The sequence below is a fragment of the Aurantibrevibacter litoralis genome, from assembly GCF_034651555.1.
In the GTDB taxonomy this organism is placed as follows: Bacteria; Bacteroidota; Bacteroidia; order Flavobacteriales; family Flavobacteriaceae; genus Aurantibrevibacter; species Aurantibrevibacter litoralis.
Window position 1 is genome coordinate 1 of record NZ_JAYEEQ010000005.1, and the last position, 57,671, is coordinate 57,671.

Annotated in this window: 52 protein-coding genes (1 of these 52 running past the window's edge); 16 read left to right on the top strand and 36 right to left on the bottom strand. The window is 39.4% G+C overall.

What is annotated here, in order from left to right; translation table 11 throughout:
• The 14 genes from U1E44_RS05840 to U1E44_RS05905 form a co-directional block, all read right to left on the bottom strand.
• Positions 1-881: hypothetical protein (locus tag U1E44_RS05840; RefSeq protein ID WP_322930119.1), on the bottom strand; the 881-nt coding region annotated here is incomplete at its 3' end.
• Positions 882-1,012: 131 nt separating this feature from the next.
• A complete protein-coding gene (locus U1E44_RS05845; RefSeq protein WP_322930120.1) occupies positions 1,013-1,273 on the bottom strand; it encodes a Txe/YoeB family addiction module toxin in 261 nt (86 codons plus the stop codon).
• Complete coding sequence (locus U1E44_RS05850) at positions 1,274-1,522, bottom strand: type II toxin-antitoxin system Phd/YefM family antitoxin (RefSeq protein WP_322930121.1); 249 nt, start codon at positions 1,520-1,522, stop codon at positions 1,274-1,276. It abuts the gene before it with no gap.
• A gap of 294 nt (positions 1,523-1,816) precedes the next feature.
• A complete protein-coding gene (locus U1E44_RS05855; RefSeq protein ID WP_322930122.1) occupies positions 1,817-2,005 on the bottom strand; it encodes a hypothetical protein in 189 nt (62 codons plus the stop codon).
• 3 nt (positions 2,006-2,008) lie between these two features.
• On the bottom strand, positions 2,009-2,173 hold the full coding sequence (locus U1E44_RS05860) for an addiction module protein (RefSeq protein ID WP_322930123.1): 165 nt from the start codon (positions 2,171-2,173) through the stop codon (positions 2,009-2,011).
• 115 nt (positions 2,174-2,288) lie between these two features.
• A complete protein-coding gene (locus U1E44_RS05865; protein WP_322930124.1) occupies positions 2,289-2,612 on the bottom strand; it encodes a DUF5615 family PIN-like protein in 324 nt (107 codons plus the stop codon).
• Positions 2,596-2,841: a DUF433 domain-containing protein gene (locus U1E44_RS05870; RefSeq protein WP_322930125.1), complete on the bottom strand. Its 246-nt coding sequence runs from the start codon at positions 2,839-2,841 to the stop codon at positions 2,596-2,598. Before U1E44_RS05870 ends, U1E44_RS05865 begins: the two co-directional genes overlap by 17 nt.
• 468 nt (positions 2,842-3,309) lie before the next feature.
• Entirely contained in the window at positions 3,310-3,891 is a 582-nt protein-coding gene (locus U1E44_RS05875; protein WP_322930126.1) for an REP-associated tyrosine transposase, read from the bottom strand.
• 157 nt (positions 3,892-4,048) lie between these two features.
• On the bottom strand, positions 4,049-4,645 hold the full coding sequence (locus U1E44_RS05880; protein WP_322930127.1) for a hypothetical protein: 597 nt from the start codon (positions 4,643-4,645) through the stop codon (positions 4,049-4,051).
• Positions 4,646-5,317: 672 nt separating this feature from the next.
• The gene (locus U1E44_RS05885; RefSeq protein ID WP_322930128.1) at positions 5,318-5,842 is read right to left on the bottom strand and encodes a hypothetical protein; all 525 of its coding nucleotides are present in this window, start codon (positions 5,840-5,842) and stop codon (positions 5,318-5,320) included.
• Positions 5,835-7,151 (bottom strand): hypothetical protein, encoded by a 1,317-nt coding sequence (locus U1E44_RS05890; protein ID WP_322930129.1) that lies wholly within the window; start codon positions 7,149-7,151, stop codon positions 5,835-5,837. Before U1E44_RS05890 ends, U1E44_RS05885 begins: the two co-directional genes overlap by 8 nt.
• A 35-nt stretch (positions 7,152-7,186) precedes the next feature.
• Positions 7,187-7,663, bottom strand: a complete 477-nt coding sequence (locus U1E44_RS05895; protein ID WP_322930130.1) for a c-type cytochrome — start codon at positions 7,661-7,663, stop codon at positions 7,187-7,189.
• A gap of 45 nt (positions 7,664-7,708) precedes the next feature.
• Entirely contained in the window at positions 7,709-8,671 is a 963-nt protein-coding gene (locus U1E44_RS05900) for a YheT family hydrolase (protein ID WP_322930131.1), read from the bottom strand.
• A 150-nt stretch (positions 8,672-8,821) separates the two neighbouring features.
• Positions 8,822-9,793 carry an NAD(P)H-dependent flavin oxidoreductase gene (locus tag U1E44_RS05905; RefSeq protein ID WP_322930132.1) on the bottom strand — a complete coding sequence of 324 codons (972 nt, stop codon included), beginning with the start codon at positions 9,791-9,793 and terminating at the stop codon, positions 8,822-8,824.
• Positions 9,794-9,909: 116 nt separating this feature from the next.
• On the opposite strand from U1E44_RS05905, the gene U1E44_RS05910 reads away from it, so the two are divergent.
• Positions 9,910-10,386: an acyl-CoA thioesterase gene (locus U1E44_RS05910; protein ID WP_322930133.1), complete on the top strand. Its 477-nt coding sequence runs from the start codon at positions 9,910-9,912 to the stop codon at positions 10,384-10,386.
• On the opposite strand, the gene U1E44_RS05915 is transcribed toward U1E44_RS05910, so the two are convergent.
• Together U1E44_RS05915 and U1E44_RS05920 are read right to left on the bottom strand one after the other, a co-directional pair.
• Positions 10,370-11,263, bottom strand: coding sequence for a DMT family transporter (locus U1E44_RS05915; RefSeq protein WP_322930134.1), 894 nt, complete (start codon positions 11,261-11,263; stop codon positions 10,370-10,372). The genes U1E44_RS05910 and U1E44_RS05915 overlap by 17 nt on opposite strands.
• Positions 11,260-11,616, bottom strand: coding sequence for an arsenate reductase family protein (locus U1E44_RS05920; protein ID WP_322930135.1), 357 nt, complete (start codon positions 11,614-11,616; stop codon positions 11,260-11,262). The genes U1E44_RS05915 and U1E44_RS05920 overlap by 4 nt, the downstream gene beginning before the upstream one ends.
• Before the next feature lie 346 nt (positions 11,617-11,962).
• On the opposite strand from U1E44_RS05920, the gene U1E44_RS05925 reads away from it, so the two are divergent.
• Positions 11,963-12,403 (top strand): hypothetical protein, encoded by a 441-nt coding sequence (locus U1E44_RS05925; RefSeq protein WP_322930136.1) that lies wholly within the window; start codon positions 11,963-11,965, stop codon positions 12,401-12,403.
• A 105-nt stretch (positions 12,404-12,508) separates the two neighbouring features.
• Positions 12,509-13,102: a 3-keto-disaccharide hydrolase gene (locus tag U1E44_RS05930; RefSeq protein WP_322930137.1), complete on the top strand. Its 594-nt coding sequence runs from the start codon at positions 12,509-12,511 to the stop codon at positions 13,100-13,102.
• A gap of 5 nt (positions 13,103-13,107) precedes the next feature.
• Here U1E44_RS05930 and U1E44_RS05935 read toward each other — a convergent pair whose 3' ends face one another.
• Positions 13,108-14,148, bottom strand: coding sequence for an endonuclease/exonuclease/phosphatase family protein (locus U1E44_RS05935; protein ID WP_322930138.1), 1,041 nt, complete (start codon positions 14,146-14,148; stop codon positions 13,108-13,110).
• A gap of 242 nt (positions 14,149-14,390) precedes the next feature.
• On the opposite strand from U1E44_RS05935, the gene U1E44_RS05940 reads away from it, so the two are divergent.
• From U1E44_RS05940 to U1E44_RS05950, 3 genes are all read left to right on the top strand, one after another.
• Positions 14,391-17,123, top strand: a complete 2,733-nt coding sequence (locus tag U1E44_RS05940; protein ID WP_322930139.1) for a hypothetical protein — start codon at positions 14,391-14,393, stop codon at positions 17,121-17,123.
• Positions 17,124-17,209: 86 nt separating this feature from the next.
• Positions 17,210-18,589, top strand: a complete 1,380-nt coding sequence (locus U1E44_RS05945; RefSeq protein ID WP_322930140.1) for a DUF5689 domain-containing protein — start codon at positions 17,210-17,212, stop codon at positions 18,587-18,589.
• A 91-nt stretch (positions 18,590-18,680) separates the two neighbouring features.
• A complete protein-coding gene (locus U1E44_RS05950; RefSeq protein WP_322930141.1) occupies positions 18,681-19,454 on the top strand; it encodes a nitrilase family protein in 774 nt (257 codons plus the stop codon).
• Here the strand turns inward: U1E44_RS05950 and U1E44_RS05955 are convergent.
• Both U1E44_RS05955 and U1E44_RS05960 read right to left on the bottom strand, forming a co-directional pair.
• Positions 19,441-21,054, bottom strand: a complete 1,614-nt coding sequence (locus U1E44_RS05955; RefSeq protein WP_322930142.1) for an Ig-like domain-containing domain — start codon at positions 21,052-21,054, stop codon at positions 19,441-19,443. The genes U1E44_RS05950 and U1E44_RS05955 overlap by 14 nt on opposite strands.
• Before the next feature lie 53 nt (positions 21,055-21,107).
• The gene (locus U1E44_RS05960) at positions 21,108-21,809 is read right to left on the bottom strand and encodes a ComF family protein (protein WP_322930143.1); all 702 of its coding nucleotides are present in this window, start codon (positions 21,807-21,809) and stop codon (positions 21,108-21,110) included.
• A gap of 29 nt (positions 21,810-21,838) precedes the next feature.
• Between U1E44_RS05960 and U1E44_RS05965 the strand changes: the two genes are divergently transcribed.
• Complete coding sequence (locus U1E44_RS05965; RefSeq protein WP_322930144.1) at positions 21,839-22,735, top strand: hypothetical protein; 897 nt, start codon at positions 21,839-21,841, stop codon at positions 22,733-22,735.
• Positions 22,736-22,772: 37 nt separating this feature from the next.
• Positions 22,773-24,317, top strand: coding sequence for a glycine--tRNA ligase (locus tag U1E44_RS05970; RefSeq protein WP_322930145.1), 1,545 nt, complete (start codon positions 22,773-22,775; stop codon positions 24,315-24,317).
• A 2-nt stretch (positions 24,318-24,319) separates the two neighbouring features.
• Here the strand turns inward: U1E44_RS05970 and U1E44_RS05975 are convergent, their stop codons facing one another.
• A complete protein-coding gene (locus U1E44_RS05975; RefSeq protein ID WP_322930146.1) occupies positions 24,320-26,395 on the bottom strand; it encodes a TonB-dependent receptor family protein in 2,076 nt (691 codons plus the stop codon).
• A gap of 328 nt (positions 26,396-26,723) precedes the next feature.
• Here U1E44_RS05975 and U1E44_RS05980 point away from each other — a divergent pair, with 328 nt between their 5' ends.
• Together U1E44_RS05980 and U1E44_RS05985 are read left to right on the top strand one after the other, a co-directional pair.
• The gene (locus tag U1E44_RS05980) at positions 26,724-27,488 is read left to right on the top strand and encodes an exodeoxyribonuclease III (RefSeq protein ID WP_322930147.1); all 765 of its coding nucleotides are present in this window, start codon (positions 26,724-26,726) and stop codon (positions 27,486-27,488) included.
• 9 nt (positions 27,489-27,497) lie between these two features.
• Positions 27,498-28,538 (top strand): NADP(H)-dependent aldo-keto reductase, encoded by a 1,041-nt coding sequence (locus U1E44_RS05985; protein ID WP_322930148.1) that lies wholly within the window; start codon positions 27,498-27,500, stop codon positions 28,536-28,538.
• Positions 28,539-28,680: 142 nt separating this feature from the next.
• Here U1E44_RS05985 and U1E44_RS05990 read toward each other — a convergent pair whose 3' ends face one another.
• The 9 genes from U1E44_RS05990 to panC all read right to left on the bottom strand — a co-directional run bounded on the left by U1E44_RS05990 (position 28,681) and on the right by panC (position 39,735).
• The gene (locus U1E44_RS05990) at positions 28,681-30,045 is read right to left on the bottom strand and encodes an ankyrin repeat domain-containing protein (RefSeq protein WP_322930149.1); all 1,365 of its coding nucleotides are present in this window, start codon (positions 30,043-30,045) and stop codon (positions 28,681-28,683) included.
• Positions 30,046-30,270: 225 nt separating this feature from the next.
• The gene (locus U1E44_RS05995) at positions 30,271-31,473 is read right to left on the bottom strand and encodes an ankyrin repeat domain-containing protein (protein WP_322930150.1); all 1,203 of its coding nucleotides are present in this window, start codon (positions 31,471-31,473) and stop codon (positions 30,271-30,273) included.
• Positions 31,474-31,719: 246 nt separating this feature from the next.
• Entirely contained in the window at positions 31,720-32,595 is an 876-nt protein-coding gene (locus tag U1E44_RS06000; protein WP_322930151.1) for a hypothetical protein, read from the bottom strand.
• A 327-nt stretch (positions 32,596-32,922) separates the two neighbouring features.
• Positions 32,923-34,617, bottom strand: a complete 1,695-nt coding sequence (locus tag U1E44_RS06005) for a DUF262 domain-containing protein (RefSeq protein WP_322930152.1) — start codon at positions 34,615-34,617, stop codon at positions 32,923-32,925.
• A gap of 110 nt (positions 34,618-34,727) precedes the next feature.
• Positions 34,728-36,086: a DNA repair protein RadA gene (radA, locus tag U1E44_RS06010; RefSeq protein ID WP_322930153.1), complete on the bottom strand. Its 1,359-nt coding sequence runs from the start codon at positions 36,084-36,086 to the stop codon at positions 34,728-34,730.
• A gap of 302 nt (positions 36,087-36,388) precedes the next feature.
• Positions 36,389-37,531, bottom strand: a complete 1,143-nt coding sequence (locus U1E44_RS06015; protein WP_322930154.1) for an alpha/beta hydrolase — start codon at positions 37,529-37,531, stop codon at positions 36,389-36,391.
• 25 nt (positions 37,532-37,556) lie between these two features.
• The gene (locus tag U1E44_RS06020; RefSeq protein WP_322930155.1) at positions 37,557-38,522 is read right to left on the bottom strand and encodes a lysylphosphatidylglycerol synthase transmembrane domain-containing protein; all 966 of its coding nucleotides are present in this window, start codon (positions 38,520-38,522) and stop codon (positions 37,557-37,559) included.
• Between the two features lie 2 nt (positions 38,523-38,524).
• Positions 38,525-38,875 carry an aspartate 1-decarboxylase gene (gene panD / locus U1E44_RS06025; RefSeq protein ID WP_322930156.1) on the bottom strand — a complete coding sequence of 117 codons (351 nt, stop codon included), beginning with the start codon at positions 38,873-38,875 and terminating at the stop codon, positions 38,525-38,527.
• Positions 38,876-38,892: 17 nt separating this feature from the next.
• Positions 38,893-39,735 carry a pantoate--beta-alanine ligase gene (gene panC / locus U1E44_RS06030; protein WP_322930157.1) on the bottom strand — a complete coding sequence of 281 codons (843 nt, stop codon included), beginning with the start codon at positions 39,733-39,735 and terminating at the stop codon, positions 38,893-38,895.
• Positions 39,736-39,837: 102 nt separating this feature from the next.
• On the opposite strand from panC, the gene U1E44_RS06035 reads away from it, so the two are divergent.
• From U1E44_RS06035 to U1E44_RS06050, 4 genes are all read left to right on the top strand, one after another.
• Entirely contained in the window at positions 39,838-40,647 is an 810-nt protein-coding gene (locus U1E44_RS06035; protein ID WP_322930158.1) for a glycogen/starch synthase, read from the top strand.
• Positions 40,648-40,652: 5 nt separating this feature from the next.
• Entirely contained in the window at positions 40,653-42,503 is a 1,851-nt protein-coding gene (locus U1E44_RS06040) for a DUF4270 domain-containing protein (protein ID WP_322930159.1), read from the top strand.
• Positions 42,504-42,630: 127 nt separating this feature from the next.
• Positions 42,631-44,478 carry a glutamine--fructose-6-phosphate transaminase (isomerizing) gene (glmS, locus tag U1E44_RS06045; RefSeq protein ID WP_322930160.1) on the top strand — a complete coding sequence of 616 codons (1,848 nt, stop codon included), beginning with the start codon at positions 42,631-42,633 and terminating at the stop codon, positions 44,476-44,478.
• A gap of 204 nt (positions 44,479-44,682) precedes the next feature.
• Positions 44,683-47,433 (top strand): TonB-dependent receptor, encoded by a 2,751-nt coding sequence (locus U1E44_RS06050; RefSeq protein ID WP_322930161.1) that lies wholly within the window; start codon positions 44,683-44,685, stop codon positions 47,431-47,433.
• 84 nt (positions 47,434-47,517) lie between these two features.
• Here the strand turns inward: U1E44_RS06050 and U1E44_RS06055 are convergent, their stop codons facing one another.
• From U1E44_RS06055 to U1E44_RS06070, 4 genes are all read right to left on the bottom strand, one after another.
• Positions 47,518-49,632, bottom strand: coding sequence for a DUF4301 family protein (locus U1E44_RS06055; protein WP_322930162.1), 2,115 nt, complete (start codon positions 49,630-49,632; stop codon positions 47,518-47,520).
• Positions 49,587-50,225, bottom strand: a complete 639-nt coding sequence (pnuC, locus tag U1E44_RS06060) for a nicotinamide riboside transporter PnuC (protein ID WP_322930163.1) — start codon at positions 50,223-50,225, stop codon at positions 49,587-49,589. The genes U1E44_RS06055 and pnuC overlap by 46 nt, the downstream gene beginning before the upstream one ends.
• Positions 50,209-50,469, bottom strand: coding sequence for a hypothetical protein (locus tag U1E44_RS06065; RefSeq protein WP_322930164.1), 261 nt, complete (start codon positions 50,467-50,469; stop codon positions 50,209-50,211). Before U1E44_RS06065 ends, pnuC begins: the two co-directional genes overlap by 17 nt.
• 113 nt (positions 50,470-50,582) lie before the next feature.
• The gene (locus U1E44_RS06070) at positions 50,583-51,215 is read right to left on the bottom strand and encodes a 4'-phosphopantetheinyl transferase family protein (RefSeq protein ID WP_322930165.1); all 633 of its coding nucleotides are present in this window, start codon (positions 51,213-51,215) and stop codon (positions 50,583-50,585) included.
• Between the two features lie 86 nt (positions 51,216-51,301).
• Between U1E44_RS06070 and ahcY the strand changes: the two genes are divergently transcribed.
• Positions 51,302-52,618 carry an adenosylhomocysteinase gene (ahcY, locus tag U1E44_RS06075; protein WP_322930166.1) on the top strand — a complete coding sequence of 439 codons (1,317 nt, stop codon included), beginning with the start codon at positions 51,302-51,304 and terminating at the stop codon, positions 52,616-52,618.
• Between the two features lie 95 nt (positions 52,619-52,713).
• A complete protein-coding gene (locus U1E44_RS06080) occupies positions 52,714-53,817 on the top strand; it encodes an SDR family oxidoreductase (RefSeq protein ID WP_322930167.1) in 1,104 nt (367 codons plus the stop codon).
• Positions 53,818-54,551: 734 nt separating this feature from the next.
• Here U1E44_RS06080 and U1E44_RS06085 read toward each other — a convergent pair.
• The 3 genes from U1E44_RS06085 to U1E44_RS06095 form a co-directional block, all read right to left on the bottom strand.
• Positions 54,552-55,922, bottom strand: coding sequence for an OmpA family protein (locus tag U1E44_RS06085; RefSeq protein WP_322930168.1), 1,371 nt, complete (start codon positions 55,920-55,922; stop codon positions 54,552-54,554).
• A gap of 113 nt (positions 55,923-56,035) precedes the next feature.
• A complete protein-coding gene (gene kbl / locus U1E44_RS06090; protein ID WP_322930169.1) occupies positions 56,036-57,229 on the bottom strand; it encodes a glycine C-acetyltransferase in 1,194 nt (397 codons plus the stop codon).
• Between the two features lie 10 nt (positions 57,230-57,239).
• On the bottom strand, positions 57,240-57,671 hold the final stretch of the coding sequence (locus U1E44_RS06095) for a UvrD-helicase domain-containing protein (protein WP_322930170.1). Its footprint extends 2,682 nt past the window's final position; only the last 432 of its 3,114 coding nucleotides appear in the window; the start codon falls outside the window, past its right edge — the gene reads right to left on this strand; the stop codon is at positions 57,240-57,242.

Genomic DNA, 57,671 nt, shown 5'->3' on the forward strand with positions numbered 1-57,671 from the left:
ACAAGTCGGTATGATTTTAAATGATCTATTGTTTTATTTCTTTGGGCTGTTCTGGCAAAGGGAGTAAATTCAATATCTCCCCTATATCCTGTTTCAGTTCCTAGGTGGACCTTTTCCCAATTATCAATATTGACAATTTCTCTGGCCAAGGCATCACTCATGCACGCCCTGATGTACAGTTTTTCAACATTCTTGCTTATGGCTTCAATCACATTCATTTGGTATGATGCGCCATCGGCCCTGAAAGCATGTATTTTTATGTGCTGCTGGTCGAGCAAAGAGAACATTCTACTTAAGGTTTCAGCTTGCAAAGTCTTGGCGTCACTATTGCCGTTCCTGTTTTCAATGAAAACAATATTTTTATCGATTATGCCAACTCCTGGACAATAGCCGCTTCTGTTCTTATAACTCCAGCGACTGTCTGCCTTGTCGTTAAAAAGCAGGGTATTGTCATAATCTAAAGTAAGTTTCTCATTTATGTTGGACTTAATCCGCTTTAATATTTGAAGATTCAATTTGTTAAGAGGATCATTAATGCTGAATTCATGGGTGCTTACTCCTCTAGGAACAGAAAACCTTTCTTTGGGGAGCGATAACCCTTTAAAGCGCTCCAATATGCGATCCGGGCTGGGAATCTTCATAAATGGATTCTGTTTTAAATGCCGGTTAAAGTTACCTGAAAGATCCTCTATACAATCTCCACCACAAAAATAAATACTCCAAAAAGAGTACAGGATATCCTTCCATTGGTATTTAGATTGGGCAGGTAAAATAGGAAGATTCTCATTGAGAAACAACCCTAGATCAAGGCTTTCTAACTCTTTCAAAACAAAGTTCAAACCTCCAAATGGGCTTATGTCTGAAGAATTTATTACTTTCATAATTGGTATTTGATGCAACACCAATTTAGGTGAAAATACCCAAACCGCAAAGTATTTGATATCAGATCTTTGCGGTTATTATTTAATTAAACATGCGGATTTATGGTGCAAATCCCAGCTATCGGGGGATTTTACTTTCCGTAATGATAACGACAAGCTGCTATCAAGATTTGTTCATTATCGTATTTATAAACCAATCGATGTTCCGATGTTATTCGTCTTGACCAATAACCTTGCAAATCTCCTTTTAAAGCTTCGGGTTTTCCGATGCCATCAAAAGGTGTTCGCATACAAGTTTTAATCAGTTCGTTAATTCGTTTTACTATTTTCTTATCCACTTTCTGCCAATACAAATAATCTTCCCAAGAAGAAGTGGACCACGTTAATTTCATCTATTCGATTAAGTCTTTTTCCTTACCGTTTCCTGCTTCCAGTTCCTTGATAGCGTTTAATAAAATATCTCTGTTTTTTCCTGTTAGCAGATACGTGGTTTCCTTAAGTGAGTTGTATTCATCCAATGATATTAAAACGAGGTCTTTACCGTTTTTACGCTTGATAACGATATCACTTACATCGTTGACCACTTTATCGAACCAATGCTTTAGATTTGAACGAAAGTCTGTATAATTTACTGTTTCCATAGTGCAAAGATAACTAAAAGTACTTAAAAAAGTACTTTTTGCGTACTGTTTAACTAATTGGATGGAAGTTGTTGACGATTTCGCATAAGTTTTCCAAATCGTCTTCTACATGTTTTTTCGGTGGAACTTATGTGCGGATGTCCAGTGCAATTGGCACGAATGCGATTAACTAACGCCCCGTTGGACCTAATCGTGTGGATTTATTTCTTCTTCTTTTCCAGATTCTGCCAAGTATTGAATACACAATCACTTTTCCTTTTGTAATTTCGTAAATGACCAAAAACGGAAAACGTTTTATAAAAGCTTCCCGATAGGGTTTTCGTTTTTGTGGAAAGTGTTTTGGACTCGTTTTGATCCTATCAAAAAGGTGTCCAAATGTTCTATAAATTCTTCGCCTAATCCTGTACGTTTTTCTTCGTAATAAAGATAGGCTTCAATGATTTCTAAATTGGCTTCGTCTTTGACCTCCAAAACATATGCCATTATCTAGCTGGCGTTTCTTGCGTTTTGTTTGACTTGTTCCCAAGTAAAGGATTTGCTCTCGCCTTTCAAATGTGCCTCTCTTCGCTTATCTATCATTTGATATTGCTCCTCACTTAATGTAAGTTCCTGCTCATCATTTTGATAACTTTCAGCCAAAGCTTTCATCATTTTTAAAATGATAGGCGAAGCGCCTATTGAACGTCCCGCAAGAGTGGGCAAAGGAACGCGGATTTTTCTTTCGCTCCAGGGCCGTCGGTGGAAGGGCGGCTATTTTGCCCTGGGGCTATTCGATGACGGTCAGTCCCGGCGCTATTTTTCCTTCGAGTAATTTTTCCGTCTTTTCCACAAAGGGCAAGAGGGTCTCGTAACGGGTATCCTTTGCGCCGAACACCAATAAACATACATTATATTTCTCCAAGTTCTGTTGGTGGCTCATGTTCTTGTCCACACTTAACAATACGGTCATTTCCTTTTGTTGCATCTTCCGTAAAAGGTCGCCGTTCTTGATGCCGCTCCAGCCCATTTCGGGCACGGTCAGTACTTCATGGGTTTCACTAAAGCGGTATTTGAGTTTCCTTGGGATGTTCTCGTCAAGCAGCAGTACCATTGTTCGTCTCGATTTCGGTAAGATAGGTCGATAGCAGTTCCAGCACTTTTTGGGCAAAGTTTTTCTTTACCGTCGGGTAATTCTCCAGAAACTCTTGGATGTTGTCGCCCCCCTGCAGATAATCGAACAAGATCTTTATCGGGACCCTCGTGCCCTTGAACACGGGGGTTCCGCCCAACACTTCAGGGGACACGCTCACGTATTTGCCCAAGGCACTTTTAAGGTCCATCTTTTTACTGCTTTGTTGGCGTAAAGATACAATTTCTATTCCATAAGTTTTGATTTTAGGTGGTCGCAATTTGCGACACCCAATTTTTTGGACATCACAAATTGTGATTTCAAGTTTAACCCCCTATTGCAATCCGTGCCGGTAACAAGTCCTAATAAAGCCTCAAAACAGATTTAAAACCAATACATCCAATTCGTTCTCGGGAACTGAAGGATTGCGAAACTTATATTTTCTGCTCATGGATTTAAAAATACAAAAAAATCAGTGCTTTAACCCCGGTACTTTCGCCTCTGTTTTTTAGCTATGTAAGCCCCTGTTCGGATCTACTCATGGACAAGCTGTGCCTATAGTTTACAAACCAGTGATTTTGCACTAAAAAACCACGACTATTGCCGTGGTTTATGTTCAATCCCCCGCTCCCGCCAGTTTGCAACTGGTGGCGGCTCAGCAAAGGAATTAAAACTATACTTATCCCAAAAAACCAATGTCATCAATTTTCAAAACGGTATGGTCTTCGGCAAAATTCCGAGCACTGCTGTATTTCCATTGTGTTGGTTCCGTAACAAAACCCGCCTCAACTGGATTGTTGTGTATGTAATCTAATTTTTGTTTTATCACGGCCGTACTCCATAACTCTATCGGCTTATTGTGGTGTTGCCAAAATTGGTATTTTGAAATATTGCCTTTTTTTTTGCCCGCTCTTTCAAACATCCAAAGCAACCATTCCCTTCGGCACCGCTCAGGACATGCTTTTCTACTCTCTTGAGGATTTTCTTCTATTGCTTTCAAAACTTTTTTTGATGTATGTTTTTTGAAATCACGCAAAACACCTGAAGGATCGTCATCGGCCGACCTGAATATTAAATGGACATGGCTGGGCATAAAGCAATAGGCAAATACCTGCATGCCTTTTTCTTTTCTACAATAATTCAGGCTCTCTTCAAGAATGCCTAAATAAGGTTGCCGGGTAAAAACATCTATCCAATAAACCGTGGCAAAGGAAACAAAATAGGTACCGACCTTGTTCTTAAATTTGTAGTTTCTGCTCACACCCTAAAAATACGAAAAGCTACAATGTATTATTATAGCTTATGTTTTTTCTGGGGTTCTTACTCGGTACGCCACCAGTTGCAAACTGGCGGGAGCGAGCTCCCCGCTGGCGCGAGCATCTTGCTCGTGCCAAACCCATGATATAGCTTCGTTACCGTCATAGTTCCATCATGCCCAAGTGCATACCTTCATTATCAATTTTTAAAACCGTTTCATCTTCTGCATAGTTTCTAGCACTGCTATATTTCCAGTCTATGGGGTTGGTAACGAAACCGGCCTCAACAGGATTGTTGTGTATATAATCAATTTTTTGTTTTATTACTTTACCACTCCACAATTCTATTGGCTTATTATGTTGCTGCCAAAACTGCCTTTTACTTACGTTGCTTTTCTTTTTACCAGCCCTTTCCATCATCCAAAGCAACCATTCTTTTCTGCTTTCTTGTGGGTTGTCTTCAATTGCCTTTATCAATTTTCTAGCCGTGAAACCCTTGAAATCCCTTAACAGACCCGAAGGATCTTCATGGACTGACCTGAAAACAAAATGAACCCTTCGTCTTCGCTCAGGGCAGGCATGGCTCGGCATAAAGCAATAGGCTAATACCTCCATGCCTTTTTCAGCGCGACAATACGTTACCGCTTCTTCTAAGATTGAAAAATATTCCTGTCTTGTAAAAACATCCAACCAATAGACTGTTGCAAAACTTACAAAGTAAGCCGCCGTAGGGTTTTGAAACTTGTATTTTCTGCTCATACGATTCTAAAAATACAAAAACCAAGATATTTATTTCGTGGCTTATTGCTTATTTATATTTCTAGATTCTTGTCGCTCACTCTTGACGGCACGAGCAGAAAGATGCTTGCGCTAGCGGGGGTGCTTGCCGTTTTTATCTTCTCTTGACGGCACGAGCAGAAAGATGCTCGCGCGAGCGGGTGCATAAAGCAGTACGCAAAGACCTCCATGCCTTTTTCTTTTCTACAAAAATTCAGGCTCTCCTCAAGAATGCCTAAATAAGGTTGCCGGATAAAAACATCTATCCAATAAACCGTGGCAAAGGAAACAAAATAGGCACCGACCTTGTTCTTAAATTTGTAGTTTCTGCTCACACCCTAAAAATACGAAAAGCTACAATGTATTATTATAGCTTATGTTTTTTCTGGGGTTCTTACTCGGTACGCCACCAGTTGCAAACTGGCGGGAGCGGGGGAGTATAAATTAACTTATACAGACGTCAGTAATCCAGATTATAACTTTATAATTGGAATGACTTTCAATGTTGATATTATTTCGACTGAAAAAAATACCTATAAATACTCGGCATACAATGAAAACCGTAAAATTACTGGTGAACTCGTCAAGATAGAATAAATCATAAAGCCACCTTACTAGGTTAGGTAAGGTGGCTTTATTGAAATTGCTATAAGTCTACCAAGCTATTTCTTCTATAGTAGCATACTGAGCTATTGTATTTATCTCATTTTCATTAGATATCTTCATATAAATATAAGATCCCTCTTTTCGTTCTCTAATCAAAAAATCATACTGGAGGCTGTCATTAGTAACTATTCTCAAATCGTAGCTTCGCTTGCCTTCACCAAACATTGGGCTTAAAACATAAATTGGTCTTGCATTTTTTAAAAAACTTAATGTCTTAACCTGATCTCCATCTAATGAGAGTCTTCTTTCTATACCCCTCGGCTCTATTTCCGTAATTATAATTTCTTTAATGTTTGAAGCTGAGAGTTCATCGAAGCTTTGAAAAAACCTTATTCTTTTATCTAATGAGGTAGAATCAAATTCCAACCAACACATTACTAATGCTAGTACTGTAAAGGAAAATCCCAGAACTCGCTTCCACTTGCTTTTTTTCAAAACAGTTAGTATACCAAATATTAAAAATATTAACGGTAAAATAAAGTTGCTAAAATAATGTGTTACAACGTTAATCATTTATAGTAAAAGCATCTTTGATTTTTTCATCTAATACACTGTTTGAAGATGTAGACATATTTCCAGTATTCGTTGGACCAGCACTCCAGCCAAAATTACTTTTAGGACCTAAGCCTACACCGAACCCTACATATTCTTTAGTTTGCATCAAATTGAAGTTCAATGAAAGGTTCTTTTTCAAAGGGATAGTGAAACTACCATTATTTTCACCACCTTCAAAATCACTTCTTTGAAGAGTTCCATCAAATGCATAGAAAAAATTAATACCTCCTTCAATATCAACCTTTCTGTTCGAACCACCTTGTGATATTTGAGGTCCCAAAGAAGTTCCAATACCGAAGTTAGGTGCATCAACAGAATTTCCCATAAACAAAGATTTTGTTCCTGTATAGTCGCCAGAGGATTGAACACCGGATGCGCCGAACAGCTCAACATTACCCCCAGTATAGATTTCGATACCGTCCGGAGCAACAAAATCTAGTGCATCAACTACTGTACTACCTGCTACACTTGCTAAATTTCTAGGTAAATTTTCAAATTCATTTTGAGCTCCTGCCAACCCGTTTGATAGTCTTTGTGCATCTCTAACACTAATTTCCCCATCAGAAATATTTGCTCCTTGGCTTTGAGCTAATTGATCTTTTGCAGTACCCGCTCCAGTATAATAATCATATAAATCAGTGAACCATTGTTTTAATTCCGCCCCTTCAAGTTCAACCCCCATTCCCATTTTATTCTCCTGGAACGCATAGGTAGAATTATAGGCATAGCTTTCTGCTAAAGGGTCCACCTGCCAGAACCTCCCTATCGACGGGTCGCTCATACGATATTTCCATTCGTGTGTATTCAGTCCAAGGTCCTCGGTAAATTCCTGTCCCTGATAGGTCATCAGATCGTTCTTTACGCCGTAGGATACGTTGTTATATCCTTTATGCTCCAATCCGAATGGATAGTAGTTCTGCTCCCTTCGTATCTCAGAGGCTGCATCGATGTTCCCGTCGTTGTTGTCGTCCGAATAGGTCAACCTCGTATTGCCCCAAATATCGGTATAGCGATAAACATATTGCCAACCGTTTCCATCGGGTTCTATATACCCTTCCGGTTGTGATATCTGTTTCAAATCGCCGTTCTCATAGACGTAATTACCCGCATAGTCCGTGGTTGCCCCCGTGCTCACTGTTTTCCTCATTCTGGTGCCCGTTGCGTCGTAAATATACGAAATATTTTGTCCGGCTATGGTCACTTGGGTGGGCAAATTCAAGTGATTATAAGTAATATTGGTAATCCCCTTGTTGGCATCGGAAGTCATGTTGCTATTGGTGTCGTAATCCGTATCTCAAAAGCCTAAAAGGTTCTTAGGTATTCGGCTACTGCTCTGGCTTCCGCTTCGGTAAATTGAAAATTGAGCATTACAGCATTATTGTATTCCTTTAGCAGGGCCTTGGCTATGGGATCTTCCTTGATCATCCCATCGGGGTTTAGAATCATATTCATTACCCACTCCGGACTTCTACGATCAAAAACACCGGCCAAGGCTGGGCCTATCAATCGCTGATTCGCCATATGACAGGCCACGCAGGTTGTGCTGTATTTTTCTTGACCCTTGGCGGCCAGAGCAGCATCTATTTCTGCATCGAAGCTTACAGACTTTACAGGCCCTACACCTTTATTGTTCATGTCAATTGGGATTTCTATGGCTTCTGCCATTTCTACCTTAACTACCGGTTTAGGACGCTTCATTACAAATCCTTCTTTCTTTTCTTTCAAATTACAACTCAACAGAAACGTGCCGATTGCTAAAACGAGAATTCCTTTTTTCATTTTTAAATTGGTTTAGTCAGTATTAAAAAATCATATGAAGTAGCTTTAAAGTACTTCTTTTAAAAATTCGATTGCCCTTTGTTCGGTGTACGTACTATTTTGGGTTCCGTAAAAACCTACATGACCGCCATAATTGGGCATTTCTAGGTACAATTGGTCGCTCTTTTCAGAAATTCCTAACGGATAACATTCTTTTCCTAAAAAAGAATCGTTTTTCGCATTTATCAAAAGTACAGGAATCTTAATGGCACTTAAGAACTGCAAGCAACTGCATTTCTCGTAATACTCCAAGGCATTAGAAAACCCGTGCGCTTTACTGGTGTACACGTCATCAAAATCCTTTAATGTCCTAATACTGCTTAAGGCATCTTTACTTATTTTATGAGGATAAAGGGTCTGTTTTAGGGTTAACTTTTCAACTAAATGTGTCTTAAATCGTCTGGCGTAAAGCCAATTCTTGGGTTTTAACAACTGTAACAGGGAGCTGTGTAAATGGCAGGGTACAGAAACTGCTACGGCTCCCGTTATTTCTTTCGGCAATTTTCGCCCTTCGCCCAAATACTTTAGAGCCAAATTACCCCCTAAACTAAAGCCTTTAATAACAATGTTGCTATAGGATTTGGTTTCCAAAATATAGTGAATCACAGCTTCCAAATCTTCTGTAGCTCCGGAATGATAGGATCTAAACAAGAGATTGGGCTCCCCACTGCACCCTCTAAAATTTACGGCGCAGGCATCATAACCCATCTTATTGAATTGCTTGGCGCTTCCTGTAATATAAGGACGTTGGGCAGAACCCTCTAACCCATGAAGCAAAATAACCACTTTTGAAGTGACTTCTTTGGCAAAACTCCAATCCAAATCTAGAAAATCGCCATCCGGCAAGGGTATGCGCTCTCGTTCTTGAAGCAGTCCGGTCACCTTTCGTAAAGTACCGGCATATATGGTAGCCCAATGACCGTTTCTAAATAGTAAAGGCGGATTATAGGCAGAGGTCACTAGTGGCATTATTTCATAGATCCTTTAGCAATGAAAATCCATAACCTGCCAAAATGGTAAAGGCGAGGAATCTTAAAAAGACAACAAAGACACTTCTATAAAAAATTTTAATGCGCAATTTTATATTATTTATTGTACGCTACTTTTGGAGAGGAAATCCTACTTAGGATAAATTTCCAATAATTGAAACTGTTTGGTCACAGCTTCCTTAAACTCAGATTTTAAGGAGGCCACCAAAGCCTCCACAGGAACTACATTGTTTATAATAGCCACCCCTTGGCCGGCAGACCAAATGGTTTTCCATGCCTTAGCTTCTGTATTTAATTCCTTTCCAAAATCTATTTTTACCTCTTTTTTTAAATCATCGTCGGAAATTCCGGCAGCCTTAAGGCTTGCTCCAAGAAAATTGGCATGCACTCCTGAAATAGCTGCGGTATAAACAACATCGCTGGCACCGGCGTCTACAATCATTTTGCGGTACGCTTCAGGGGCATTGCTTTCGGATGTATTTATAAATCGAGTGCCCATATAGGCCATATCGGCACCCATTTGCATGGCCGAGGCAATATCTCTACCGGTGCTGATGCAACCGGACAGGATAATGATTTTATCAAAAATTTGTTTTATTTCGGATACTAAAGGCATTGGATTAATGGTCCCCGCATGCCCCCCTGCCCCGGCGCTAACCAAAATAAGACCATCTACCCCCGCCGCTGCCGCTTTTTCGGCATGTCTTTTCTTAATAATATCGTGAAACACCAACCCTCCGTAACTGTGAATGGCGTTTACTACCTCGGATACAGCTCCCAAAGAAGTGATCACCAAAGGCACTTTATGCTTCACACAAATTTTAATGTCGGCCTCTAATCTTGGATTTGTAGGGTGCACGATAAGGTTAACCCCAAAAGGAGCAGGTTTTTTTCCTGTTTCTTGCTCAAAAATGTCTAAGGCTTCTTTAATTTCGATCAACCACTCTTCAAAGCCATCGCTAGAGCGCTGATTAAGTGCAGGAAAGGTGCCGACAATGCCATTTTTACAGCACTCAATAACCAACTTAGGGCCGGAAATGAGAAACATAGGGGCAGCAATAACAGGCAAGCTAAGGGCATTTATAAAATCGGGCTTACTCATTTGATGTATTTTGAAGGACTTAAATATACTATAATTTAAAAGGATAACACTTACCTCTTTCCAAAACTAATTGTAATTTTGAAATTAGTATGCATGCATAACAAATAATTTATTCTATGTTTTTAAAAGAGTTCGAAATTCGGTGGAGTGATTTGGACGCCAACCGACATTTAGCCAATGCGTCTTACCTCAATTTTATGGCGCATACGCGAATGGATTTTTTACATTCGCTAGGCATGAATTTGCAGATCTTAGCCGATATGCAAATTAGCCCCGTGGTATTTCATGAACATATTTACTATTTTAAGGAGGCTTTTCCGGGAAAGCCCTTAACCGTTTCCCTAGAGATTTTAGGGTTAAGTGCCGATGGGATGTTTTTTGAATTTCTGCACAATTTCTACGACAGTAATGGGCGTAATTTGGCACACTGTGAAATGATGGGCGCTTGGATAAACACCAACACAAGAACATTATCTCCACTTCCTGAACCCTTGTTAACGAAGTTCCAAAGCCAAGAAAAAGCTACCTCCTTTAAAGTGCTAACCAAAGCAGACACCCGAAAATTTTTTAAGAGACCTATAGACTTGGTTTAGGTCTTTTGCTGGCCAAATAAATGCCGGTTAAAACCAAAATTGTGGCCACTATTTTTAGGGTGGTCAGCGAATCTTTTCCGGTAAATACGGCAAACAGTATCCCTATAAGAGGCTGCAGATACACAAAAGCACTTACCGTAGAGGCTTTTAGCTGGGTAAGGGCAAAAACATTGAACAAATACGTCAAAAACGTGGTTCCCACCACCACAAATAGTATAGAACCAACAATATCTATAGGTATTTTGGACCACATTATGGCTTCTACCTGAGCATAAGCCACGGGAAAGGTAAGGAGAACTCCTAGTGTAAAAAGCCATTTCAGCACCGTAAAAGGATGGTACTTTTCAATCATCTTTTTTATCAAAATAAGATACGTGCCGTAACAAATTGAATTTACAATAAACAGAAGGTTTCCCAACGGAATATTTGGCGCATCTTGCCGAACCTCCGCGCCAAACACAATAAGGGTTACTGCGCCTATAAATCCTATAAGAATACCAGTAGCTTTTTGCAAGGTGATTTTCTCCTTTATCAACAATGCCGATAGCACGATCACCATGATGGGCGTTGTAGTTACCAAAACCGAACTGTTTATGGGAGTTGATAGTGAAAGCCCTTTAAAAAATGCCAACATATTTACGCAAGCTCCTAAAGTGGCGCATACCGCTAGGCGACCCCAATCTTTTTTGACTATTTTTTCCTTCGGAACAAAAAAAGACAGTAGCCAAAAAAGGACAGCAGCGCCAAGAACCCGTAAAAATATAAAGCCGTAAGGTTCTACATAAAAGGGCATAACCCCTTTGGCTATGGTATGGTTTAAGCCGTAAATGGTAGTGGCTCCTATGGCTGCCAAAATGGCGAGGGTTCGTTTACTCACCGATGCAATGCTTCTTTGGCTTTCGTTACTTCTTTCTGGCTGTTACCTATAAAAATAGCATCTGCTACTACGATTATTGGTCTTTTTAAAAAAGTATAATGCCCTAGAATTAAGTCCTTATAATCATTTTCAGAAAGGGTTTTCTCTTTTAAATTTTGCTGGGTATACAAACGTGCTCTTTTACTAAAGAGGGCCGCATAGCTTCCTACTATTTTTTTGAGTTCTTCTAATTGGGAGGCTGTTATGGGGCTTTCCTTTACATCTTGCAGCACAATCCCTTCTAATGGCTCTAGTGCCTTAAGCACTTTTTGACAAGTAACGCAGGTGCTTAAATAAAATATTTTTTTTGTCATGTGTTTTCAAATTTTATGGTTTGCTGAAAAATGAAGAAACTTAAAATGTATACGCTTTTCATATGCCAATAATGGGCAAAGAGTCCATGGTGGGGATTACTCACTTATCAAAAAAATTTAAGTACAAAGAAACCCATTTCTTTGGAAATTCCCTAGATATACCGCTAGCAATACGGCTAAAATATTAGGGAGTACTGTGCGTTCGCTCATAAAATACACAATAACACTAAAAAATAGCGTCCTTACAGAAAATTGGCGTTAGAAAGTCCTTTTGTAACAATCGTAAGGGCAGTATTCTTTTTATTTTAAAATTCATTACTTTTAACCCAATCAAAAAAGAAAACTTATGTATCAAACTATACAAGTGCTACATTCTTATTTGGCCTATGTGGTATTGGCTGTATTGTTTTTGGCCGTTGCCAATGCTATTATTGGCCTTGCCGGCAAAAAAATATTTACTTTAGAAAAAGACTTTCGCATTAGTCTTTTTGCGTTGATTCTTTCTCATATTCAATTATTGGTAGGCCTTCTGCTTTATTTTATTTCTGCCAACGGGTTTCAGGCCATACAAACCTTAAGTATGGGTGGCCTTAATGCTGCGGCGCGCTTGCTTGCAGTAGAACATCCGTTTATTAATATAATTGCGGTTGTACTTATCACTATAGGTTGGTCTCGGCACAAAAAATTTATGGAAGGAGATAAAAAATTTAAGAGTATTGCGCTATTCTACGGGTTGGGTTTGGTGCTTATTCTTAGCCGTATTCCTTGGGGGGCTTGGTTAAATTAATTTTATTAACCATTCTAAAATAAGAATAATCTTATTAAGACGGTTTTTTGAGACACTGCGCCATCATTGAATTACACAAGTAAAACTTCAATCAAAACTATATCAATGAAAAACATTTTTGTTATTGCTTTATCCTTAATACTGCTGCCCTTAACGGCTCAGGAAAAAGAACTTTTTAACGGTAAAGATTTAAGTGGGTGGACGGTTTACGGTACAGAGAAATGGTATGTAGAAAACGGCCTATTGGTATCCGAAAGCGGTCCTGATGCGGAATATGGTTACTTGGCAACCGATGAACATTACCAAGATTTTGATCTGTTTTTAGAGTTTAAACAAGAAGCCAACGGCAATAGTGGCGTATTTATACGCTCTACGGTAGAGGATACCAAGGTAAGTGGTTGGCAGGTAGAAGTGGCTCCTAAAGGCATGCATACCGGTGGCGTGTACGAATCTTACGGTCGTGGATGGCTCATAAAACCAGAATCTGAAAAGGAAAATGCGTTAAAGGAAGGTGAGTGGAACCAAATGAAGATTCGGGTTAACGGCAACCAACTTACTTCTTGGCTAAATGGTACCGAAATGGTGACGATCACCGATGAAAAAATTGGAGCCGGTGTGGGAGCCATTGCCTTGCAAATACACGATGGTGGAGGCATTAAAGTAAAGTGGCGAAATATTAAAATTATACAGCCGCAGTAGCGAGATTAATTTCTTTTTTTAATCACGTATAAATAGACCGGAAAATGGTCGCTATAGCCGCCCACATAGGTGCCGCCGGCATAGGTGCGCAACGGATATCCTTTGTACTGCCCTTTAGGGTCTATTAAATATGAGGGGTTATATATTCCTGCTTTCCAAAAGGAATACGTGGTTCTATCGGGATTTATAAAATTTGAGGTGAAAAATAGCTGATCAAAAAGATTCCATTTATCTCTATAGGCTAAGGAGCCAATTCCTTTTTTATGCATGGCTTCCATGGGATTAAACAAATCCTTTTCAGTAAGCTGCTTTGAATTTCCTTTTGTTTTTAGGATTTTTTTAAAACTATCGTCCGTTGGGTCATCATTAAAATCACCCATTGAAATGATTTTTGCGGAAGGTTCAATTTTTTTGATAGAATCAATTATTTTTTTGTTCAGTCTCGCTGCGGCAAGGCGATTGGGCTTACTCCTAATTTCTCCACCGCTGCGGGAAGGCCAGTGGTTTACTATAAAATACAGCAGCTCATCATCGAGTAAACCGCCTACCACCAGCTGGTCTCGCGTATGTTTTTGTTCCTCATCTATATTGATTAACAGCAGCCCGTGTTTCTGAAAAGTAATGGGTATAAAGGCTGCCCTTTTATAGATTAAAGCCACATCTATACCTCTAAGATCAGGGGAATCAAAATGGACAATACCGTAATCGCTGTTTTGCAAATACGGGTGTTGTACTACATCGTCTAGCACTTTTCTATTTTCAACTTCACAAACCCCGATAATGTCCGGAGCTGTTTTGGTAATATCCGAACCTATTTCCGAAAGTACCTGAGCAATATGTGTTACTTTTTTCTTATACCTTTCTAACGTCCACCGATCCTTTCCTTCAGGGGTGCGATCCTCATCAAAAATTAAGGTGTCGCGTACGGTATCAAATAAATTCTCGACATTGTAAAATGCAATCGTACGAATTTGGAAGGTGTCAGACAGCTGTCCATGTGTCCAAAGCGGCAAAACATAACACAAAATAAGACATAAATATTTCATTATAAGAACTTTATCTAATTACAAAAATAAGCGCTATCGCCCTATATGCTTTATATTTATTCATTTCATAGGGTGGAAGCGGTTCTCATGGTTAAAATAATTCCTTCTATGAGGGCATCATATATATTTTTATTAACACGGTTTTATTTACAATTTTTAACGTGCTTATTTCAATAATACAGATATTTCTTCACACAAAAAAGAATATTTTTTATATTGTAATACAATAACGGATTATTATTATGGTACGAAAATTAATTTTTGTACTCCTCCTAACCTTTACCATATCGGTAATAATGGCTCAGGAACCATCTGTGGTTTTGGGCATTCTTAGCGACGCCCATACAAAAACCCCTTTAAGCAGAGCCCTCATTCAACTAGAAGGAACACCGGTAATCGCTACACCACAAAGCAATGGAGATTTTAGACTAGAAACGAACCTAAAGGGGCCGTACATTCTTCGCATTTCCCTTAAGGACTATATTCTTAAACGTATTCCTGTTAGTTTAGAAGGTACTGAGGTTCGGTTAGGAACTATTTATCTGGAGCGTGATATTGCTGTTGAAAAAGCAGATAATTTAATCACCTTAACCGACGACGATATTGCAGATGATGAAGGCACTTCCATAGCGACCGGACTTTTACAAGCCACACGGGATGTGTTTTTGAGTAGGGCTGCCTTTGATTTTGGTCAGGCTTTTTTTCGGGTAAGAGGATATGACTCGCAATATGGCAAAGTCCTGATCAATGGCATCACAATGAACAAACTTTTTGATGGCCGACCACAATGGAATAATTGGGGAGGTTTAAATGATGTAACCCGATATCAAGAATTTACCCATGGATTACAGGCATCCGATTACACCTTTGGAAACATTTTAGGTGCAACCAATATCGATACCCGACCATCCCGATTTCGACCGGGTATTCGGTTGTCATCTTCGGCCTCGAACAGAACGTATGCAGGGCGATTAATGACAACCTATAATTCTGGTCTTCAGGAAAATGGATGGGCCTTTAGCCTATCGGGTTCTAGAAGATGGGCGCAAGAAGGCTATATCGATGGCACGTTGTATGACGCCTATTCTTTGTTTGCTTCTGCAGAATATCAATGGAGTGCGCAACACAGTTTGCATGCAACCGCTTTTCTGGCTTCAAATCGCAGGGGACGTTCTTCCGCACTTACCGAGGAGGTTTTTGAAATAGCCGGCAGGACTTATAATCCGTATTGGGGCTTTCAAAACGGAGATATTCGTAATTCTAGAGAGCGACGCATTCTAGAACCGATTGCCATGCTGAACCACTATTATACTTCTAAAAATTTTAGTTTAAACACGGGGGTTTCTGTACAATTCGGTACAAATGCCCGAAGCCGATTGGGTTTTTTTAATGCTCCAAATCCCGATCCTACTTATTTTAGATATTTGCCGAGTTTTTATATTAACAGCCCCATCGGAGCCAATTTTATAAGTGCCAATCTGGCTCGAGAGGGTTTTCTTGAAAATCCACAACTAAATTGGAGCAATGTCTATAGCGCCAATGCCGATGAAAAAGCGGCTTATGTGTTTTATGACGATGTTACCGACGATACCCTCTTTTCTGTCAATACCCTTGCAAATATAAAGATCAACACTAACGTGCAAGCAGATTTTGGGGTCACCTACAGAACACTTACATCCCGTAACTTTGCCGAGATTCAAGATTTGATGGGAGCATCCTTTCATGAAGACATAGATCCCTTTTCGGATACTAAAAATGATAGCAATGGGTCTATTTTTAAAAGTACCAATGAAGCTTTTAGTTATAATTTTAAACTAGATGCCAGCACAACAGAAACATTTGCCCAATTGCGATTTACCTATCCCCGATGGGATGGTTTTATATCCGTAAGCTATAACAACACAGTATACCAGCGTAATGGCTTATTTCAAAACGAACGCTTTCCGGATAATTCACTTGGCGAAAGCGAGGCCATTAGTTTTTCCAATTTTAGCGCTAAAAGTGGGTTCAGCTATAAATTAAATGGCCGGCATTGGGTCCAAATGAATGGTGCTTATTTGCAAACCCCGCCCGTTTTACAAAATGTGTTTATAAACCCTAGAGAAAACAATCAGCAGGTTCCCGATATTCAAAGCGAAAAAATTTCGACTGTAGACGTAAACTACTTTGTACGACTACCCGCCATAATGGCACGGCTAACTGCATTTTATACCCGTTTTCAAAAAACTACAGATATCAACTTTTTCTTTGTAAATGCCGGTGTGGGATCAGATTTTGTTCAAGAAGTAATAACTGATCTGGACAAATTACACAAGGGAGTAGAACTCGGAGTGGAATACCAAATATCGCCTTCCGTAAAACTTAGCGCCGTGGCCGCCATTGGATCCTATACATTTGCAAGCGACCCATTGGTAACCATAAATTTCGATACAGCCGGAGCAGAAGAAGATGTGCTCGATCCCGAAGGAAACATTAATTTGGGCATTGCCAAAATTAAAGACCTAAAACTTGCCCAAGGCCCACAAAAAGCCTACGCCTTTGGCATAGAATACCGCGATCCAAAATACTGGTGGGTTGGCATGACCGCTAATTATTTGGCCGACAATTATGCGGCCATTTCAACCATTACTAGAACCTCAAGTTTTTCTATAAATCCCGAAACCGGGCAACCATTCCCGGATGCTACGGAAGAACGTATAGCCCAATTATTGCAACAAAAACCTTTAGACGATTTTTATCTTTTGAACTTGGTTGGGGGTAAATCTTGGTTGCGTAACGGAAAATATATTAGTGTTTTTGCCAGCATCAACAATGTTTTCGATACGGTTTTTAGAACCGGAGGTTTTGAACAAAGCAGAAATGGAAATTTTGGACAACTACAGCAAGACAATTTAAGTGGTACACCCTCCTTTGCTCCAAAATATTGGTACGGCTATGGCCGTACTTATTTTTTGAATGTGGCGTATAGTTTTTAAAATAAAATGCGCAGTTAAGATTATAGATCTTCCAATAATAGGCAATTTAAAAAAGGATAATCGGTATGTTGTAAATAGTTGAAAGCATGAAAACCAAGAAATTTTTACCTTTAAAAATTATTGTTCTGGTATGGGGAATACTGGTTTTAAGCAACTGCGTTAAGGATCGCAATTTTGATGCGCCGGAAATTGACTGTGCGGAAAACCTTCAACCCACTGCAACCTTCAGTGATGTTAAAAATTTGTTTGACGGTGCCACCGTTCAAATTCAGGAAGATATTGTTTTGGAAGGGTACATCGTGTCATCGGACCGAGCCGGAAACTTTTTCAACACCCTTTATTTTCAAAACAGTCCGGAAAATGCAACTGAGGGATTTCAAATCGACATTGATCTACGAGATTCTCATCTTTTTTATGGCTTAGGTCAAAAGGTGTATTTTAAGCTACAGGGTCTGTATTTAGGACGTACCCGAGGTGCATTTAAGTTGGGTGGTATCTTTACCGCTTTCGGGAATCTTTCCGTTGGCAGGCTTCCGGCTACGGTACTGCAACGCCATCTTTTTGTGGCTTGCGAAGAACCGGCTCTAGTAAGAGCCCGAGAAACCACCATAGCGGCACTGGAAGACAGCATGGTGCATACCTTAATTCAATTAAACACCCTAGAATTTCTGGAAGACGAAATAGACCTCCCATTTGCTTTGCCGCAGGAGGAAACTAAACGAACGCTAATAGATTGCAATGATAACACCCTGACACTTCTAAACAGCGGCTTTTCCGATTTTCAGGCCAACGTACTCCCCCGGGGCAATGGAAGCATTACGGGTGTATTATTAAAAGACAACAACACCTTTCAATTGGTCATTCGCGATACAGATGATATCCTTTTCAATGACGAACGCTGTCCCGAAATTATAGACGAATTTACGTCGGAGCACCTATTTATTTCGGAACTTGCCGATCCGGATAACAATGCAGGAGCACGTTTTGTAGAATTGTACAATGCAGGTACAGCAGCTTTGCCTTTAAAAGGATGGCGGTTAAACCGATATACCAATGCCAGCACTACAGTGAGTTCCAGTATAGATCTGTCCGATTTTACAATAGAAGCGGAACGTACTTTTGTTATTTCGCCCAATGCATCCGACTTTGAAACCATTTATGGATTTCCCCCGGATCTTGGCGTAGGCACCAATAGTCCGGCAGACTCTAACGGCGATGATAATCTGGAATTAGTGGATCCCTTTGGTGTTGTTATTGATAGGTTCGGTGTTATTGGGGTCGATGGTTCCGGAACCAACCATGAGTTCGAAGATGGCCGCGCATTTCGGAGGATGGAAATTACGCGTGGCAATCCGCTGTATACTTTTAGCGAATGGATGATCTATAATGATACCGGTGATGCCGGAACCATTAATTCGCCCCAAAACGCACCGGAAGATTATTCGCCGGGAGAAAGAGGCCTGTAAAAATGCATCTCCTATTTCATACTGCGCTGTAGCTACGAAATTTCACTTTTTAAAGCTACTTAAAATCGGTACTCTTTTGTAGCTTTGGTAAATGAATACGGAATTGCATATTGCGCTATTACAATCTGAATTGATTTGGGAAAGTCCCCAACAAAATAGGGATGTCTTCACCGAAAAAATAACGGCCTTACCCAAGGATACTGATTTGGTAATTCTTCCGGAAATGTTTACCACCGGATTTACCATGCACCCCGAAAATATTTCAAAAAAAGAAGGGGCAACAACGCTTCATTGGATGCAGACTCTTTCTCAAGAAAACAATATAGCCATAACCGGAAGTGTGGTCTTTTTTGAAGATGGACACTATTATAATCGTCTCCTTTTTGTAGAACCCAATGGAAAAGTAGCGGTCTATAATAAACGTCATACTTTTACATTGTCCGGCGAAGATAAGGTGTATAAGGCAGGTACGGAGAAGTTGATTGTAAATTACAAAGATTTTTCAATTTGCCCTTTAATCTGCTATGATTTGCGTTTTCCTGTGTGGTCTAGGAATGTTGACCGGTATGATGTCTTACTCTATGTTGCCAATTGGCCTAAGCCGCGCATTAAAGCTTGGGATACCTTGTTGCAAGCACGTGCCATAGAAAACATGGCCTATTGCATCGGTGTTAATAGAGTAGGCAAGGACGAAGTTGGACATGAATATCCAGGACATTCTGCCGTTTATGGGGTATTGGGAGAAACTTTGGCATTCGCTACTACAGAAGAAACAATTAAGGTCACTTTAAAAAAAGAGCCATTATCCACAGCTCGGGAAAAGCTAAAATTTCTAGAAGATAAGGATCATTTTAGTCTGGAATAACAAAGGTCTGCTCCATATCCCAATTGGTGCGCACGTCGATAACATCCGGGTAATAGCGCACTTGTTCCGGTTGTATTTTTTGAAGGTAATTTCCGGTATCCCATTTTTGATTGCCATTTTCGTCAAAAATAACACGAAACACATATTTTCCGGCCGGAATAAGGTTAAACTCGAAGCTTTTTGGTTCTGTAGCATAGAGGGTTCGTTTAACCACACCCTTTTCATCGGTCAATTGCAAGATTATGGGATAGGCTACCTTGCCGGCTATGGAGAATCTAAGATTTCCGTAATCGGCATACCCTTTAGTGGCTAACTGGAACTTTAGGGAATCATTAACACTGCCAAAGAAATCGGTTATGGCACCTTCATGTAACGCAAGACTGTATTTTTGGTTGGGAAGTCGCTCAAAATCAATATCGACCTTATTATCAAGGGTATCTAAATGCGCTGTAAACGTTACAGACACGGAATCCTGATCCATGAGCTGTAGTTTGGAAGAATCAAGTGCTACCAGTGGCGTATTGGCCAAAATGGAAAATGGCGATGCAAAGTCTAACGTACCCCTCTGGTTGGCCGATAACACCAAGGTGTCTAAGGGCAGTTTTCTACTTCGAACGGTAAAGGTATCTTTAAGACTCATTTTCTCATTGGTTACTACAAATTGTATAGAATCTGCCTCAAAGGGTGTAAACCAGAAATCTAACGAATCTTTGTCGCGTTGTTTCCTTAGTAGTGTTCGTACGGTATCCGGAAGTGGTACTAAGGGGGCTATATCGATATCTTCCCGGATTCCCTGATAGCCAAAGATTATTTTGTTTTTGGCAGCCAAACTGGGCACGCTTATGGTGTAGTCCGGCACTTCCTTAAATAAATTTAAAAGATAAATAGAATCTGTAGGCAACCTAATAGTATCTGTTAAAAAGGCGATTTTATCTACTTTTTGATCAAACTTATTATTATTCCCCTTGTCCTTTAAGCCGAATAAGGCATACTTCCCTTCTTTAAGATTCTTTAAATGGAAAATGGTAGTGCTATCCAAGGTATTGGTGATGTAGTTGGGTAATTTTTGGTATACGGTAGAATCGGTATACATACTGTCCAGTTCATACAAAAGGACACTAATAAACGTTTCTGCTCTGCGGTTAAAGGCGTCTTTTACGACACCCGATAGGGAAAGAGAATCTATATAATCACCGGTAGAAAAAACATAGGTTAAAAAGCTATTGGGATTTCCCTCGTTATTGTCCACAATACTATACCCAAAGTTAAAGGTATAGGTGGTATTTTCCCTGAGGGTATCCTTAATAAGAATTTCAACAACCTTGCTGGTTCCACCTTGAGGTTTTATTACAGGTGCATAGGTAAGTGGTGGGGAAACAATAAGTTGCTCTTGCACCTTGTTTAGCTTAATATATTCGTCAAAATATAAACGTATTCGTTTTTCTTTAAAATTAATACTCATATTTGGGGGTACTGCCTTTATCAGTTTTGGCGGAATAATATCTTTTATTCCCCCGGTAGGGGTTCCTCTTCTGGCACATTGAAAGAGTGCTGATATTGATAATAAGAGGAACAAGCCTCCCAGAAAACGCTGCAGCATAATATGCTAAATAATAGGTTGCAAAGTAACAACTAATTTGTATAATGCTAAAATTAGATCGTTACGGCCATAGTCGCAATATAAATGGTAACATCTTCGGCTTTTTTGATGGCGCGGGCACAGGATTCTAAGGTGGCACCGGTAGTTAGAACATCATCTATCAATAATACCCTTTTGTGTTGCAACACCGTGGCATCGACGATACTAAAAAGCGCGTTGTGATTTTGCCACCGCCCTAGCCGACTCTTTTTGGTTTGGGTACGTGTATTGGCTGTTTTAAAAAGAATATCGTCTGCATAGTGCGCTTTTAAATGAAACGCCAATCGTTTACCAAACGCACTCACTTGATTGTAGCCTCGTTTCCGTAATTTATGTTTATGAAGGGGTACAGGAATAACGTAATCGATCTCCTTTAAAGTAGAATCCTCCTTTAAAATCTCGCCCCACCAGTTGCCCAAAAAAACACCAATTTCTTGTTGATTTTTGTACTTTAAGTAATGAATTAGCGTTTTAGCAATGCCCTTGGGTGTAAAAAAAAGAAAGGAATTGGCCTTTTTTATGTCTATTCTGCCATAGAAAATACGGTCAACTGGGTTTTCATCGGTAAAATTGTAATCGGTGAGTGGTAATTGATTTCGACAAACGGTACACAATAATCGTTCACCTTTACGCAGGGATGCATTACATCCAAAACACACTGTAGGTACTAGGATGTTGTTGATATCATTTAGTATCTTTGAGAGCTCAGTAAGCATCAAATCTTTACTTTAACCTACAAATTTAAATGGAGCTTCAAGATACGAAATTCAACTATAAAATTATACTTGCTGCCTTGGTGGCTATTATAGTTGGTGTCCTTATTGCATTTTATTACAGCTATGCCCATTCTCAAAGTCAGATTATTTTTCTTGAGCAAGAAAAAGACCTATTAATTAAGGATTTAACCATTGTACGTGCCGATGTGGATCGTTTATCGGCCTTGAATGAAGTGAACGAAATTGAACTTCAGGATTCCCGATTTCGCATACAACAATTGTTAGATTCTGTGGGCAGACTCAGTTTTTCGGTAGATAAACTACGGGATTATAGAAGAGAAATGCGCATTTTACAAGCCAAAAATGATAGTCTAAAACTCAATAATAATTACCTGAAGTATAACAATATGCTTCTTACCAATAAATACGAAGAAACTCGAAAAACGATAGAAGAACTTCGGGGAAAAAGTAGTTCATTGGCAGAAGCGGAGGCCTTGCTTCGACGAAAAAATTTAGAACTTAGTCGCGAACTAAAAACTAAAAATTATTTAAGCCTCGATAATGCCGAAGGCAGTGGTTTTAGGCTACGATCAGACAGGCCTATTAAAACCACAAAAGCATCGACCATAGAAAAATTAAGGGGTTGTGTCACCATTATGAAAAATCCCAATGCCGTTGCGGCAGAAAGGGTAATTTATCTTCAATTTTTAAGTCCCAACATGCGTATCATAGAAGACAATGCCAATGTAATATCCGTGAACGGAAATACATACAGCAAGCGTGTAGAGCTTATTTTTACAGGCGACGAAATGAGTGTCTGCGATTTTATTACCATTCCCGAAGGATCCTTACCCGAAGGCACGTATACCCTAAATGTTTTTGAAGACGAAAAATTATTGGCTTCATCTGAATTTCAGTTAAAATAAATTGCGGCTTTAAAGGGTAAAATTCTATTTTTGCCGCATGGCAGCACAAGACGAAGATTTCAAAAAAGTAATATCCCACGCTAAGGAATACGGTTATGTATTCCCATCTAGCGAAATATATGACGGCCTGAGCGCCGTTTATGATTACGGACAAAACGGGGCAGAGTTAAAAAACAACATAAAGCAGTATTGGTGGAAAGCCATGGTGCAATTAAACCAAAACATCGTGGGGCTAGACGCTGCCATTTTTATGCACCCTACCACATGGAAAGCCTCTGGCCATGTAGATGCATTTAATGATCCTCTTATAGACAATAAAGATTCCAAGAAACGATACCGAGCAGATGTTTTGATTGAAGACTATGTAGGTAAACTGGAAGAAAAAATACAAAAAGAGGTAGACAAAGCCAAAAATCGTTTTGGGGAAACTTTTGATAAAGCACAATTTCTGGCCACCAACCAACGGGTAATAGAATATCAGGAAAAGGCCGAGACCATACTAAAACGAATGGGGAAATCCCTAGCCAATGAAGATTTAGCCGACGTTAAAAAACTCATAGAAGAATTGGAAATTGCATGTCCGCTTTCGGGTTCCAAAAACTGGACAGATGTGAAGCAATTTAATTTAATGTTTGGCACCAAACTAGGTGCTTCGGCAGAGCATGCTATGGATTTGTACCTACGTCCCGAAACGGCCCAAGGTATTTTTGTCAACTTCTTAAATGTACAAAAGAGTGGGCGCCTCAAAATACCTTTTGGCATTGCGCAAATCGGAAAGGCGTTCCGCAACGAAATTGTGGCGAGGCAATTTATTTTTCGTATGAGGGAATTTGAACAGATGGAAATGCAATTTTTTATCCGCCCGGGCTCACAGAAGGAATGGTACGAGATCTGGAAAGAAAAACGAATGCAATGGCATTTATCTTTAGGAATGGGCGAAGAAAATTATCGCTTCCACGATCATGATAAACTGGCCCATTATGCCGATGCTGCTGCTGATATCGAATTTAAATTTCCCTTTGGTTTCAAAGAACTGGAAGGCATCCATTCTAGAACCGATTTTGATTTGGGCAGCCATGAGAAATATTCGGGTAAAAAATTACAATATTTTGATCCGGAACTCAACGAAAGTTATGTGCCTTATGTATTGGAAACCTCTATTGGTGTAGACCGAATGTTTCTGGCTATTTTCTCTAAATCTCTGAAAGAAGAACCATTAGAAAACGGAACTACCCGTACCGTATTAAAGCTTCCGGCGGTATTAGCACCTGTTAAGGCTGCGGTATTCCCCTTAGTTAAAAAAGACGGACTGCCTCAATTGGCACAGACCATAATAGACGATCTAAAATGGGATTTCCGTGTTCTTTATGATGAAAAAGATGCCGTAGGGCGTCGTTATAGACGCCAAGATGCTGCCGGCACCCCTTTTTGCATTACAGTAGACCATCAGAGCCTAGAAGACCATACCGTAACCTTACGACAGAGAGATACTATGGAGCAGCAGCGCGTACCCCTAACCGGTTTAAAGGAAATTATAGACCGGGAAGTGAACATAAAATACTGGCTTCAGAAATTAGTATAAGGTTATAAGGCATACCGTAAACCTATACTCCCGTAATAGTTTATTCCGTTTCCCGGGTAAAAAAACCGTGGTTCTGCACCTCCAAATGCGGCAGTATTAATTAATACAGATTGTGCATATTTCGTGTTAAAGACATTGTTTATTCCAAAATCGAAACGCAATGTCATGTTCCCGGCAAATTCCTTTATATACCCCATTCGGGTGTTAAACACATTAAAAGGATCACTGTACAAGGTATGGGCATCTAACAAAGAAATTTTAGAGACAAATTGATGCGTGGAATTCCAATAAAAACCATGTTCATGTCCCAATCGAATGCCGGACTGTACCCTGTGTTTAGGAACCCCTGTAAGTGGATTCCCGGAAAAGTCGTTCGCTCCATCCACAAAATCTACAAAAATATGATCGCTAAAAGTGTAACTAATAAAGGGAGATACACGCCATTTGTTGGGCAGATCCATACGATAATTCACATCCGCTTCTAGGCCCCTGTGTCTTGTTTTTCCCGCATTTTTACCCACAAACTGATCGTCGCCCACGCGATCTGCTACCAAAAGGTCATTAATATTCATCTGATAGATAGCCCCGGAAAGGTTAAGTTTACCATCTGCCAAAAAAAGATGCGTACCTATTTCGTAATTGGTGCCCTTTTCTTGGGCAATATCAGGATTTATAACGCCATCCGGGGTTAAGGTTTCCTCCAAACTGGGATTGGAAAATCCGCGACTCACATTTGCATAGATCCTATAAGCATCTGCTGGGGTGAAATTAAGGGTAAGACTAGGCGCAACAATAGCATCAAAATTCCGCTCCGCACTACGGTTACCAGCTCCTGTATTAAATAAATCCCGAAAATCGTAATGCGTTTTATTAATACTGACACCCGGTTGCAGCACTAATGTAGCACTTAAAGGAACGGTGAGCGATGCAAAGGTGTTAAATTGCCGACGAAATTCCTTATTGTCTGCAAACAAATCGCCTTGCAAGCTTCCATTGCCATTATTCTGCTGATAGAGATTTAGAAATTCCCTCCAAGTGTATTCGTCCTTTACCAATTCTGCTCCAAAACTGTATTTTAGTACAGTATTGGAAACTTTAAAATCTCCGAAAAACCGTGTCCTGAATCCAAAACCATTGGTAAATTCATCTAAAATACCAAAAGGCCTTGGCTCAAAATGATCCAAATAGCTATAAAATATGCTGGTGGTACCTTCTAAGTGTGCCCCAAATGTATGGGTGTACGATAATCCTAAAAGTGTAAAATTATTGTCCTCGAAGCCTTTGGCTCCACGCCATGTAAATGCGGCCTGTCTCGAATTCTCTCTAAAAGCGGTTTCCCCCAAAGAACTGGCAATATGCGCCTTGTAATCGATATGATTTACCAACAATCCAATGCTACTTCGGGCATTAACCAAATAAGATGCGGTAATTAAAACCCCGTCCCTATCAAACTGACTATTTTCACGATAGCCTTCAGTTTCCATATGACCATATTGCAGACCCATGCTAAACTTCTCATCGGCATGACTAAAACTTAGTGCATTTTTTAGGAGGTTATACGAGCCTATCGTAACATTGTTGCTAAAAAAACTCCCTGTGCTCCCCTCTTTTGAATTTAGAATGATGGCACCGCCCAAGTTGGCACCGAAAGCGGTGCCTTTGGGGCCTTTTATAACTTCAATATCATTAAGACTTTCCAGGTCGTAAGCTTCTATGGTAGAGGAGCCTGTACCGTTCGTTACAGGAATTTCATTAAAATAGAGTCGCAATTTATCTGTGCCAAACAAGGTTCTGGCCCCTACACCGCGTATGGTAATTCGGTTGGTGTTTAATGCGCCTGACAAAATATAAACCCCGGAAATCTGATTCATGGCAGAGACCACGTCTACCGGACTGTAATTATCAAAAGTTTCCGCACCAATAGTTTGAAACGGTACTATGCCCGTGGCATTTTTACGTTTAAGGGCATCCGTTATAATTACCTCCTCTAATTGGGTAATGCTGTCCTTTTGTACCTCCTGTGCGGTTAACATTAATCCGATAGCAAAGAAAAATAAACTCCCAAACAGAACCCTCATGCATTTCAATTTTATCACAAAAATAGCTATTAAAACGGATGTGGTGGGACTCGCGCTTCAAAATTCAAAAGACTCACTTTGTTTTTTTTAACATGGCAATCACTATTTTATAAGCGAGAATTGGTCCACCTTCTTTTAAGTTCAAAGAAACATTCCTATTTTAGGGCAAAATTAAAAAAGGCAATCCCTTAAAAGAGGAGTTTTTTATAGTCCAGATGTTTTTCACCATACAGAAAATGAATAAATCAAGAACTTGGAGTAAGATAACAAAGCATCGTTTTGAACTATATAGCACTTAAAATGAAATGTTTGACTTAAATGTATTCGCTTGAAAATAGTTTCTTATAACGTAAACGGTATTCGTGCCGCACTTAGCAAAGGGTTTTTAGATTGGTTACAAACGGTTAATCCTGATATTGTATGCCTTCAAGAAATAAAAGCGCAGGAAGATCAACTAGAGCTTTCCCTGTTTGAAGCTGCCGGTTACAGCTTTACCTATTGGTACAGTGCCCAAAAAAAAGGATATAGCGGTGTTGCTATTTTATCCAAGAAAAAGCCCGATCATGTAGCCTACGGCACAGGTATAGACTATATGGATTTTGAGGGAAGAAACCTAAGAGCCGATTTTGGCGACCTGTCTATCATGAGCCTCTATCTGCCATCAGGGACAAATCTAGATCGCTTGGATCATAAATTGCAATACATGGCCGATTTTCAGACCTATGTGAATACCCTAAAAAAAGAACATCCCCGGTTGATTATTTTAGGCGATTACAATATTTGTCACCAAGCAATTGACATACACGACCCAATACGCAATGCCAATGTTTCCGGGTTTTTGCCTGTTGAAAGAGAGTGGATCGGGAATTTTATGGCCAGTGGGTTCATAGACAGCTTTCGCTATTTTAATAAAGAGCCCCATAATTATACCTGGTGGAGCTATAGGGCAAATTCAAGAAACAACAATAAAGGCTGGCGCCTAGATTATGGTATGGTAAGTGAACCGCTAAAGGATCAATTAAAAAGATCCGTCATCTTATCCGAAGCGAAACACAGCGATCATTGCCCTATTTTAGTAGAACTTAAAAAATAATGTGCATAAATGAAGTACAGCGTATTACCCACAACACAACTAGAAGTAAGTAGGATATGTTTAGGCACCATGACTTGGGGCAAACAAAATACGGAGGCCGAAGGGCATCAACAAATGGATTATGCGGTTGATCAGGGCATAAATTTCTTTGATACTGCCGAGCTATATTCGGTACCTGTAGAGAAAGAAACGCAAGGGGCTACCGAAAAAATTATTGGCACTTGGTTCAAGAAAACCGGTCTGCGCAACAAAATTATTTTGGCTTCTAAAATTGCCGGTCCTGCACATATTAACAGGCATGACATTAGAGATGATGGTTTTTCTAAAAAAGCGATTGACCACGCCTTACACGAAAGTTTAAAACGATTACAAACAGATTATATTGATCTGTATCAATTGCATTGGCCCGATCGAAAAACCAATTGCTTTGGAAAAAGAGGCTATGTGTATGATGCCAACGAAAAGTGGGAAGACACCATTAATGAAATCCTAACCACTCTTGATGGACACATAAAAGCCGGAAAAATTAGATATATTGGACTTTCTAATGATGTGCCTTGGAGTACGATGCGGTATTTGGAAGAAGCCAAAAACCACAATCTTCCGCGGATTGTAACCGTACAAAACCCCTACAGCCTGCTAAACCGTACGTACGAAATTGGCATGGCCGAAATTTCAATGCGGGAACATGTGGGATTGTTACCCTATTCGCCTTTGGCCTTTGGGAGGCTTACAGAAAAATTCATTAAAAACAAGGGTGTCGAAAATGCACGAATTACCTTGTTTCCAAATATGGCCCGATACAACGGGGAGACCGCTCTAAAGGCAACGCAAAAGTATTATGAATTGGCGCAAAAACACGGAGTATCTCTGGCGCAAATGGCGTTGGCTTTTATTCATCAACAGCCTTTTGTTACCAGTACGATTATTGGAGCAACGACTATGGCGCAATTAGCAGAAAATACCAAAAGTATCGATGTTACTTTAAGCGAGGAAGTTATAACCGGTATTGAAGCCATACACAACGCCATTCCTAATCCGGCTCCGTAGTGGAGATGATCATCTTTTATGTCTCAATCATATTGTGAAATTCTCCAGACGGAGGTCGCATAATTTGCCAATCTGTCTTGTCTTAAGTCTAATGCATGAGGACTCCAGATGTTCGATTTAATTTCTTTGGTTGAGGCATAATTTACCATTGTGCCAGCAACTCACTTTTCTTTTGGTTGTATTCTGATTCGCTAATCAATTCATCTTCAAAAAGTTCTTTAAGGTCTTCCAGTTTCGTTTTGATCTCATCTTTAGTAAGGGGTTCTGTTTTTGATTCTGATTTGGAAATCGCAGACAGATGAACCGATGCATTGGAATGGGGCACGGCTTCCGAGTTCGGTTTTTCTCCTAAAATTAACGCTGCAATCTCGTTGTACCCTTTAATATTGGCGTAGTCTAAAGGCCTTTGCTCTCGGGCATTGCTCGCATTCACGTCCGCTCCGTTTTTAATCAATAATGCTACAATATCCTTTTTGCCCGCTGAGGCCGCATAGTGTAGTGCCGTGTTTCCCGACTCGTCTTGAATATGTACATTAGCACCATTTTTTAATAAGAGTTCTATCATATAGCGATGTCCGTTTTTAGTAGCGATATGCAACAAACTTTCGCCTCCGGAGGTACGGTTGCTAGACAAATCATACAAGCGATCTGCAGAAAGGTCTTGCGCTTGTTCTACAAAATCTAAATAACTCCCTACCGAAACAGCTCCTTGCGATGGTGTTTGGAAATTGACATCCAATCCTTCAGTAAGAAATAATTGTACCAATTGCTTATGGTTATACGCACAGGCATAATAAATGGGTGATAAGCCACTTGGGGTATGCAGGTTTATATCGGCTCCTTTTTCAATAAACAAACGCACTAACATGATATTATTGTTGTAACACGCATACTGCAATGGTGTTACAGATTTGCTATCTGGTTCATCTACAGGAATTCCGTTTTCTAATAAGGTTTTGATTATAGGTAAATTTCCATAAGGAAGTGCTAAATGCAATAGGTTATTGCCTAATTTGTTCTTTATAAAAACATTGGCTCCTTTTTCGATAAAGGAATCAATCAATATTTTTTTTATACCCAAAACAGCGAGCATCAGCGGGGTTTCGCCATCGTTATTGGTGCTCTCTATATCAAAACCACTGTTTAAAAATACCTCGCACAAAGTCTTTTGACCATTTTTGGTGGCAATATGCAGTAAATTATTTCCTTGATAATCTTTGATATCCGCTTTGGCCTCATGCGCCAAAAACAATGTCACAATTTCGGCTTGGTTTTGCAAGGTTGCAAAAAAAATAGGGGTTTCGCCATTATGGTCTTCATAGTTTATGGCTGCCCCTCGTGCGATAAGATTTTCGCAAATCTCCTTATACCCTTTGTGTGCTGCATAATGCAAGGCGGTACGACCTTTTTCGTCTGTATAATTAACATCGACTACTTCTTGTTGCAAAAGCAATTCTGCTATTTTGCGATTGCCATTTTCGCAGGCAATAATGAACGATTGGCTCATGTTTTTTGTATTAAAATAGTATTATAAAATTATAGATAACATCTTTTTATCGGTTTGCTTCTCCATGTCTTAGGGCTTTACAACTACATTTTAGTTCCTAGATAACAATACGCCTATACTAACGGTTTTCCGAAAATGTCCTTACTAAAAAAGGATGAAACACGACTAACTGTACTATGTAGTTTTATCACTTACAAATGTTCAAATTTTTAGTAGTTTCTTTTTTTATTGCTTTAGTAATAGGGACGCTATTTTTTCTTTTAGATTATCGTCCATGGCCAATTCATGCGGAAGTTTGTCTTGACTATTCCTAATGGTCGCATCGGCCCCTTTTTCTAAAACAAACTTTACTTTTTTGTACAATTCCCTTGCCTTTTCGGCATCAAAATTTAGATTTACGGCACAGAGCTTATGCAATAAGGTGTTGCCTTGATTGTCGGTAGAATTAATATCCTCAAAATAGGTGTCCATCACTATTTCAAACACCTGAAAATGTTTGGTAATCGCCAGATCTAAAGGGGTTGTTGGTCTCCCGTAATAGGTACAACTGGTCATCACATTAGCGCCCTGTGCTCCTAATTTTTTTAGATATTCGTAGCTAGATGCACTAGAATATGTATCTATATGCCGAATATAATCGTATAACAAAATAGTACCTTCGGTATTAGGTTCATCAAAGTTGGGAAAGCCATAATCGCAAATTAAATCGTACATTTCGTACAATACCTTATCTACCAAAGCCACATAAAACATGGAATTCCCTTCCTTGTTTTTTACTGAAAGATCGGCGCCATTATCTAAAAACAAGCGCACTACTGCGAGGTTGTTATTTTCTATTGCATTTTCAAGCGGGGTTTTGCCCGCTTTGTTTTTTTGGTTGATATTTGCGCCGTTACGTATAAGTATTTCGGCATAGTGCGGTAAGATATCCAAATGGAGGAGTGTATTTTCCGAAGCATCTGTTTCATTGGCACTACAACCGGTATTAATAAAAATTTGAAAAGCCTCTAGGGGTAATTTCTTGAGAATAGCCAATTTTAAAAGGGATTGATTTCCTACATTTTCATTGCTATTTTCTATTTTGGACACAAATGATTTTAAAAACGTTATACCCTCTTCATCGGGACGTTCCTCTAACACTTTTTCAGCATTAAACCGTGTGACGGGTTCCGAATAGAATAAAATGTTTGAAAGTACAGTTTCAACAAAACTGCCTTCGAGCTTATCCATTTCATAAAGGTCTAAAGTAACGGCGCGGCTATCGCAGATTTGGAGGAGTATGTTATACTGTTTTTGGCGTACCAATGCACTGGTAATTTGCCGCTGATCAAAATCCCTAAGTCCTTTAAAAATTTGATTGTCCGATGCAATAAGTGCTTCAATTTTTGCTGAATCTTTTGAAAATACCGCTTCTTTTAGTGCCGACATGTGGAAATTTATTGATTTTGATTTTTGATGTTGTGTCCTTACAATTCTTAAACTGTACATACATCGCAAAAGGGACTTTAATAGGGTTACAGTAAATTGCTACTCCAAATGATAATTAATTTTTATACCGAGGTTCTTACTTAAACGTACTTAACACCATACTTAGTGTTACCGCGAACCTCTTTTTTTTAATCCGTTAGATTGTTAAAATGTAAAAAACGGATCCCCATTTTTGTTGCAGCCCTATCATTGTATCGTCAATTTTGAAATAACGCTTATTTCTTTTGAAGAAAGCTGATCCTTTAAGATTACGGTTAGTGTACAAGGGTTTACAAGATCTCCTTGTGTAAACGAAAAACTTGCTCTTAATTGGTCTCTTAACTCGTGCGGATCTACGCCTTTGGTTGCGTATGTCTCTAAGAGGTTAGGGTTAGAAATAAGGATATGGTCATTAGCATCTCTAAGATCAATAGATAACACCGGAAATACCTTGCCATTTTTGGTTTCCAGACCCGCTACACCTTCTAAAAACAACATATAGTCATTTTCTATACCAATGCTATCGTTAAAAACGACCGAATTCGATGTTTCGTTCCACAAATAGATTGTTGAATAGGATATGCCGTTACTTTTTATGTCATGAACGTCACTTCCTTTTACAGTAAAAGGGAGTTCATAATAGAATTTTCCATCTCCTTTTTTATCCCATATGTTTACAATAACTTTATATTTTTCATTGTGCTGATGGGGCATAACCGCTGTAAAATAGGTGTTTAATTGAAGTGGATTTAAATCCGTAGCATCCTTAAGTATATCTGCATTGGAGAGCACGGTATCTCTTTCGTTTTTTACCACAAAGATGGCCATACCGGGATAGTTTTTGTTATCTATCCTTTTAAGTCCTTTTACATTTTGGAACAGAAGGTTTATTTGTTCTCCAAAGAGAAATACATTCCCTTTCGCTTCTTTTCCATTGCTTTGAACTACTACCTCATCAACACCAATACCGTCTCCTTTTGAAACCGCTCCAGTAATAAAATCTTTACGGGCCGACTTATTAAATTCGCACGAGGACAATGTTAACAGAACCAAACCGCAAAAACTAACTTTTCTAATTTTCATTTTTAAAATTTTAATATTCCTAATTGTTTCCTGTCTGTAATAGTTACAACTATTTTTTATTTTCCATTTCTTAGATATACCCTTTAGCTAAGTCAAAAATTGAAACAATCATTTCGAAGTGAACAACGGATTTAATTTAATGTTTTGAAAATCAAGTAATTAGGCACTTCACTTCCCCTTTTTTAAATGTAATACAGTTTTACCATACACCTATTTATCATTGAAGCCAAACACAACGCCATTCCTAATCCTGCGCCATAAAGTATTTTAATGTGAATTCTCATTCTGGGAAAATAGCTTTATGGGGTTCACTAAAGGAAGGGTTTTTTAATCATATTGCGAAATCCTCCAAACAGAGCTAGCATAATTTGCCAATCTGTCTTGTCTAATATCAATTGAATTGGGAGTCCAGGTATTGGATTGAATTTCTTTTGATAGTTCGTATTTGCTGGTAACAAAAATAACTTTCTTTTCTTCAAACGGGAGTGTTTCACAGGCCCTGTTTTTATCTTCCTCAAGTAAAGTGTAGTTTCCAAGGCGATAAACAACAGATTCATGGATAGCTGGTGGGAATTCTAAAATGTAGTTAAAATGTCCATTTTCTGGTAATATATGTTCAATTGTTCCGGGGTTTTCTTCAAAATCATAATCCGCTCCGCTCAAATGATTTTCAAGGGAAAATAGAATGTATCGAACCAATTTCTTTCCCCGTTTTGTACTTATGGATTTTGAAGAAAAATCATTCTTAAAATCTTTATCATTCGGGTATAATGGTCTAATAATCTCTGCTATTTGACCAATGGTGTTGACCTCTTTTAGGCTTATTTGAATAGCAGCTTTGTTGTAAACATCTTCTTTTAGGTTGGTATGCAATTTTGCGATAACAGTATATCTGAAAGTAATAACAGAAACAAGCTTCAATACTTTACAAAAATCTTCTTGGTTTAAATTGTTATATGCTGCAATTAGGATAGAATATGCCTGTTTCTCCTTAAACAAGGTTAATTCTTTTATTCTTTTTTTTATGTCTCTATGACCACTCCAAAAAGTGTCAGCATAATTTGATAATGCTTTGTATAAGCGAGCATTTTCCTCTAAAGAATCCAGTAATAAAATTACGGCTGGAGAATCATTAATGGATTCTTTTATTGCTCGAAATAAATATTCTTGACGAATCAATTTGTTTTTAGAAACCCAGTAATGCCTTAAAAAAGTAGGAAAATTGTCTAGTCCAATTATGTCAACTATCTTTTTCCACTTACTTTTTATGTGTGGTAAATCTACCTTTGATGCTATTGAAAATAGATAGTTTTTAAGAAGATCAGTAACCGTCAATCCAACACCGCGAGAATTTAAAGTCTCAAAAACTGTGTATGCACTAAGTTCATCTTCCACAATTATTTGAATAAACATTAGCTTTTCAGCTATATGTTTATTGAGAAAATTAGTAATGATTTCGCCATCTTTCTCATTTTTGAAAAATAGGTTAACAGAATCGATAAAGTAGAGATATGCATTCCAAAGCTGTTTATCAGAATCTAATAAAGTATTAAAATTTGTGGGGGGTCTAAAAACCAATAAATTTGATTGAAAAAAACTATTGTTATTCTCATTTAATTGTAATTTGGATGAGTAGGTCAGGGACGCAGGATCCTTATCTCCTATATACTTTTTAGACAATAATGAAACCCTTTCTTTATTATTATCAATTTCAATCTCCTCTTTTATTAATTGATTAAGTTTGTTAATTATAGAAAGTACAATGAGTGTTAATGTTGAGAATCTTTGTTGACCATCAATCACGTGGTATTTCTTATCCCCCATATTCTGTAGAACAATTGATCCCATATAATGAACGTTACCCGTTTCATGGACCGACAGTATATCATTCCATAAATCCTCCCATTGGTCTTTACCCCAACTGTAATCTCGTTGATACGGGGGTACCGTGTAAGTTTTGCCATTACCAATAATGTCGCTTAAGCTTACTGTACTTGTATCTAATAAATTGTTGACTGCCATAAGTTAAAATTAAAATATTTTTAAACTTTGAAACAATAGTTCAAGAATATAAATTTAGAATGTTCCCTTCCTTGCCCTTATTTGAAATGCTAGATGTAAAATAACATATTTTAAAACATCCCTTTCAGCATTTCCTCGATTTTTGTTAGTTGTTCAATTTTTATTCGGGTATTTTTAAGGGATATCTTGTTGTTTTTAGAGACATAAATGGTGGTAAAACCCAATTTTTCGGCTTCTAATATTCGTTGTTCCACGCGTTGTACCGGGCGTATTTCGCCGGCCAACCCTATTTCTGCGGCAAAACAAATGCCCTTTTCTATAGCGATATCCAAATTACTGGAGAGAATGGCTGCCACTACTGCCAAATCTATAGCCGGGTCATCTACCGAAATGCCTCCGGTAATATTTAAGAAGACGTCTTTGGTGCCCAGTTTAAATCCCGCGCGTTTCTCCAAAACCGCCAACAACATATTTAAGCGCTTGGCATTATATCCGGTGGTGCTGCGCTGAGGCGTACCATATACTGCCGTACTTACCAATGCTTGTATTTCTATCATTAAGGGGCGCATCCCCTCTATAGTGGAGGCTATTGCAGTACCACTAAGTCCCGCATCATTTTTAGAGATTAATATTTCTGATGGATTATTTACCTCTCTAAGGCCACTGCCCTGCATTTCGTAAATACCCAACTCTGCCGTGGAGCCAAACCGATTTTTTAGGGTGCGTAGAATTCGGTACACATAGTTGCGATCTCCTTCAAACTGTAGCACTGTATCTACCATATGTTCCAAAATTTTAGGGCCTGCAATAGTGCCGTCTTTGGTGATATGGCCAATTAAGAGTACGGGCGTGTGGGTCTCCTTTGCAAATTTTATAAGTTCTGCGGTACATTCTCGAATTTGAGAAATACTCCCTGCGGCCGATTCTATATACTCTGAATGTAAGGTTTGGATAGAATCTATAACCAAAATATCGGGATTCATTTGGGCTATTTGCTGAAAAATATGTTGGGTTTTGGTTTCGGTTAGTACATAACAGTTTTGACTCTCCGGAAATATGCGATCTGCCCGCATTTTTATTTGTTTCTGACTTTCTTCTCCTGAAACGTATAGGGTTTTGTAGGGTATTTTTAGGGCTATTTGAAGCAACAACGTGCTTTTCCCGATACCCGGTTCTCCGGCCAACAGGGTTAGGGAGCCCGGTACGAGTCCGCCCCCCAATACGCGATTAAATTCAAGATCGCCGGTATTAAGACGTATTTCCTTTTCTGAACTAATCTCGTGAATTCGAAGTGGTTTTGCGGTCTTTGCAGCCGTGTTGGACGGGTGCTGCCATGCCGATTTCTCGGTATGCTGAACCAGCTCTTCTACCACCGTATTCCATGCTTTACAGGCGCCGCACTGTCCTACCCACTTAGCGTATTGCGTACCACAATTTTGACAAAAAAAAGCCGTCTTGGTTTTGGCCATACCCGTATTTATTTTGGGGCTAAAGATAAAACAAAGTTTAGAAAATTGGCTTGATTAGTAGCATTGGTCGTTATAATGCTATGCCAGGTACTTTAGGGTCTAGGGTATAGTCCTAAACCGCTGAATAGGACTTTAGGATTCGTTTTTGGCGACATAAAATTGCGTTAGGGATTGCAGTGAAAATCCTTTTTTAGCGCTCTTACGCTAAAAAAGATTGCAACGAAAAGCCCGACCCTTTAGGGAACGCCCTTATAGTAGCTGCTCGTTTCTTTTTGTCTTCACCTTTGGATTTTTAGGTGTATTTAAAATCCGAAATCGGCTTTTAGTGCATCCATTTTGTCAAGTGCCATTTCTTTAGTGAGAAAATCGATTTCGCGCATGCCAAAGGCCTTTTCAAACGTTCGAAGGGCTTTTTTGGGTTCTCCTAGTTGTTCGTAGTATTCGCCTTCGAAATAAAAGCCCATCATGGTATCCGGATATTCTTTTTTGCACAGATCGCTCAAAGGTTTCAAGGATTCGAAATCTTCTTTTTTGCGAATACCGGCATAGGTAGCCATAATGTCGTTTAAGGCTACACTCTTTTTAAATCCAAACATTTTTTCTATAGCCGAATATTTTGAGGTGAGATAATCGATTACCGGCCCCTCGGCAGCTAACAGTTGTTCCTTGTATTCTTTTGGACTAATAGGCTTGAACAAGCTGAATATGTTATCAAAGGATTTTCCGATACCATAAGTGACTACCGAAATATGATCCGCTTGCGGATACACATCATAGGAATACGTTATTACCTCGTTGTTTATTGCAGCAATTCCCTTATCCATTGCGGCTATACGATTGGTGTTTTTGTTTTTCTCTCCTTCTACAATAACGTGGTACATGACAGGATTTTTCATGGCTGCCAAACGTGCCGGCACCCTTTCTTCCATTTCGGCAGCCAATACCGGAGAAATACTTATATAGGCATTGAACAGGGACTCTTCTTTGTACAGAAATAAATTTCCGAAACTGGCGGTAATGTCATAGCCTACAAACATTTTAAACGGCGCCGTATTGTAGCTTGTTTCCAGATACGGTATAAGCTCCATCCCTAAGAATTCATAAAACTTTTTTCCTTTGTCGTCGGGTAAGCCACTAATTTCGTCGAAAGCACAATCTTCGAGTCTAATGGCATTATTATTTTGATCTACGCCCACTACAATGGCTTCCGGCATGCCGTGAAAAGTGCTGTAGACTTTAGAATTTGCCACCACCTGATCAAACAAATACTCGGCATCTAAAACTACAATTAAAGGGTATTTCTTTTCTTTGGTGTAGGTTTCCGGAAAATAGTAACGCACATCGCGTCTTTCCTGTAATTTGAAGCTTTCAAAAATTTCTTGTTTTACCTGTGCATTACTTATACAGCACAGCAATAGTGCCATGGAGGTTAAAAAGGCTTTCATGAGGTTGTTTTTTAACGGGAAAGTTTTATTTCTCCCTGTTGCATAACGGTAAGATGAGAAAAGATATTGCACCAAAAACAACAATCATTAAGGTTTGTGCAATCCACATTATCCAACCAAATGCATCCCCAGACACAGTACTAATCCCAAAAATGGCCAAGGCACTACTTACGGCTATGGGATATAGCCCAATGCCCCCGTTGGTGGTGGCCATGGCAAAGGCGCCTACTACGAAGGCAACCAGCAACTGGCTAAGCGTTAACGAAATGGTTTCGGGAACCGTAAATTTTATAACCCACAGCATGGCGATATAACAGCTCCAAATAAAAAAAGTGTGAACCATAAACGCCCATTTTCGCCGCATTTTGAAAATACTAAAAACACCATCTAACAACCCCTTTAGAAAGATTTTTAGCCTTATGGCTACGAAATTGGTCGATTTTTTAATGAAAAGGAAAAAGAAAACAGCACCAAAAACGCCTAATACCAACAAGCCTAGGAGGCCTGTAAGATTTAAGCCTTTGTCTTGAAGAAAGGCTAAGAGTATATCGGTTTGCAAAAGCAACGTTACGGCTATGACCAGCAATAACATCAACACATCAATGATTCGCTCTGTAACCACCGTGCCAAATCCCTTTTCAAAAGGAACTCCTTCATAGGTAGTTAAGGCCGTAGCCCTAAGGATTTCACCGGTTCTTGGAATCCCTAGATTTGCAAAATACGATATGAGTATAATTAAAACACTATTGGTTAATTTGGGCCGGTAACCCAACGGCTCTAGCGTATATTGCCACCGAATAGCGCGCGATATATGTCCAATTATGCCCAATACTACAGACAAGCCTACCCAAAACGGATCTGCCTCTTGAATATAATGAAGTATTTGCGATCGGTCTTCCGGTGAGGTCTTGTAGTAAGAATACCATACTAATAGCAACCCAATAGCCATGGGCACAGCTACTTTTAAAGCCTTTCTTGTGGAGAACTTCAAAATTAGGTGAGTAAGTTTGTGTTCTCATTCGGGAAGATAAGCGCCGGATTAAAATGTCTGGCCTCTTCAATATCCATCCGGGCATACGTTATTAAAATAAGAATATCGCCCACAGCTACTTTTCTGGCCGCAGCTCCATTCAGCGTTAGTTCGCCACTATTGCGCGGTCCGGGAATGGCATAGGTTTCCAGTCTTTCCCCATTGTTGTTGTTTACAATGAGGACTTTTTCGCCTCTAACGATATTCGCTGCATCCATTAAATCTTCATCTATAGTGATGCTGCCTATATAATTTAAATCTGCTCCGGTGACTTTAACTCGGTGAATTTTAGATTTTAATACTTCTATCTGCATGGTACAAAGGTAATAAATTACAGTGCAATGTTGTCTATTAGTCGAACATCTGCCACATACACTGCAATAAAGACTCTATATTTTTTAGTTTTATGTTTTCTTCTACAAGGGGCTAAGGTGGCCTCGTCTCTAATTTCTATATATTCTAGTTGTAATTTAGGTTTAGTTTGAAATGCCCTTGTTACCCAATCTATGACCTCAGATGCACTTTCTGTGCTAAATTTTTCCTTGGCTTCACATAAAATGCGGTAAATAAATGCGGCCTCATCCTTGTCTTCTTTAGAAAGTCTTTGATTTCTAGAGCTCATTGCCAATCCACTGCGTTCTCTTACAATTGGGCAACCGATTACTTGCGTTGGAAGCTGCCTTAGCGCTACCATTTTTTGAATGATCTTTAATTGTTGAAAATCCTTTTCCCCAAAATACGCTTTGTGAGGTTGTATGAGTCTAAATAATTTTTCTACAATAGTACCTACCCCATTAAAATGATTTTTCCGAAACGTACCCTCCATCACCTCGTCCAATCCATCAAAGTTATAGGTGGTAGCCATAACCTCGTCATTGTAAATTTCCGAAACCTCCGGATGAAACAACACAATATTTTCCGATAAATTTTGAAGCAAATCTATATCTTTTTCTAGTGTTTTGGGATATTTTAATAAATCTTGCGGATTATTGAACTGCGTAGGATTTACAAAAATACTGACCACAACAACATCATTCTGATAAATTGCCGTTTTAATCAATGCTGCATGGCCTTGATGTAGGGCTCCCATGGTGGGCACTAAACCAATTTGCTCCCCTTTACCTATTGTCTTTAGGTGCATCTGAAGCCTGTGCTTATCTTGAAAAACGAACATAAAAGGGTTATATGGGGAGCAAACTTACTATAATTAAGGCTAATGTGCATAATTTTTGTAATTTTGCACTCGGGTTTTCCCCAAAAATAAAATAGTACCTCTATGAATGGCAAAAAGATATTGTTTGTATCTTCAGAGTTAGTGCCCTACTTACCAGAAAATGAAGTTTCCTTAATGTCTTACGAAGCCCCTAGAATGGTGAATAGCAATGGGGGACAGATTCGAATTTTTATGCCGAGGTATGGGAATATTAACGAGCGACGCCATCAACTCCATGAGGTTATTCGGTTATCGGGAATGAATTTGGTGATCAACGATATGGATATGCCATTGATCATTAAAGTAGCTTCTATTCCCCGAGAGCGCATACAGGTCTATTTTATAGACAATGAGGAATATTTTAAAAGAAAAGCCACTTTTACAGACGAAAATGGCAATCTGTTTCCGGATAACGACGAACGGGCTATTTTCTTTGCGAAAGGGGTTGTAGAGACCGTTAAAAAATTAAACTGGTCTCCAGACATTATCCACGTGCACGGATGGATGGCTTCCTTATTGCCTTTATATCTAAAACATTACTTTGTAGATGAACCCTTGTTTGCAGACAGCAAGATCGTAACCTCAGTATACACGAAAGGATTTGAAGACACTTTAGATCCCAATCTGATAAAGAAAATTGCTTTTGATGGTATCCCAGATGAACATATTCGAGTCCTTGAGCAACCCACCTATAATAATATGTTAAAAGTCGCTGTAGATTTTTCTGATGCCATTATTTTAGCGGCCGAAGAAATTCCTGAAGAGTTACTTTCGCACATTACCAACCTTCAAAAACCTGTGTTGCCCTATGTTTCTCTCCAAGGGTTTGAAGAAGCATACGCCAATTTTTATAACACTGAAGTCTTAAAATAATATTCATGAAATTTTTGAATAGAATAGCATCCGCTGCCCTTATAGCGACTTTGTTGGCAATGAGTTTGTCTTCTTGTGAAGAGGATTTAACCACTATTGGTTCCGGCTTAGTGAGCCAAGAGCCCTTTCTTACCGATAAGGCGTTTTTTGATGTTTTTGCGTACAATAGAAAAATAAATGCCGTACAAACCAATCAAATGCCTGCCTACCAGTTGGGGAACTTTATAGACCCCGTTTATGGCAGGACCGAAGCAAGAATTACTTCTCAGGTTAGTTTACCGGGAAATGCGCCGAATCCTGTTTTTGGAACTTTTTCTCAGCAAACAGAAAACAATTCCGCCACAGATGACAATATCTTGACAATCCCCGAAAATGAAACCGTTACCGACGTTATTCTTTACATTCCTTTCTTGAGGAATACCCTTGCGGACAGTGATGGGGATGGAGTGGATGACGAATTTGATATAGATCCATTAGATCCCAACAGCGATACCGATGGAGACGGACTAACTGATAATCAAGAACGTATACTCGGCACAAATCCCCTGAATCCAGATACGGACGGGGATGGTATTATTGACAGTGAAGATCCCAGTCCGGGAACCAATAATTTTCCAAGAAAATTTCAACTCGATAGCATTTTTGGAAACCAAAACATTCCTTTTAGACTTAAAGTAGAACGGAACAACTTTTTTCTGAGAGACTTAGATCCCAATTCTAATTTCCAAGAATTACAAGCATATTTTTCCAATCAACAGTTTACCCCTGAATTTGCTGGAGAAGTACTTTTTGATGGCGAGGTTACTATAGACAATGAAGAAATCCTTCAGTTTAATGAAGATGATCCTGAAACCCCGGATGTAGATGAATCCCTTGTTGTTTTAACGCGCTTGGCGCCCGGAATACAGGTGCCTTTAGATCCCGATTTCTTCCAACAAAATATTCTCGATAAGGAAGGTAGTACGGAATTGCTTAGTGTGTCAAATTTTGAAGATTTCTTTCGGGGTATTCATTTATCCGTTCCAGATGACATCTTATTGCTGTTCGATTTAACGCAGGCCACTATTAACATTAATTACGAACACGACAGGGTCGATACCAATGGTACCGTGGCCGATGTTTCTGACGATACCATAGTAAAAGACTCTAAAACGTTTCAACTGAGATTAATTACGGGAGGTCCCAATATTCCTGTATCTAAAAATGCGGTAAATACCTTTATTAATGAAACGTATCCTCCGCAAATTTTAGATCAGCTTAACACCGGACAAAATGCATCTAGAATTTATGTTAAAGGTGGTGCAGGATCTTTTGCAGAGATAAAGTTATTTGATGAAAGCAATGGATTTAATATCATCAACCAAATAAAAGCTAATAATTGGGTCATTAACGAAGCCAATTTGGTGTTTTATGTAGATCGTAATGCCTTAGACGCTGCAGGTAGCCCCATAGAGCCCCCAAGATTGTATTTGTACAATACCGAAAACAACAACCCTTTGTACGTTACACGATTCAACAGTATAGACCCAAACTCTTCGCTCCGTTCGTTTCCCGATCATGATGGTTTGTTGCAAAAAACAGGGGATAAAGGAACCAAATACCGAATTCGCATCACAGAACACATCAATGATTTGGTTGTGAGAGACTCTGCCAATGCCACTTTGGGATTGGTCGTTACTTCCGACATCCGTGTGATTAGTGTTCGCGAGGCAATGCTTAGTGCTTCAGAAGATAAAGAGCTTCCCGTAATGAATACCATTAATCCGTTTGGAACCGTCCTTTTTGGGAGCAATGTTGCGCCTGCCGAGGAAGATAAAAAGTTACGCTTAGAAATTTCGTATACGAAAGCCAACTAGTTCCCCAAGGCATACTTCTTATGGGATTTTTACGTTACTCATCTAATTTAAGGAGCGCACATACAATCTGTGTGTTACCTTTGTAGGTAGTTTCCCCATAAATTTAAACCCAAATATCTAAAAAAGCATGTGTGGAATTGTTGGTTATATAGGTTATAGAGATGCATATCCCATCATTATCAAAGGATTAGAACGCTTAGAATACCGTGGTTACGATAGTGCAGGTATTGCACTTTTCGACGGAAAACGCATCAATTTATCGAAAACAAAGGGGAAAGTCGCCGACCTAAGGCAAAAATCAGAAGCCGAGATTTCTCTATTAGGTCAATTGGGAATGGGACATACACGGTGGGCTACCCATGGCGTGCCTAACGACGTAAACTCGCATCCTCATTTTTCCAATTCAGGAAATCTGGTCATCATTCACAACGGCATTATAGAGAATTACGAATCGCTAAAAAAAGAATTAAAAAAGAGAGGCTATTCATTTTCCTCAGATACGGATACTGAAGTACTTATCAATCTTATTGAAGAAGTTAAGAAGACCGAAGGCGTAAAACTAGGACAAGCCGTTCAAATAGCTCTTAATCAAGTAGTTGGTGCTTATGCTATTGCTGTTTTTGACGTTCAAAAACCAGATGAAATGGTGGTTGCCAAATTAGGAAGTCCGCTCGCCATAGGCATTGGTGAGAATGAATACTTTATTGCATCAGATGCCTCTCCTTTCATAGAATTTACCAACAATGCTGTGTATTTGGAAGATGAGCAGATGGCTGTTATCCGCTTAGGTAAAGAAATAAAACTAAGGCGCATTAAAAACGATGCCATTGCATACCCTAATATTTTAGAGTTACAGCTAAATCTGGAAGAGATTGAAAAAGGCGGGTACGATCATTTTATGCTAAAGGAAATCTATGAGCAACCCAGAGCAATTTTAGACACCTACAGAGGCAGACTTCGGGCAAAAGACGGACTTATTAAGATGGCTGGCGTAGACCAACATTTAGAGAAGTTCCTTAATGCGCAGCGCATTATTATCGTAGCCTGTGGCACCTCTTGGCATGCCGGTTTAGTTGCCGAATATATTTTTGAGGATTTGGCAAGAATTCCCGTGGAAGTAGAATATGCTTCCGAATTTCGATATCGAAATCCGGTAATAACCGACAGGGACGTTATCATAGCCATTTCGCAATCCGGTGAAACCGCGGATACACTTGCTGCCATAAAACTTGCCAAAGAAAAAGGAGCGTTCGTATTTGGTGTTTGCAATGTGGTAGGTTCATCCATTGCACGTGAAGCCGATGCAGGAGCCTACACTCATGCAGGCCCAGAGATTGGAGTTGCTTCTACCAAAGCGTTTACTACACAAATTACGGTGCTTACCTTATTGGCATTAAAACTGGCTAAGGAAAAAGGTGCCTTTTCTACAACAAAATTTCATGAGTTTTTAACCGAGATGGAGCAGATTCCCGCCAAAGTAGAAAAAACATTGCATACCAATGTGTTGGTTGCACAAATTGCCGAAATATACCAACATGCCACGAATTGTCTTTATTTAGGTCGCGGCTATAATTTCCCTGTGGCCTTGGAAGGTGCTTTAAAATTAAAAGAAATAAGCTATATACATGCCGAAGGTTACCCGGCTGCCGAAATGAAACACGGCCCTATTGCCTTAATAGACGAACAGATGCCGGTAATTATCATTGCTACCAAAAAAGGACATTATGATAAGGTGGTGAGCAATATACAGGAAATAAAATCACGTAATGGAAAGATCATCGCCGTAGTAACCGAAGGAGATGAACAGGTACGCGATCTGGCAGATCATGTCATTGAAATACCCGATACCTTAGAAAGCCTAACTCCCCTTTTAACGACTATTCCTTTACAACTATTGTCGTACCACATCGCGGTAATGCGAGGTTGTAACGTAGATCAGCCGCGCAATTTGGCAAAATCTGTAACGGTAGAATAGCAAAAACATAATTTGAGAACAACATAATTTACAAAAGACGGTGCATGATCACCGTCTTTTTTTATTTCTATTATGAAATATGAAATTATAATCTGCTATTTTTATAAAAATAATACTATGCATGCATAATTTTTTTGATTTTAGCATTGTTCAAATAAAAAAATCTGTATCTTCGATTTGAACTAATTTTAACTCATTACTGTAATGAAAATAGTACTTACAATTAGCGTATTACTTTTAGGTGTCCTTGGCTTTGCACAAACCGTGGTAAGGGGTACGGTGGTAGATCAGAACAATGGTCCGGTTCCGGGTGCAAATATTGTCATCCTAGGAAAAGCCATAGGTACGGTTACCGATTTTGACGGTAATTTTGTTTTGGAAACCTCTGAACCAATACCATTTCAACTTCGAATTTCGAGTATTGGTTTTTCCGAAGCCACTGCTCAAGTAACTACAAACAACCAAAACCTAACAATTACGATCGAAGAATCTCAAACCCTTTTGGATGAGATCATCGTATCTGCTTCCAGAACACCGGAACGCATTTTTGAATCTCCTGTGTCTGTGGAGCGCTTTGGTTTAAAGGAAATTAAAAACACCTCTTCGGAATCCTTCTACTCCGGACTTCAGAACCTAAAAGGGGTAGATATTAACACTAATAGTTTAACCTTTCAATCTATAAACACCCGAGGCTTTGCCACCTTTGCCAATAACCGATTTTTACAATTGGTAGATGGGATGGACAATTCTGCTCCGGGATTAAACTTTGTACTGGGCAATTTGGTGGGTATGTCCGAATTGGAAGTAGCCAGTGTAGAAATACTGCCGGGTGCCTCATCGGCACTGTACGGGGCGGGAGCTTTTAACGGTATTTTGTTTATGACCAGTAAGAGCCCCTGGGACTACCAAGGCATTAGCACCTACTTTAAAACCGGTATTACCTCTCAAGAAGCAGCTGGAGACAATGGGTATTATGATGTGGGATTTCGTGCTGCCCATGCCTTTAACGACAAACTTGCGGTAAAAGCTAATTTTTCATTTCTGAAAGGTGAAGATTGGCATGCAGTAAACCAAACCGATATCAACAACCCCGGTGCTACTAGGTCAAATCCTGATTACGACGGACTCAATGTGTATGGTGATGAGGTTGGTATTTTACTCAACTTTGATGCTGCGGCCAACTTACCTTCGGGAACCGTTGGTAATGCGTTTGTAACACGAACCGGGTATGATGAACGCGATTTGGTAGATTACGATGCAGAAAGTGTTAAAACCGATTTTTCGGTACATTACAAGCCCTTTGCCACGGATTTCGAAATAGTGTACAATGGTCGTGTAGGTCGAGGTAATACCATTTTTCAGGGAGCCAACAGAAATTACATCAAAGATTTTATATTGCAACAGCATAAAATTGAGATACGGAATAATAACTTTTTTGTTCGGGGATATATCACCTCCGAAAATTCGGGAAATTCCTACGATTCCAGATTTACGGGGATTAATATTAATAGGGCTTGGAAATCGGACAGAGATTGGTTTACCCAATATGCACAAACTTTTATTGGTGCACGCTTGGGTATAGGTACAGGCGTGCAATTAGATGAAGCCGCTGCCCATGCTGCCGCACGACAAGCTGCCGATACAGGCCGATTAATACCGGGTACTCCAGAATTTGAAAATACCTTTAATAGAGTAACTTCTGATGGGGATCTAACTACCGGATCTAAATTTGTTGATAATACCAAATTTCGCCATGTAGATGCCAATTATAATTTCAGTCATCTCACTAAAGACATTGCCGAAATTCAAGTAGGCGGCTCATTTAGAGAGTATGAATTAAGTTCTAACGGTACCATTTTTACAGATTTCGACGGCCCAATTACGTACAATGAATTTGGCGCCTATCTGCAAGTGCAAAAGAAATTAATGGAAGATAGATTAAAATTGACAGGTTCTATCCGATATGATAAAAATGAATTTTTCGACGGATTTGTTTCTCCCAGATTTTCGGCCGTTTTTACTGCCGGAGAAAAACGAAATCACAACATACGTGCCTCTATACAACAAGGATTCAGAAACCCAACCACTCAAGATTTATTTATTGGCCTAGATACCGGAAGAGCTATTCTAGTGGGTTCTGCGCCGAACAACTTAGATCGTGATGTCCGAAATTTTGATCTGTCCCAAAATGGTGCCACCCTTACCGGGCAACAGAGTGTAAGCATTGTGGGCAGAGCGGCTTACGAGAATGCATTTTCATCAAGTTCTATAAGTTCGGGTACCCCAACCGCGGTTACCACCCCCATCGTTAAACCAGAGGAAATAACAGCCTATGAAGTGGGTTATCGTGCCCAATTAGGAAAAGTAAGTATCGATCTAAGTGGGTACTACAACGAATACACCAATTTTATATCCAATACCTTTACTGTGGTTCCCCTTTACGGCACTGCCGGAGATAATGGATTATCACTGTTAGCCCTACAAAATGGAGATTTTAAGGCGTACCAAACTTATACCAATTCTAAGGCAGACATCAATTCGTATGGCGCTACGATTGGCGTGGACACAAAAATTATGGGGAATTTTGATGTTGGCGTAAACTATACCTATGCCGATCTCGATTTTGATCAGTCGGAGGATCCCGATTTCAGAACAAATTTTAACACCCCAAAACACAAAGTAAAAGCTTCTTTTGGGAATACGGCGTTGTTTAAAAACTTTGGATTTAATGTAAATTACAGGTGGAGCGATACCTATTTATGGCAAGCCAGTTTTGGTGATGGCAATATACCTGCCTACAGTGTGGTAGATGCGCAAATAAATTACAGCGTACCCAGTATTAAATCGGTCTTTAAACTAGGAGGCTCTAATCTTACAGGCAATGAGTATTTTTCAGCTATTGGCACGGGTTTTGTCGGTTCTATTTACTACGTTTCCATGACCATAAATCCTTAATTTTAAGCATGCACGTACTTAAAAAAAGCCTCTATAAAAGAGGCTTTTTTATTTCAGCGAAAGTCATCTATAGATTTTCAATCCTTATTGGGCATGCTGCGTTACCTGATGCGTTGGCTTTAGTAAATCGTTTACCGTTTTTACAGGATTAAAGGTAACCAAGGGCACCTCCACAAAAATGGTGTTCCAGAACGCCATTGCTCCATTCCAAAGTCCGGGGAGTTCTAATGCCTTAAGATCCTTCCCTTCTTGCGTTTTTTGTGTAATAAATCCTTGCGCATGATCTACATACTTCAACAAATCGAATTTTTCTCCTTTGTACTTACGAACTCCGCAAACCAAATCTACCGGGTTAAAGTGCGTGGAATCATTAAAAATTTCCGATTGTTTTTCTTGGGTGCTATCTATTTGGGCAGATTCTACAATCTGTAACGAGTGGTGCCCATTACCGTCTACGATCCAAAAGGGGCCTCCCCCCGGTTCGCCTTCATTTTTTACCATACCACATATACGAATGGGGCGGTTTATTTTATCTTTTAGTAGTGCAATCTGCTCTTCGAAGCTTTTGTCGGTAAAATTATTTGAAAATCGGACATTAAGTGTCGCTTCCAAAAAGTACTTAATCTCCGTTAATTCGGAAATGGATAGCTCTTCTCCGTCTAGTTTTCGGGCAAAGTCAAAAGCCTGTTGCTGAACCTTCACTAACAATCCGGCCAAGATCTTCTTACTCCGAACAACCTCCTCCGCATTTCGAGGTACAACTACATTATCTATGTTTTTAATAAAAATAATATCAGCTTCTTGCTCATTGAGGTTTTCAATTAAGGCACCATGCCCTCCCGGCCTAAACACCAAGGCACCTTCTTGATCGCGAAAAGGGATATTGGACATATCTACGGCAATGGTGTCTGTTGCCTTTTTCTGATAGGAATACCCTACATGAAATATCGTTTTAGTTGCCTTGGAAACCCGCTCGTTAATGGCCTTATACGTTGTCTTAAACATGGTTTCGTGTTGCTCAGAAATGGTAAAATGAAGATGGGCTTCCCCATGCACTGCCGCATACGCACTTCCTTCTTTAAGATGTTCCTCAAAAGGAGTAGCCGTGTAGGATCCATAATCATGAAAAGGCAAGAGCCCTTTGGGATAAAAACCATAATTTAATCCGGTATCCGATAGCATTTCCTGAACAAAATAATACGCTTCTTCGTCTTGGGTGCTTGCACGACCTTGTATACGATGCAGCACTTCCTTATAAAAAGCAAGTTTTGTACGTTGTTCAAAAAAACGTTTAAGCTCATTGTTATGAGTCCTTTCTAAATAATCAACTAAGGTTTCGTTCGTAGGATTATAGGACTCCAAAAATGTAAACAAGGCTTTAAACATCCGAGATGCAGCGCCCGAAGCTGGTACAAACTTCAGCAAAGACAAGTCTTCCATGGCGTCCTCAAAACTTCGGATTAATTCCTTTTCCTCTAATTCAGAAAACTTTAAAATACCGTCCTTTACTTTTGCAGGTCGAGCTAAGTGAACATATGGAATACCCGATTTAAAAGTGCCAATTTGGGTTAGAACCTTTTTCGTTGTTATTCCATGGTTCGCCAGTTGTTCCAGGTCTTTTTCAGAAAATTCAGTCATTCTATATACTAATTTATTAATATGTTGCACCGCAGTGGTAAGGCGTTCTTTTTTATCACCTTTTAATATTACAAAATTTCGATTATACCGCTCTAACGTTTCCTTAAAATAATTGAACATTCGCTGTCGTTCGGTAGGTTTGTCTCTTAAATCATCCTTCTCCCAAGGCACGTCTATATACGTTAAGAAATACAAATCATAGGTGTTTTCTAGGGCATATTTTTCCAATTTTGTATCGCAATACCCCAAATAATAGGCTTCAGAATACACTTTAGTCTCCAATAAATCGGTATCACAAATTAAAACGTTCGTTGCTTTTTTAGTAAGCGTATTTTCCAAAAACATTTGTCCTTCTGCAATAGGTAAGAGATCGGAAGGCTCGCACGTTTTTCGTTCATTATTCCATTTTTGTTGAAGATATTCCCGGGCATATTCGGGCACCCATACCGTATTGTAATGTCTGGCCAATTGTTCTGATAACGTTGTTTTTCCGGTGGATTCTGGTCCGAAAAGCACTACTTTAATAATGTCTGACTCTTGTTGTCTAAACTTTTCTTCCATGAGATATATCCTTGAATCGCCAATATCGTAAAGATAAAATATTGCAGCGAAAGCATTCCTAAGCCGCGATAGGCATAAAGAGGAACAGTAATAAGATCCGCAATAATCCAAAGTGTCCAATTTTCTAGCTTCTTTGTCGCCATATACCACATAGCAGTAAAGAAAAGGCCGGATGTAAAAATATCGATATAATTAGCGGTTTCAATTTCATAGTCAAAAGCTGTATATACCCCATAGGTAACCCCTAACGTAAGTAGAAAAAGAAGCACACCAATTCGCTTCTCTTTGCTGTTGGTTCTAGAAATGGGTACTACAAAGGCATTATCTTTTTTTCTAGACCAATTATACCAGCCGTAAATACTCATTATGGAATAGTAAAAATTCATCATCATATCCCCATAATATTGAGCCTTATACAAAAGATAAACAGAAATTAGGGTTGCCACCAATCCTGTGGGATACACCCAAATATGCTCCTTTTTGGCATAGAGCACGCTTGCTATCCCGAATAAAAAAACGAGGCCTTCTAAAATGATAAATGACCATGTTGCCTTTTTATAGGCTTCCAAAAAAAAATCAAAAATGGGGTTCATAGGAACTTCGATCCGTTTTTACCATTTTCAAGTACAACAATCCCTTGTCCATAAGTTCAAAAACCTCTTTTATTTCATGATGTAATAAGGTCATAACGGTATCATAATCGCCATATATATGCGTGCTTAGCGGGTTTTCTATTACAGTAAGTCCGGAAGATCGTAGCTTTTTTATGAAATGGATAATGGGTTCTTCAAAATTATCCTGTAGTGGAGATAAGGTAAGTTCAACAGATATATTCATGTATGTCTTTAATTTTTTTGCTCTAAAATACAGTATTCTGATTCAAATTGATAGTACATAGGATCCTTATACTGATTGATATTATGATTTAAGGATGATTTCCGCGCTAGCTGTTACTTTTTAAGTGCATAGACGCACGTAAAGCCTTCAAACTCCAAAAAATGAAGGTCATAAAAGGAAGACGCCCCATGAAACAATACTTCTGCTGTTGTATTTTCATCATCCAGAAAGAAATCCTTTACGTCTATATGATGCAAAAAGCTAAGTCCATGATGGGCGTATATTTTATAAATGGCCTCTTTGGCACCCCAAACGATAGTTAATTTCCGTATGATGGCATCTGTATTGGCTAAGGTACGGTATTCTTCAATGGGTGTAAATTTATGTGCAATTCGCAAAATTTTATCCCGTTGCATTTCAATATCAATACCTACCTCCTTCTTTTCGCCTAAAATAATGCCTGTAAAATTATGGGAATGTGTTATCGATATGTGTTGACCGTTTTTTAGGTGTGGTTTTCCAAAGGCATCATAAAACAGATCGCAGTCTTCAAAGCCGGCTACAGCCATTAAATGGCGAATGCTTAAAAACCCTGCACGATGCATACCAGATTTCATACCTTCCATGCGCCTTTGGCAATGTTCGGTAAGCACAATATCTTTGGCAAGTGCGCTTTCGGTCTCTTCAATTTTCCAAATAAGCACCTGTACCCCGGGCAGTACATTGATGGTTCTATAAAGTGGCATTAGATTTAGTGAGTTATTAGTACCTTTGTACCCAAAATGAGTAAAAGCGAATTACCGTATTCTAAAAGTACAAAAAAAGAGAAGATATGACTACGAAAACCATCCCATATGTGCCCTATAAGGTAAAAGATATCTCCCTCGCCGGTTGGGGGCGAAAAGAAATAGCGTTGGCGGAGGCAGAAATGCCCGGTCTTATGGCGCTTCGTGAAGAGTATGGCAAAGAACAGCCTTTGCAAGGAGCCCGCATAGCCGGTTGCCTGCATATGACCATACAAACGGCAGTATTAATTGAAACCCTAATAGCGCTCGGAGCCGAAGTTACGTGGAGCTCCTGTAATATATTTTCTACCCAAGACCATGCCGCCGCTGCCATAGCAGAAGCCGGTATTCCTGTGTACGCATGGAAAGGAATGACCGCAGAAGAGTTTGATTGGTGCATAGAACAAACCCTATTTTTTGGCACGGATCGAAAACCGCTAAACATGATCTTAGACGATGGCGGAGACTTGACTAATATGGTGTTGGATCAATATCCGGAATTGGCATCTGGTATAAAAGGACTATCTGAGGAGACTACTACAGGCGTGCACCGTTTATACGAACGGGTAAAAAATGGTACCCTGCCCATGCCGGCCATAAATGTAAATGATTCGGTGACCAAATCTAAATTTGATAATAAATACGGTTGTAAGGAAAGTGCGGTAGATGCCATTCGCCGAGCAACGGATACCATGTTAGCCGGAAAAAGAGTGGTTGTGGCGGGCTATGGCGATGTAGGCAAAGGAACCGCTGCTTCATTTAGAGGTGCCGGCTCCATTGTTACGGTAACCGAAATAGATCCTATTTGTGCCCTGCAAGCCGCTATGGATGGGTTTGAAGTAAAAAGAATGGAGACCGTAATTAGCAACGCAGACATTGTAATTACCACTACAGGAAATAAAGATATTATCACGTCTGTTCATTTTAAAAAATTAAAAGACAAGGCTATCGTCTGTAATATCGGTCATTTTGACAACGAAATAGATATGGCTTGGCTAAATCAAAATTATGGCCATACCAAAGTGGAAATTAAACCTCAGGTAGACAAATATACCCTAGAAGGCACCGATATTATTGTTTTGGCCGAAGGTCGCTTGGTAAATTTAGGCTGTGCCACAGGACACCCCAGTTTTGTAATGAGCAACTCGTTTACCAACCAAACCTTGGCACAAATAGAACTTTGGAAAAATAGCGATGCCTACGAGAACAATGTCTATATGTTGCCTAAACATTTGGATGAAAAAGTAGCAAAATTACATTTAGCACGTTTAGGCGTAGAATTAGAGGTTTTGCGCCCGGAACAAGCCCAGTACATTGGGGTTACTGTGGAAGGCCCTTATAAACCGGATTATTATAGGTATTAAATTTTAGTCCGTTTATAAAGGTAGACGCTATATAGTAAAAAACCCTGCCTGCCCATTGGGCAAGGGTTTCATTTTTTTTCAATTGCCGCTAACTTATGCACATTGTCTTAACAGGAGCCACGGGCACCCTTGGTTCTAAACTATTATTCACCCTACTAGAGTCGCAGCTTCCTTTGCTAACCAAAGTGTATTTGCCCATTAGGGCAAAAAAAAGAGTAGCTCCCCAGCAAAGGCTAGAAAATATGATCTTTAGCGATTTTGTTCCTCCATTTATAAAAAAACACCAGTCCGTCATTTTAAGTAAGTTACAGGTTGTAGACATCGATACTTTTCTGAAACCACACTGCTTTATTAAGGGCGTTTTAATCGATTACTTTATACACGCCGCGGGTTTTGTTAATTTATCGACAGATCCGGATGCAAAAAAGGCCATTTTCAAAGAAAACCTAGATTTCACAAAACTTATTTTTAATGTATATGTTCCCTTCATTCAAAAATTCATTTATATAAGTACCGCCTTTGCTAACGGAGATCAAGGTGGCATTATACATAACGATTATACTATAAATACATCGAAAAACTATAGAAATGCATATGAAGCCTCTAAACACGAAGCGGAGCAATTTTTATTGACGCAGTCTATACGTACCGGTGTTCCTGTACAAATTTTGCGCCCCAGTGTTTTAGGAGGCAACATTAGTGATGCGCCTCAATACTTTATGTCTAAGTATATGGTGTTCTATTTATTCGCGAAATTTTTTAAAAATTGTGATCCCAATGAAGCTATTAGAATAACAACTTCGTCCCTAGCCGGATTAAATATTATCCCCACAGACTATGCGGCAAAAGTAATTCTGAAAGCCATGTCAACAGACATTTTACAATTAAATATTGTAAACACTAAAGACACCAACCTCATAGCAGGAATGACTAAAATCTTTACTACGGTGGGATTTTCCAATTTTAGTTTTACAACAGAGGTCATAAATGAAGTTACCGGTTATCTTTCTGATCTAGAACGAATGTATTACCAAACCATAGGCTCGCATCTTACCCCCTATTTAATTTCTAAACCGAATACGTGGAGTACCGAATTGCTAGAAGGCATACTTCCAATCCCTACCTATGAAGCTGCTGACTATCTCTCCAAAACGGTAACTTTTGCTATGCATCAAAAATTCAGAGCTCAGAAATGGTAATTTTTTAAATTAAAATAGGAGACAAAGTAAACTACCTCGGAGCAAGCCCACGAGCCAAATAAAAAATTTCTTGAAACTGACTATCCCCGAGGCAAGCCCTAGGGGTATTTCGTCAGTTTCATTTTGGCCTTTGGGCCAAAATCCGAAATTTTGTATTTTACCTCACCCGGAACTGCAAAAAGGCAGTTCCGACCTCTCCAAAGGAGAGGTAAATAGGAAACCCCCACCCAAGGGTCGGGGAATCTTTAGATTGAAAAGAACCTTTACATTAAGTTTCGACGCAAGCGTGGGAGCATTTAAATCTCGATTATCGAGTAAATAAAAAAACATTATTCTTTGTCGTCCTCTCACACAACCTTATATACCTGCTTGTAAGGCGATTTCCCTAAGGTGGGTTACGCGATAATGGTCTTATTCAACTCTTCTTCGTCTATAGAAACCTTCTTGGGGTTTCCCTTTTTATTATATTGCTCCCATATGGGTATCACTATAATTGCATTCTTTCTGTCTTGCAGATTTCATCTGGATTTTACACTTCCATGAAAAGCCCTCAGCTGTAAGGATGCGAGCCTTGGCTCTATTTCAGCAGAGACATTCTTGTCCTTGGCTAACGATTCCCATGGGCAGGTTCGGTAGGGATTTGCACCCTATAGCTATAAATTTGTGCACGTAGCGCAGCACATAAAAAAAGCCCTGCTATAGCAGGGCTTTTTAAAATTTTATGTGAACTTATATTATTTCACCAAGTTAATCTCTACTCTTCGGTTCTGAGTTCTACCAGCAGCCGTATTATTTGTAGCGATAGGCTTATCCTCACCATATCCAACTGCAGTTAATCGAGAAGCGCTTATACCCTTTTCGATTAAGAAATCCCGAACAGAATTTGCTCTAGATTCGGATAACTTTTGGTTAAGGGAATTGCTTCCTACACTATCTGTATGACCTTCTACTGTAAACTTCGCATTAGGATATTCGTTTAAGATTGTAATAATGTCAACAAATACACCAACTGAAGCGGCCTTAATACTAGACTTACCTGTATCAAACAAAATGGTTTTAGCAAACTCATTCAATTGCTTTTGAACTTCTTCTGTTACTTCAGGACAGCCTTTATTGGCTACAGTACCGGCAACTTCAGGACATTCATCATCTTTATCTAATACGCCGTCACCGTCTTTATCTGGCCAAGGACAACCCTTGTTAGCAGCAGGACCAGCCTCATTAGGACATGCATCATCTTTGTCGGCAACACCATCACCATCTGCATCTGGACAACCGCCTAAAGCAGCAAGACCGGCTTCATTAGGACATGCATCATCTTTATCGGCAACGCCATCACCATCAGCATCTGGGCAACCATTCATTTCTTTAGATCCGGCTTCGTTAGGACATGCATCTTTGCTATCCTCTATACCGTCACCATCCGTATCAGGACAACCGTTGAATGCTGCTAAACCAGCCACTTCTGGACACGCATCATCTTTGTCATAAATACCATCACCATCAGTATCAGTTCCACCAAAACGAACAGAGATACCAGCCATATGCTGGAAATGTCTTGGTAAATAATCTTCAAAAGAGTGCTTGTATTGTGTTTGTAAAGTAAAACCAATGTTGTCTGTAAACCAAACATTAACACCAACACCTCCGTTGATAGTACCAGCTCCAACCTCATCTAACCAAGTATAGCCACCACCGATCTCCACAAACGGATCTACTACTGTACTTTTAAGAATGTTGTATTTAATGGTACCGTCTATGCCGTAAAATGAAAGGTCATCGGCCGAAACATCGCCCAATTTATCAATTTTGTTGATTGTTCCTCTTGCTCCTACAGAAAAACCATCTCCAACATATTTGGAAACTGCTACGTACGAAATTGAAGGAAGAATATTCCAGTGGTCATTTGCATTGAAATATTCACTTCCAAAACTTCCAGATTCAAATCCAAAGTTTTGTAGTGATTGATCGTCGCCAGTTGGATAAACGTCTATCGCGTTTACACCAAAACTAACCTGCCAGGGGTTATTTCCGTCTTGCGCCTGTAAGTTGTTAAAACCTACTGCAAGTATGGCAAGAACCAATAATTTGCTAAGATGTTTCATGTTCAAATATTTAAGTTTAAGTGTTTATTAGCTGCAAATGTAAGTTGTTAAAGATTATTAACAAAATCAATTTTGTATTTTTTTTAACGCAATTCGTACAAAAAACCATACCGTTAAACGATTTTTAACAATTTTCCTACTTCCTGAAAGGCTTTAACCGCCTTTTCTAAATGAATTATTTCATGGGCTGCTGACAGCTGCACCCGTATCCGTGCCTTCCCTTTGGGTACCACTGGATAGAAAAATCCGATGACATAAATTCCTTTTTCCAATAACATGCGTGCCATTGTTTGTGCGAATTTTGCATCATAAAGCATCACTGGTACAATAGCCGAATCGCCATCGATGATATCAAAACCGACTTCTTTCATCCTTTTTTTAAAGTACTTGGTGTTATTTTCCAGTTTGTCCCTTAGATCGGTTTGGGTCTGAATAAGTTCAAATACCTTTAAGGAAGCGCCTACAATTACCGGAGCTAAAGAATTAGAAAACAAATAGGGTCGAGATCGTTGCCGCAACATTTCGATGATTTCTTTTTTGCCTGTGGTATAGCCCCCCATGGCGCCGCCTAAGGCTTTGCCCAAAGTTCCTGTTATAATATCCACTTTCCCCATAACTCCTTTTGCTTCTAAGGTACCACGTCCTGTTTTCCCTATAAAACCAGCTGCATGGCATTCATCTACCATAACTAGGGCATCGTAGGTTTTAGCGAGGTCGCAGATATGATCTAAAGGTGCCAATACCCCATCCATTGAAAATACACCGTCGGTAACAATAATTTTAAATCGGACATTGGCTTCATTGGCAAGTTTCAATTGCCTTTCCAAATCGGACATATCACTATTGGCATAGCGAAAACGCTTTGCTTTGCACAAACGCACTCCGTCGATAATAGATGCATGGTTAAGGGCGTCTGATATTATCGCATCTTCTTCTCCCAACAGCGGTTCAAAAACACCTCCGTTGGCATCAAAGGCAGCGGCGTATAATATGGTGTCCTCAGTGCCATAAAATTCGGCTATTTTTTTTTCCAGTGCTTTGTGAATGTCCTGGGTTCCGCAAATAAACCGTACCGACGACATCCCAAAGCCATGACTGTCTAAAGCATCTTTAGCCGCTTGAACTACTTCAGGATGAGAGGATAGTCCCAAATAATTATTGGAGCAAAAATTAATAACCTCCTCGCCGGAAGCGATTTTTATGACCACGTCTTGGGCCGAGGCTATAATTCGTTCTTCCTTAAATAGACCGGCTTCTTTAATAGTGCCTAGCTCCCTTGTTAAATACGCTTCCATTTTTCCGTACATGCTGTAGTTTTTATATAAATTCTGGCGTTACTGTTTCATTCATATATACAATGACACCTTGGGTACGCGCATAGCCCATTTGTTGCAATGCATTCTCGTAAGATCGTACTTGTTGGTGATGCTTTGTACGTTTCTTTCCCGTCTTATAGTCAATTACAGTAGCTACATTTCCCTGAATAACTACCCTATCCGGACGTAAAATTACACCATTTTCTGTAATGATTTCCCTTTCTAACAGGATCGTAGCGTCTTCTGCGAAGTACCTTTTAAGTGCAGGGTGCTGTATAACTTTCAATACACGGCTTCGCAATATTTTTATTTGTTCTTCAACTAGTTCCCCATTTCGATATAGTTTTTGCAAAATGGTATCTACATCTTCTGCTGTTTTCAAGAAGCCCAAAATACGATGTATCAGATTTCCTTCATGTAAGGCCGCTGCTCT

Coding starts and splice junctions, on each gene's coding strand:
- U1E44_RS05845 (WP_322930120.1), bottom strand. CDS start 1,273: ATGAAATTAACGTGGTCCACTTCTTCTTGGGAAGATTATTTGTATTGG.
- U1E44_RS05850 (WP_322930121.1), bottom strand. CDS start 1,522: ATGGAAACAGTAAATTATACAGACTTTCGTTCAAATCTAAAGCATTGG.
- U1E44_RS05855 (WP_322930122.1), bottom strand. CDS start 2,005: ATGGCATATGTTTTGGAGGTCAAAGACGAAGCCAATTTAGAAATCATT.
- U1E44_RS05860 (WP_322930123.1), bottom strand. CDS start 2,173: ATGATGAAAGCTTTGGCTGAAAGTTATCAAAATGATGAGCAGGAACTT.
- U1E44_RS05865 (WP_322930124.1), bottom strand. CDS start 2,612: ATGGTACTGCTGCTTGACGAGAACATCCCAAGGAAACTCAAATACCGC.
- U1E44_RS05870 (WP_322930125.1), bottom strand. CDS start 2,841: ATGGACCTTAAAAGTGCCTTGGGCAAATACGTGAGCGTGTCCCCTGAA.
- U1E44_RS05880 (WP_322930127.1), bottom strand. CDS start 4,645: ATGAGCAGAAAATACAAGTTTCAAAACCCTACGGCGGCTTACTTTGTA.
- U1E44_RS05885 (WP_322930128.1), bottom strand. CDS start 5,842: ATGATTAACGTTGTAACACATTATTTTAGCAACTTTATTTTACCGTTA.
- U1E44_RS05890 (WP_322930129.1), bottom strand. CDS start 7,151: ATGACTTCCGATGCCAACAAGGGGATTACCAATATTACTTATAATCAC.
- U1E44_RS05895 (WP_322930130.1), bottom strand. CDS start 7,663: ATGAAAAAAGGAATTCTCGTTTTAGCAATCGGCACGTTTCTGTTGAGT.
- U1E44_RS05900 (WP_322930131.1), bottom strand. CDS start 8,671: ATGCCACTAGTGACCTCTGCCTATAATCCGCCTTTACTATTTAGAAAC.
- U1E44_RS05905 (WP_322930132.1), bottom strand. CDS start 9,793: ATGAGTAAGCCCGATTTTATAAATGCCCTTAGCTTGCCTGTTATTGCT.
- U1E44_RS05910 (WP_322930133.1), top strand. CDS start 9,910: ATGTTTTTAAAAGAGTTCGAAATTCGGTGGAGTGATTTGGACGCCAAC.
- U1E44_RS05920 (WP_322930135.1), bottom strand. CDS start 11,616: ATGACAAAAAAAATATTTTATTTAAGCACCTGCGTTACTTGTCAAAAA.
- U1E44_RS05925 (WP_322930136.1), top strand. CDS start 11,963: ATGTATCAAACTATACAAGTGCTACATTCTTATTTGGCCTATGTGGTA.
- U1E44_RS05930 (WP_322930137.1), top strand. CDS start 12,509: ATGAAAAACATTTTTGTTATTGCTTTATCCTTAATACTGCTGCCCTTA.
- U1E44_RS05935 (WP_322930138.1), bottom strand. CDS start 14,148: ATGAAATATTTATGTCTTATTTTGTGTTATGTTTTGCCGCTTTGGACA.
- U1E44_RS05940 (WP_322930139.1), top strand. CDS start 14,391: ATGGTACGAAAATTAATTTTTGTACTCCTCCTAACCTTTACCATATCG.
- U1E44_RS05945 (WP_322930140.1), top strand. CDS start 17,210: ATGAAAACCAAGAAATTTTTACCTTTAAAAATTATTGTTCTGGTATGG.
- U1E44_RS05950 (WP_322930141.1), top strand. CDS start 18,681: ATGAATACGGAATTGCATATTGCGCTATTACAATCTGAATTGATTTGG.
- U1E44_RS05955 (WP_322930142.1), bottom strand. CDS start 21,054: ATGCTGCAGCGTTTTCTGGGAGGCTTGTTCCTCTTATTATCAATATCA.
- U1E44_RS05960 (WP_322930143.1), bottom strand. CDS start 21,809: ATGCTTACTGAGCTCTCAAAGATACTAAATGATATCAACAACATCCTA.
- U1E44_RS05965 (WP_322930144.1), top strand. CDS start 21,839: ATGGAGCTTCAAGATACGAAATTCAACTATAAAATTATACTTGCTGCC.
- U1E44_RS05970 (WP_322930145.1), top strand. CDS start 22,773: ATGGCAGCACAAGACGAAGATTTCAAAAAAGTAATATCCCACGCTAAG.
- U1E44_RS05975 (WP_322930146.1), bottom strand. CDS start 26,395: ATGAGGGTTCTGTTTGGGAGTTTATTTTTCTTTGCTATCGGATTAATG.
- U1E44_RS05985 (WP_322930148.1), top strand. CDS start 27,498: ATGAAGTACAGCGTATTACCCACAACACAACTAGAAGTAAGTAGGATA.
- U1E44_RS05990 (WP_322930149.1), bottom strand. CDS start 30,045: ATGAGCCAATCGTTCATTATTGCCTGCGAAAATGGCAATCGCAAAATA.
- U1E44_RS05995 (WP_322930150.1), bottom strand. CDS start 31,473: ATGTCGGCACTAAAAGAAGCGGTATTTTCAAAAGATTCAGCAAAAATT.
- U1E44_RS06000 (WP_322930151.1), bottom strand. CDS start 32,595: ATGAAAATTAGAAAAGTTAGTTTTTGCGGTTTGGTTCTGTTAACATTG.
- U1E44_RS06005 (WP_322930152.1), bottom strand. CDS start 34,617: ATGGCAGTCAACAATTTATTAGATACAAGTACAGTAAGCTTAAGCGAC.
- radA (WP_322930153.1), bottom strand. CDS start 36,086: ATGGCCAAAACCAAGACGGCTTTTTTTTGTCAAAATTGTGGTACGCAA.
- U1E44_RS06015 (WP_322930154.1), bottom strand. CDS start 37,531: ATGAAAGCCTTTTTAACCTCCATGGCACTATTGCTGTGCTGTATAAGT.
- panD (WP_322930156.1), bottom strand. CDS start 38,875: ATGCAGATAGAAGTATTAAAATCTAAAATTCACCGAGTTAAAGTCACC.
- panC (WP_322930157.1), bottom strand. CDS start 39,735: ATGTTCGTTTTTCAAGATAAGCACAGGCTTCAGATGCACCTAAAGACA.
- U1E44_RS06035 (WP_322930158.1), top strand. CDS start 39,838: ATGAATGGCAAAAAGATATTGTTTGTATCTTCAGAGTTAGTGCCCTAC.
- U1E44_RS06040 (WP_322930159.1), top strand. CDS start 40,653: ATGAAATTTTTGAATAGAATAGCATCCGCTGCCCTTATAGCGACTTTG.
- glmS (WP_322930160.1), top strand. CDS start 42,631: ATGTGTGGAATTGTTGGTTATATAGGTTATAGAGATGCATATCCCATC.
- U1E44_RS06050 (WP_322930161.1), top strand. CDS start 44,683: ATGAAAATAGTACTTACAATTAGCGTATTACTTTTAGGTGTCCTTGGC.
- U1E44_RS06055 (WP_322930162.1), bottom strand. CDS start 49,632: ATGGAAGAAAAGTTTAGACAACAAGAGTCAGACATTATTAAAGTAGTG.
- pnuC (WP_322930163.1), bottom strand. CDS start 50,225: ATGAACCCCATTTTTGATTTTTTTTTGGAAGCCTATAAAAAGGCAACA.
- U1E44_RS06065 (WP_322930164.1), bottom strand. CDS start 50,469: ATGAATATATCTGTTGAACTTACCTTATCTCCACTACAGGATAATTTT.
- U1E44_RS06070 (WP_322930165.1), bottom strand. CDS start 51,215: ATGCCACTTTATAGAACCATCAATGTACTGCCCGGGGTACAGGTGCTT.
- ahcY (WP_322930166.1), top strand. CDS start 51,302: ATGACTACGAAAACCATCCCATATGTGCCCTATAAGGTAAAAGATATC.
- U1E44_RS06080 (WP_322930167.1), top strand. CDS start 52,714: ATGCACATTGTCTTAACAGGAGCCACGGGCACCCTTGGTTCTAAACTA.
- U1E44_RS06085 (WP_322930168.1), bottom strand. CDS start 55,922: ATGAAACATCTTAGCAAATTATTGGTTCTTGCCATACTTGCAGTAGGT.
- kbl (WP_322930169.1), bottom strand. CDS start 57,229: ATGTACGGAAAAATGGAAGCGTATTTAACAAGGGAGCTAGGCACTATT.